Raw genomic sequence first — 57,671 nt, 5'->3', positions numbered from 1 at the left:
TTTACCTTAGCCATACGATCCACTTGTTCCTTGACCACTTGCAAGGTAGTGGTATCGCCGGCAAAGACTGAGTTGAGGCCTTGTGCCTCTTGTGCAGGATCGTTGGTGTAGGGATCGCCCACCACCCATTGTTCGTGTAGCGGTTTGGCAAATCCTCCCCATCCCCAGAAGTTGCATCCTGCAAATTTTCCGCCGCTCTCGGCATTATCTGCCACAAGCGAGAACACATATTTATAATAGCCATCGCGTCCCTTAGTTGGGGTGCCGAGGTCATATTTCATACCATCGCGGGGATAGCCAAACTCTTCCATAACGAGCGGTTTGCCCAACTTATCGCAGATGGCGAGATGCTTGTCTATATACTCTTTGGTATTCTGACATGCTCGGTCGAGGTTTTCGATGAGTGAGTCGGGCTTTGCCCATCCCCAATTGTAAGGCCAAAGGTGCACATTGCAATAGTCTATATTCTTATCAGCACAAATGCGCTCATAGCAGTCATAGTCGTTTTCGCATCCCCATGAGCCTTCGCTACCTATACTGATCAGGTGGTTTTTATCTATAGAACGGATCAGTGCAGAAGCCTCAGCAAGCCACTTCTCAAAGGCAGGCAGTTGTTCTTTAGCAAAGGCGCGAGGCTCATTGCCTATCTGCCACGACATGATAGCAGGATCTTCTGTATATTTTTTACCCGTATAACGGTTGGTGCGTCCGAGGATAAAGCGCACGTAATCGTAGAAGAGTTCGTGGGCTTTGGTATTGCTGGCATACTGTGCCACAAAATTCATATAAGCTGGATATCCTTCTTCGTTAGGACGTGGAGCTTTTCCTGCACCGGCATGTTGCAGATAGAAGCTATATCCCCCACTCCATTCCCATGAATTGTTCAGATAGAGCACAGCTACCATATTGCGCTTGCCCATCTCCATCAACAGATAGTCGAGGCCTGCAAGAATTGTATCGTTATAAACGCCAGGTGCTTCCTGCAGTGTTGGTTCCACCTTGGTCGTCACACCACGCTCACCATCGCTACCTACGAGGATGCGAAGATTGTCGATACCCATGCGTTTCATCTCATCGAGTTCCTTGACGAGACGGTCGCGGTCACCTCCTTGTCCTTCGCTACCGAGGATAGCACCATACCAGAAGTTGGTTCCTACGTAATAGTATGGTTTACCATTACGCATGAAGTGTCCGTTTTCAACGCTAATATACTGTGATTCTTGCACTTGCTGTTTGCAGGCACATAATGCAATAGCCATTACAAAAAGGGATAATAGTTTTCTCATTACGAAGTTATTGGTTTCAGCGAATGCAAAGATAGGAATTATTTTTGAAACCCACAAATATATTTTGTGATATTTATCATATTTTTAACATCTCACACAACAAATCACCATTATTTCTTTGCGTGCTATAACATTTTGTTATCTAGCGTTATAAATGCACCTTAAAATCGTCTATGATATAGATTGGTATTCAACAAAGGTGGGGCATAGAGCCCGTCATGGCCCCAGCCCCACCTCTTTTATTTCAGAGAAACGCTATGCGTATGATTATTTGGCTGCATTGACTATAGCGTCAGCCACTTCTTCCATGCTCCATTTGAAGCTTGATTCCTTACGATCGTTTCCATCCACAATGCCCATCCAGTAGAAGGCTGCTGCATTATACTGTTTGCAAAGGGTAGTCATGTCCGAAGCTTGCTTGCCGGCTTCGAGTTTTTCCTCATGGGTAGAGTTCTTGTTGATGGTGTCTTCATTTTTACCGTTTGAACCATATTCACCTATTACTACAGGATAACCTTGGTCCATGATATACTTTTTGAGCATCGCAAACATATTGGTGATTTCTCTCTTACACTCGGCAGTCCAGTGTTTATTATAGGTATTCACCCAATCATAAGGAGCATAGGTATGTACCTCAACGGCGAGGTGGCTCTGATTACCGCAGGGATCGGTGGGTATTACGAGTTTCTGCAGATTCTTCTCTACAGGTGATGCGGCATAAGTAGTCACGATAAGGTTGCGATATTTATTTTTGCCACCAGTAAAGCGTACTGCATCTACAAAGTCTTGCGCATACTTATTGATATAGTCGAGGTTGGCTTCATTGTTTGGTGTGTTCCATTGGGCTGTAGCGTCACTTCCTGTCAACATCTCGTTGTATCCTTCAAAAACGAGTTTTTCACTATAGTTTTTGAAATGGTCGGCAATCTGTTTCCAGAGATACTTAAACTTAGCATTAGACGCTGCATAGGTAGTGCCATCGGCTTTCAACCATGCGGTTTTGTCTGCTCCAGTATCGTGGTGCACGTTGAGAATACAATACATATCGTTATCCAACACATAGTTGACCACTTCTGCCACACGGTTCATCCATGCCTCATCCACATTGCCTGCACTATCCATGTGGTCTTTCCAAGTCACAGGAACGCGGATTGCGGTAAAGCCTTTTTCCTTCATCTTCTTCATCAGGAAAGCCTCGGTCTTGGGTTGTCCCCAACAGGTTTCTTGATTCAAACCTGTTGAACCTTCAGCCCATGCATCGAGTGTATTACCCAGATTCCATCCGGCTATCATATTCTTCACAGCAACCGAAGCCGACTCATATTCGTCGTTGCCAAGGTCTGGCTTTTTAAACATGGTAAAGCTGAAAGATACTGGTTCAGATGGTTTCGCACCATTATTAGATACTACATAACCTTGAGGAATGTTCACACCAATGGTCGCGCCTTCTTCCTGACAATCCAAATCGAATTCGAGTGTTGCCACTGAGAATTTCAAATTTGCTGGAGTTGACGTAGTTCCGGTGATTTTGATGTCATCGGCTCCTATTACGCGCTTTGACGGTGTGCTATAAACCACCTTCACGTGAACATTGCCAAGAGCAACATCTTTCGTTCCATTTGCGGGAGTTACTGAGATTGCTTTAGGAGCTGTTCCCGCAGGTGCAGGGTCTTTGGAATCGTCACCACCACAAGCTGCGACAGAGAGTATGATTCCAAAAAATGCCAAGAGGCACAATACTTTTTTCATAATAATATGTTTTTTGTTTGTGAATAATCGGGTGTAAGTCTTTCGCTATTTCATTTAGCGCCTGCAAATATACTCATTTTTGCGTCAACTGCCAAGCTTTTCCTATTTAAAATATATTAAGGCGAAATAACTCTGATGCTAATAATAGTATCGGCACAGCAGAGCATCTACCTATACGCATATAGTTTTCAATGTAATGTATTTTTTCACAGAGTAACAATTGTTTCTTCTCGCGCACACGTGCACGCGACATTTTATTTTTGCTACCATCGACCACAACATGTTTCTTAAGCACTGTGACTCATCTACTTATATAATTCTTGATAAAAATTTATGACCACCAATCGACCACCAATCTGCCCATTTTTGGAAGATTCGACCATTATGTGCCTTCAAGATGGTAGAAAAACGAAATGTTGAGCATTTCTCTTTTCGGTAGTAATCTGTAAACTGATTTCACACAAAATGAATACGCTTATAGCTGACTGACTATTTTGCCAGATTGTTTTCCTACATTGCAATACCTTTGTCAAACGTTAGATCATACCTTTGCCAAACGTTGAAAAACACTTGTGTCAAACGTTGAATAACACCTGTGTCAACGTTGGAAAATACTTTTATCAAACGTTGGATAACACTTTTACCAAACGTTGGATAATACCTTTATCAAACGTTGGATAACACATTTACCAAACGTTGGATAACACTTTTATCAAACGTTGGATAATACTTTTATCAGACATTAGAAAAGAGCTGAAAATACTATGCAGGCTGGGGCTATCGCCCATCTACACATAAACCAATGCACATAAGCGGATGATTATATCTTTAAACAACGATGTTCGATGGGTGTTCGACAATTCGGCATTTCAGCCTTCAAACACAGACATAACCAACTGTTTGATTGGATGTTACGAAAACAAGATGTTCGATGTTCGATAAAAACCTGAAAACTGAAAATTATGTATGCGACAACGGCAGACATCAGAAGTTTTCTGCCTGATGATAAGCTATCAATCCCTCCAACGGACTTTTCAAAACTGTGCCAACACAGTAACCTTCAGCCTCAGCAGCCACTTTCAACTCGCTACAATAGTAGAAAGCCATACTTCCAACAAATCCGACAGGCAAATCTTGTCGTTGATACGCTGTCAGATTACGACGAAAGAACTGTCTGAAATTATCAATCACCATGCTGCGTACACCATCTCTATCAAGGTTTCGATGAATAAATGGTGACAATGATGCCAACCATCGATTAGCTAAAGGTTGGCGATAGACACGATCGATAACATCAGCCATCGTCAAATGAAACTCAGAAAGAAACGCTTCGCGCAAGGCGGATTGAGCAGACTCCTTAAATATAAGGTTGAGAAACTGCCGACCGAGCACTGCCCCACTACCCTCATCGCCAAGAATATAGCCCAACGGCGGAGTGTTCATCACAATATTTTGTCCATCGTACAGACCAGAATTGGCTCCTGTACCAAGGATACAGGCAATACCTTCTGCACGACCACATACCGCACGTGCTGCCCCCAGCAAATCGCCTTCTGCCTGCACATCGGCATGTAAAAATGCCGACATAAGCAGTTGACGCATCATCGGTTGCAATTCGGGACGCAAACCGCTACCATAGAAAGCCACTTGCCCAACCGTAGTCTCTGCCGGAAGCGACGGAAGAAGCTCCTCACGCAACACGCGATCTATGACTTCAGCAGACTGATGAAAAGGGTTGATACCTTGCGTCTGACATTGGCAGACAAGGGTTTCGCCAGCCAGCAGTGCCCAGTCGGTTTTGGTACTGCCACTGTCGGCAATGAGTTGGCAATGTGAATATGAGGTGGTCATCGGCATAGTTCTTATATTTCCTTGCAAAGGTACAAAACTTTTGTGATAATCATACGAAACAAAGAAATAATGAAGTTAAAAAGGAAAAATAAACCACTATCCAGAAGGATCTCATTGGATGTTTACGAATTTTTGTAGGCAGAATAGCGTTAAACTTCTTCATTCGCTTTATCGTCTCAACTTTTCTTTGTAACTTTGCGCCAATAATTACCCAATACAGAACCATCCGATTGAATATGAAAAGAATACTGACGGTGCTCATCACACTGACCATCACGCTCGCCAGCCATGCTGTGCTGAAAGAGAAAGACCTTCCACAGACCCTACATATCCTGCGATCAGAGCTCACTGACTTTCATCGTGAGCTGACAGAACGGTTGGAGTTGAGCAAAACGCAAAACAAGAAAGTGCGCGACCAACTATTTGCAACCATGGAGCGGTCAAACCAAAATGCACTGATGCTCTACTCGCAAAAACAGGATTATGTATTTGACTTGACCTATGCTTGCCATGAAGCCACCGAACAGTATCATGAGTTTAGGCAGCAACAGTTGCCTTTTAACACGTGGATAAACAAGCTTAATAGCAACATAGCACGCTACGATTCACTCATCGTGTCACTTCGATCTATGCCTGTAATGATGCTCGACGACCATGCAAAAACCGACCGAAGCGTATGTCTCACCCTCGCCACCAACATTCGCAACAATTTGGAAGAAAGTCGTGGAACAATGAAAGAATACATCACCTTCTACGACATGACGGAGAAGCGGCTCGCCTATCTCAACGACTATGCACAGAAACGATACAACGACATACAAACCAGCATCTTCCGCAATGGTGGCGACAGCTATATTTCCATTCTTACCAATTGGCCGCAACAGTGGACTACCACCATGCAGACGGTCACAAAGAAATACCAACCCAATGCCAAATCGCAATGGGATAGCCGATGGATTGTGGGACTGCTTGTTTCTATCCTCATCTATGCCATCATCGCTACACTACTCAACTATGTGGTTATCCACTATGTAGTGCCAAAGCGATTCCGCACCAAGGAGTTTCTAAAAAAACAAGCCTGTATCACCATGGCCACCACCACGGTGACTTTCGGCCTCATTCTCGCCATCATGCTAACTGTATCACAGCAGCATTTCTTCATCATGGCATGCGGACTGTTGGTCAATTTTGCATGGTTGATGGGTGCCATCCTTATCTCACTCTTGCTACGTGTCAATGGCAGTCAGATTAAGAGCGCCTTCCGCATCTATACACCACTTTTAGCTGTAAGTTTCCTGGTCATCGTATTCCGTATCATTCTGATACCTAACGAACTCGTCAATCTGATATTCCCACCCATCCTCGTGCTCTGCGCCCTGTGGCAATGGAGCGTGATCAGACGCCACAACAAGAACATTCCGAAATCGGACATGTTCTACACCTATATCACACAAGCGGTATTTATCACATCTGTGGTATGCTCATGGATAGGCTACACCCTATTTGCCGTGCAATTGCTCATCTGGTGGACAATGCAGCTCACATGTATCCTCACCATCACCTGTGCGTTGCAATACCTTAAAATTTATGGTATCAAGCACCACTACGAAGAGATGCCCATCTCCAAAACATGGGCTTACGACCTACTCTATCAGGTATTACTGCCTGTGCTGGGGGTAATATCGGTCATGATCAGTTTCTATTGGGCTGCAGATGTATTCAACCTGACAGACCTATGCTGGAAGATATTCTATGCCAAGTTTGTTGACCTCAGCAATCTGAAACTCAGCATCGTATCGCTGGCATTTGTCATCAGTCTGTGGTTCCTATTCTCGTACATTTGTACTACTGTACTGCAGTTTCTACGCATGCATTACCGCAGTTCTGACCCATCGACAGCAGCAAGCCGAGAAGTAATGGGAAAGAATGTAACACAGGTTTTGGTATGGGGCGCATGGTTCCTCATCACGATGAGCGTACTCGGTGTGTCGCTCGAATGGCTGATGGTAGTGACAGGCGGACTGTCAACGGGTATCGGATTTGCATCGAAAGACATCATCGAAAATATCTACTACGGTATTTCTCTCATGACAGGACGCATCAAAGTAGGCGATTGGATTGAAGTGGATGGAACCATGGGAAAAGTGACTACCATCAACTATACATCGACCATTGTAGAGTCAGTATATGGTGAGGTGATTACCTTCCAAAACTCACAGTTGTTCTCTAAAAACTACAAGAATCTGACTCGCAACCATGGGTATATACTGACAACTATACACTACGGGGTGGCATACGGAAGTAACTTGCAACAAGTGATGGAACTGGTTGACACGGCTGTCAACAATATGCACCACCAATGGACTGACCCTACCAAGACAGCCAAATCGGTTGTGGGCGAACTGGCTGACTCAAGTATCAATCTCAAAATATTCGTATGGTCGGAAGCTACCAAGCGTTCACATGTGACAAGCGATGTGCTCAAAACCATCTACGACACGCTCAATGCCAACGGCATCGAGATTCCATTTCCACAACAAGATATACATCTGCACAACAACTAATACTCATACAGAATACAGTTCGCCCGGCAGTTCCGATGGAATTGCCGGGCGAATGATTATTGTAACGTAATAACTGTCGCTATACTTTAAAAATTGTAGTAGAGACCGAAAGTCAGATTGTTGCCGTCAAGAGCTACACCATAAGTGTTAGTAGCTTTGGCACCATCGTAATCATCCTTTGAATTCTGATAACCCAACCAACCGAAATGGGTAACAAAGCTCAGTTTATCGTTCAGATTAACTGCTACTCCGGGACGTACACCAAGACCGAAAGTATTGTTCTTCACGCTACCATTATCAGAGTGGATGTAGTCGAGACCAGCATCAACAAAAACGTCAACACACTTAAATTTCAGAGCGGTATAGCGCAAATAAGGGCTGATACGAAACTGCTTGTCCTTCTGAGAAACAGTAACTGTAGATCCTGCTACTGTCTTTTCAACAGACACTTCATCCTGAGCATAGCCAAGAACGATACCTACGGCAATGTTATCCTCAAGTTTGAAACCAAGTTCCGGCAGAATTTGGAAGTTGTTCTTGGTTGTTCCATCGTGTGAACTACCAATAAATCCAACACTACCACCCACATAAACCTGGGCACTTGCCACTGTAGCCACTACAAGAGCTACGAGAGTCATGAAACACTTTTTCATTATTTTGTTGTTTTGAAGTTTAACAATTGAAGGATGGAAAAACCAACCTCCGAGAATAAAATCTGTTGCAAATATAGGGATTCTCACTATAAAAATAGCATATTTTGCTTTTTTTCGAGTGTGGCAATCATTTTGTTGACACAAAATAAGATTATCCGCGTTTTTTTGCTTAACTTTGCCACGTAATATAAATATAAAATAATTTGCTTAACTTTGCGTCTTAAAACATACAGGACAACATGAAAGCAACATTCATTGCAGGGCCTTGCGTTATCGAGTCAGCCGAACTACTCGATACTGTGGCTAAAAAACTGGTGGACATCAACAACCGATTGGGCACCGACATTATTTTCAAAGCTTCGTTCGACAAAGCGAACCGCACATCGATCCACTCTTTCCGTGGACCGGGTATTGACCGTGGACTGCAGATGCTGGCAGATGTAAAAACCAAATATGGCCTACGCCTACTTACCGATATACACGAAGCATGGCAAGCCAAACCGACAGGCGAAGTGGTAGATATAATACAGATACCGGCATTCCTCTGTAGGCAAACAGACCTTCTCGTAGCAGCTGCACAGACCGGGCGTATCGTCAATATCAAAAAAGCGCAGTTCCTAAGCGGACAGGACATGCGCTATCCCGTAGAGAAAGCACGCGAGGCCGGGGCTACAGACGTATGGCTCACAGAGCGTGGCAACATGATGGGATACAATAATCTGGTAGTGGATTTCAGAAACATACCCGACATGCTGGAGATCGTTCCCAACGTCATCATGGACTGCACACATAGCGTACAACGCCCAGGCGGTGCAAACGGAAAAACCGGCGGTGACAGACGTTTCGTACCACAGATGGCTATGGCGGCAAAAGCCTTCGGAGCCACAGGATGGTTCTTTGAAGTACATCCAGACCCAGACAACGGACTGAGCGATGCCGCCAATATGCTGGAACTAGACCGTCTGGAAGAACTGATAACAAAACTTCTGAAAAACGACTAACAACAACCAAACGAGCAATGACAACAAGAGAATACGCCATACAATGTATTAAAGACGAGGCACAGGCTGTGCTCGACATGATACCACAACTGGATGACAACTTCGACAAAGCCGTAGAACTCATCTACGACTGCCATGGAAAAGTGATTGTCACCGGTGTTGGCAAAAGCGGACACATCGGTGCAAAGATTGCTGCCACACTGGCATCTACAGGCACACCGTCGTTTTTCATCAATCCACTCGATGTATATCATGGCGACCTTGGCGTCATGTCGAAAGGCGATGTGGTACTCGCCATTTCCAATTCAGGACAGACCGACGAACTGCTACGCTTCATACCAATGGTACTCCACATGGAGATTCCTATCATAGGAATGAGCGGTAACCCAACGTCATTACTTGCAAAATACTCCACCTGTCACCTCAATGTTGCAGTAAAAAAAGAGGCTTGTCCACTCAATCTCGCACCAACCAGCAGCACAACGGCAACACTTGTTATGGGCGATGCACTGGCTGTGGCACTGATGGAAAAACGCCATTTCCGACCACAAGACTTTGCACAATTCCATCCCGGTGGCGAACTCGGCAAACGATTACTGACCACTGCACAAGATGTGATGATTACCGAAAAACTCCCTATCCTATCACCCGATATGCATTTGGGCGATGCCATTATACTGGTAAGCAAAGGTAAACTCGGACTGGGAATAGCTATCGTAGATGGACAAATTGCCGGACTTATCACCGATGGTGACATTCGACGCGCCATGGAAAGATGGCAGGCCGAATTCTTCGACCGCACTGTGGCAGACATCATGACACGTACGCCAAAGAAGGTTTCGCCACAAACCAAAATCTCTGAAGTACAGAAAATAATGAATCAAAACAAAATACATAACGTGCTCGTGGTCAATGAACAAAACCAACTCTTGGGAGTCGTTGACCGATATGCTTGCGTATTGTAATAACAGATACTGACAATGAAAGTACTGAAAAAACTATTAATCATCCTCATGCTGGCCATGCCAATCGCAGCAGCCGGCATCTATTTGTTTAAAACGCTTGACGTGCGCAACGGACTGACCAGTAGTCAGATTAACTGCATACTTAAAGACTCAAGAGGATATGTATGGATGGGAACACCTGCGGGGCTATACCGCTACGATGGCTATACCTTTAAGAGTTTTCAGAGCAACTCACAGGATGGTTCATCACTACCCGACAGCTATATCATCAGTCTGCAGGAAGCATTGGACGGTAACATCTGGGTGCAAACCCTCACTGGATTCTGCGTCTATCACCCACAAACAGAAACATTCGAACGAGATATGAAACAGGTTTATACCGCTATGGGCATTGAAGGACAACCCACCGTGGTATATTTCGATAGACACAAAAACCTGTGGGCAGCCATTCCAAACAAAGGTGTGGTAGCCTATAACATGCAACAACAATTGCTCTATGAATTTGGTTATACCAACGACGCACACGGCGTGCCACAGGGAACTATATGTTCAATCGGTGAATGTCGAGATGGCGCAGTCATCGTGTACAACGATGGACGATTGGTTTGCTGCGACGTAATGCACCAACAGCATACCATATGGCAGACTGACTTTATTGCTCAACAACATCTGCGCCATACCTCTTCACTCAAAGTCTTTGCTGACAAAAACGATGTGATATGGCTCTACGGACAAGGCACACTGATGCGCTACAATAAAACCTCTAACACTTGGGATACTACCATAGGCAATCAACTGGGACTCACTGGTGTATCGGTGGATCACAGCGTCAATGGCATAGTGGGCGACAAAGCTGGAAATATATGGATAGGTACAGACCGTATGGGACTCATCAGAACAAATACTGAGGCACAAATCATGGAACCTGTACGTCCCACCAACGGTATCGATGCACGCACACAACAGGAAACTATCGGCATACAAAGCCTATACGTAGATGATACAGACCTGCTATGGGTGGGAACAGAGAAATCGGGTGTAGCATTCTACGGCGACAACATCTATAAATTCCAAAGCAATTTCAATGGCGATATCACTGCCATCGCACAGGACAACAGCGGTCGCATATGGTTTGGTACAAGTGACCATGGTGTAATAGGCTACGAGGGACCTCTTGCCAGCCAGAAGGTTTCGTGCATGACAACAACCTCTGACGGAAGCCTTTGGGTGGGTTCACGACAGAACGGACTGACTCGCATCAAAGATGGATATGCTAAGATCTTCTCTGTTGCCCGTGATAGTGCAAAGACGCTGATCGATGACCATGTCAATGCACTAACCAGCGATAAGTTCGGCAACGTATGGATTGCAACCAACGGTGGACTGCAGGTGTTCAACCCACAGATGAATACCTTCTCCTCATATACACGTGAAAATGGTATGCTCAACACCAACAATGTGACCTGTCTGTTCTACGGGAAAAACAACACAATGCTGGCAGGAACAGCAGAAGGTCTTATCGTATTGAACCTCTCTACACGTGACAAAACCGTGCTGACAGGAAACAAATCAAATCTAAAAACGTTTACCAACAACTATATCACACAGGTTTACGAAGACTCAAGAGGATTGATATGGGTTGGAACACGCGAAGGTTTGAATATTCTGAACTTGGAAAACGACACGCTCAACTATCTCACAGAGAAGAACGGACTCTGCAACAACTCTATATGCGGTATTACAGAAGATAAAAACCACAACCTATGGGTGACCACAAGCAATGGTATTAGCCGAATCGTAGTGCAGCGTAACCATGAAAATGGTACATTCAACTATGGTCTCTACAACTACAATACCAGCGACGGACTGCAAAGCAATGAGTTTAATATGGGTGCCATACTCACTAAAGCAGACGGAAATGTGCTCTTCGGAGGTCTCTATGGAGTGAACTGGGCAAGACAATCGGGCAAGAACGACCAGGAACGTTTACCAAAAGTGATGCTCACACAGCTCTTTGTAGGAGAAGAGGAAATACAGATAGGTCATGAATACGATGGACATGTGATTCTCGTACAAGCTCTCAACGAGAGCGGGCGCATTGAACTGAAGAATGGTCAAAACAACTTCACCATCAAATTCGCTGCAGGTAACTACAACCAAGGCGAGCGCCTGCAGTTCATGTACTGGATGGAAGGACGCGACAACTACTGGCGCAACGGCGATGCACTGCTTCACGGTGTGAAATTCCGCAATCTCAGCAGTGGAACATACACCCTTCACGTTAAAGCAGTAAGCGCCAATGGTGCTGTCAGCAATAAAGAGCGTACCCTCGAAATTGTTATCGACCGCCCATGGTGGTTGTCATGGTGGATGCTCACCATCTACGTTGTCATCGCCATCATCATACTATGCACTTGGCGATATGGATTCAAGAAGATGAGAACACTGATGCTCCACAAACGCACCGTTATAGACGAACTGAAACGACAGCGTGAAGAAATAAAACTGGCAAGTGATGACCTACGTCAACCTATGGCCAGAATGACAACAATCATCGGAAATCTTTCTGAACAAGAACACTCTCTTGAAGGAAAAGAACAACTCAACTCTCTCCACTTCCAAATGCTACAGGTCATCACCCGTATCTCAGAAATGCAAACTACACTGGAGCATCCGGAAGAAAAAGCCGAGAACAAAACCCATGACAGACTGGAGTTGGGTGCAAGAGGTAGTCTCGATTTGTCGCAAGTAGAAGCTCCTGCACTGACGGCAGATATCAAGCCTATACGCATCGAAACTACCACTCAACAGGATATTCACGTGATGATAATCGATGATAACCACGAGTTTTTGTTGTTCCTCAAAGCCCATCTGCGCGAAATTTACCATCTACATCTCTATGATGATATTAAGAAAGCACGGGCTGAAGTGGAAGCATTGCACCCTGACCTCATCGTCTGCAAAGATGACATGAACTATATGACAGGTAGTATGCTCTGCAACCAGTTGAAGAGTAATCCACGTACCGAGCGCATCAAATTCGTACTATTGACAGATCAAGTGATGTCTCAGGAAGATATGAACAACAATAATATCACGCTCTCGGCTGACGATTATATTGCTAAACCGTTTAACGTACAAGAGGCTGTTTCACGTTTCAACGTACTACTCGGACTGGGTGCCGCTCTGGTAGATCACGATACTATCGAAGGCTATGAAACACGCCGACTGGAGAGTCAGAACTCCAGCATGACAACAGCTACGTTGACCAGCAAACCCAGTAGAAAGCCGATTGATGAAGAAGCTACAACTCCTGAGCCGTCAACAACTGACGAGCAAGAGCAGAAGCAAGAAGACAAATCCGTACAGAGCGGCAAGGAAATTGCACGTCAATACTATGGGGACGGTACTATCGGTGACTACTCTATGAGTAGCATCATGGACCAACAACTCATGAGAAATGTGGAACAATATGTACTGCAAAATATGAGTCGCGGACAAATCAGCGTAGAAGAGATGGCTTCGGCGATGGGTATGGGACGTGTACCTTTCTTCCATAAGATACGCAATATCACAACCAAGACACCTGCCGAACTGGTTCGCGAAATTCGACTGAAACATGCCTGCACACTGCTGGTCAATACCAACCTCAACCTCAATGAGCTGGCTATCAACGTCGGATTCATGACTGCCGAAAACTTTATCAATATCTTCCAATCCAAGTATGGCATGACTCCACTGGAGTACCGCATGAAACACAGCAAGTAATAGTAACAAAACAATCCAGCAAGCAGCAAGAAAACAAACATGTTACGACATAAGGTTCTAACCCTGTTTTTCCTACTATCACTATCAGCGAGTGCTCAAACGAGCGACTCGCTGATTGTTCGTACACTCAAAGCAAACGGAATACGCTTCTCCCACGACAATAGTGTAACACTACTCATGTCGGGACAGGAGAAATTCGACGATATGTTCAAAGCTATCCGACAAGCAAAAAGCAGCATCCACCTGGAGTATTTCAACTTCCGCAACGACAGTATCGCATCGTTACTCTTTGATATTCTCAGAGAGAAACGTCGCGAAGGTGTTGAAGTAAGAGCCATGTTCGATGGATTCGGCAACGACTCCAATAACCAGCCGCTACGCAAACGTCACCTTAAGAAATTGCGTGCCGACAGTATCAATATCGTAGAATACTCCCCTATCCGCTTCCCTTGGATTAACCATATCTTCGGTCGCGACCATCGAAAAATTGTAGTTATCGATGGTAAAGTGGCTTATACAGGTGGAATGAATGTGGCAGACTATTATATAAAAGGTACGAAACAAGTAGGGGAATGGCGCGATATGCACTGTAGAATAGAAGGCGATGCCGTCAACGAACTGCAAGCCATATTTATCAGAATATGGAACCGTACTACTGGCGAAAATGTACATGGCACAAAATACTATCGTGGCGGTACAGACACAAAATTTGCAGGACTCAAGCCCGATACGACAGCAACAGCAGGCCGAAAGACAGTAGCTATTATCAACCGTGAGCCCTATCGTACGCCAGCAATTATGCGTACCTTTTATATTAATGCCATCAATCAGGCACAAGATTCTATCAAGATTATCAATCCCTACTTCACACTCATTCCCAAAGTGACAAAAGCATTGACACGTGCTATCCGCCGAGGTGTAAAGGTAGAAATTATACAGTCAGCGAAAAGTGACATTCCCCTTACACCAGACTGTGCCTACTATCAGGCACATAAACTGATGAAGCGTGGAGCCACTGTATGGATGTATAAACCCGGTTTCCACCATTCTAAAATCATGATGGTTGACGGACGTTACTGCACGGTAGGTAGTACCAATCTCGATGCCAGAAGTTTGAAATGTGACTTTGAAGAGAATGCAGTCATCGTAGATCGTTGTACCACACGCGAACTTGATGAGATGTTTATACGCGATACAAAAAAGAGTTTCTTGTTAACTCCAACAACATGGAAACAATTCCGTACCCCATGGCAGAGATTCGTTGGTAAGTTTGCCCATCTCTTAGCTCCACTACTCTAACTCCATTTCTATGCCACATAATACTGTCATATCCATTTGCAAAGCATTGGCCATCATACTGATGGTCATCGGACATGCCGACTGTCCCGATGCTTTAGGAGCATTCCTTTATGAATTCCACATGCCACTGTTTTTTATAACAGCCGGCTATTTCTTCTCTGTGCGATACATCAACGACGAGGCAACCTTTGTCAAAAAACGCTTCAAAGGACTATATCTTCCTTTTGTCACATGGTCGGTATTCTTCCTTATCCTCCACAACACGATGTTTGACATCGGTATTCTCAATGAGCAATACGGCAACTGGACCGGTGGAGTGACCCATCCCTATAGTCCTCATCGCATACAACAAAACCTTTGGACTATCTTTACTGCTATGGGGGGATATGATGAGTTTCTGTGTGGAGCATTCTGGTTTTTCCGTGGTCTGCTTGTAGCAAGTATCGGTTTCTTGGTTTGCTATAAGATTTCAAATAGAATTATAGGTTGGACAGACAGCACGCTGCAACAGCATACAGCGGGCAATACAACTGACAATACTACATGGAGTTCAAGAATAAGGCTGGTAATCTGTAACCACCGAACAGTCATTACCACGCTCTTGGTATGCTTGATTGCATTACTGCTTGCAGGATGGAAAGCCTATGAAGGCCTTCGCATTATCACTTTGGTACAAGGAGGTTACAGAGAATTGATGGGTATGTTCTTCTTCGGATGCGGATTTCTGTTTCGCCAATGGGAAGGACATTATAAAGCCACATGGTGGTCAACACTTGTGTTTGGTGTTGTAGTATGGTTGTTTTCCCATTATCTCACTGCCAACATGAACTGGCGTTCCACCTACACACAGTTTTTATCACTTCCGATTCCAGCCTTTTGTGGTTTTCTTATGACCTATAATATCGCACGATGGCTTGACCGTCATCCTGGACGTATTCATCGTTTTCTTGTATATTGCGGTGACCACACCCTGCCTATCTTCGTATTCCATATCATCAGCTACAAGGTTGTAAGTCTATTGAAGATTGCCTACTATGATTTGGATTTCGCACAAATCGGTTGTCACATGGTAATCCACTACAATGCCAAGGAAGATTATTTCTGGATACTTTATGCCATCGCAGGAGTTGGCATCCCATTAGGATGGACCTGGTGTTACCATAAGTTGAAACCCGTATTAGACGGTTACATCAACCGATAACGGGTATATCCATAATCCCTATAATATAACACAATCAAAATAATCCCAAATGCTGTCAGGAGAAACGCTGACAACATTTGGGACGAATATACTTAGCTTATGAATATCTGTTGTTAGGAGAATACAAGGTCGAGCATAAACTGTATCTCCGTAGGGTCAATACCTCTTTCGCCTAACATCTGTCGGTCGAAGTAATCAACATCATAGATTTTCTTATCTATCAATGAAAGATGCTTTCTAAAACTATCGACAGCATCCTTTACCTTTCGTTGCAACCAAAGACAATAACCATGGTTCAGATAATCGTCTGCTTGCATCATCTCCATCTTTATCAGCCGTTGGTAGAAAGTATCAGCCTGTTGCTCCCGATGGTCACAAACCAGAGTCCATGCCAATATGCGCATCACGGCAGCATCATCGGGGTGTTCATAGTTGAGGCGATAGAGTAGTTGAAGACTTTCTTCATATCGTTTCTGATATAACAGACACACAGACTTATTGAGCATATAGCCCATTTTCTCTGGGCATTGTGCTATCAGTCGATCGTAGAGTTGTTCTGCCTTCTCATAGTCGGCATTGCCAAACAACTGTCGGGCATAGCCTGCTTCAGCGCGTTCATTATCGGAATCACACTCATAAGCCTTCTCGTAGTCACCTATCCACAGATAATACTGCAATCCGCGATGACTTTCTGCATAACTGTCGAGCAATATTCTGCTACTTTCCACCATCTTGCGTCGGCGCAACAGTTGCACTACATCATCCTTAAGCGGCTCTATCTTTGTGTCTCTAAATACATCTCGATCCATAAAGAGACATTCACCCATTTCGTGGTCATCGGTTACATGAAATGGGTTGCGATATTCGCTACGATAGGAATAAAGGCGGAAAAAACGATAAAGGTCCATAAGATATGATCGGCGCAATCGTTCAGCAGTGGGCTTAATACCCTGGTTGAGCATATCCAGCGGAACATCTCCCTGGTCCATAGTTTTCAACACTTCGGCAGGCATTGCATGGACAAACTTCTCAAAGCCTAATGCCATCGAGTATTTGTCACTATTGCAAAACTCGCCATTTGCCACTATCTGTCGGAGGAATGGATGCTTATCGCATGCCGCTTTGAAGGATTGCAACTGCGGATGGTCTATAAAAAAAGGTACAAACCAATTGCTCATATCTCGGAAGAAATCGAAACGTTTCATCTGTGAGAAACCACCGAAGAATACATCCGAGCCTTGTTTCTGCATATCCACCATGCGTCCAAACGATTCTTCCATCTTCTGCATTTTATCATCAAACTCTTCCGGATGGATCATCTCTTCGATATCTTCCTCTTCAAGCGCCTCAGGTTTGATGTGTAGCGGTTTATTTTTCAGTATATCTGGAATTATTTCCTGTTGTATTTTTGTTGCGTCGCGCTCCGTACCCATACAATAGACCATCTGCATCTGCAGTTCGGTAAGTTCACGACATATGGTGTCTGACTGCAAGAGTTCTTCTATCATTTGGCGCTGTTCCGGATATACCTTATTCCACTGTTCGTCCATTCCCAGCACCCATCCTACAAGTGCTCTTTGCCGCACAGCCTCGTCGGTGCCATGGCGATAGACACGAATCATGGTTTTGAATTTTACAATATCAAACTGGATGAGCAACGATAGCGTAATTGCCGATACCAATATCTGCTGATCGTTTGTATCAACTGCAGGTGAGAGCAACAGTTCCTCTATATCTTGCCCCACCGAAGCTGGCCATGAATTGGTAGTCAACAAGAAGTTGAAAAGATTATTTATACGATTTTGGTGCTCCGCATAGAGTTGTCGGCTCTTCTGTTCTCTGACATGCGGCTGTTCGAGCGACAGCATGGCGGTATCTGCCACAAAGGATTCCAATTCTTGTCGCATTTGCCCAATAGAGAGTTTTGCTTTTTGGCTTCTCACCTCTGCGTGTATGGCTGCGAGATTTTGTGTATTGCTAATTTTATCATACAATGCGAGATTGGCATAAAGCACAAAGACACGTTGCAACAATTTCTGATAGATTTCCTTATAGACGGGCACATCCATATTGTCCTGCCAATCAGTGCACAGTTGACTATATTCGTCCTTAATGGCATCAAGTTTTTGGGCAGTATGCACCTGTGGCCACGCTGCCAGCAAATTCTCCATTTCTGCAATGGCCATACCTACACTTCCGTATCTAAGTGGTATGGCTACCCTTGCCAAATGGCTGCCCAGCAAAGAAGTTTTGTCGGTCATCGGCATTTTTATCGTTAATGTTTTTTCTTCCACCAATTCTCCGCACGTGCCACATCCTTGTCTCTGACACCAGCAGCATGGCGATATTTCATTTCTGGTAGAGAGTCAACTACCTGCTCGGTTGTCCTGCAGTATTTTACTATCAGCGGTTTATAGTGCTTCACACCATATTTATTGATAGAGTCACATGCTGCATTATAGGCTTTCATAAAGAGTTCAAGCTGACGATGGCGCTCTGGACGACGCATCTCCACTTCTCTGAAAGCAAGTACACCCATCCATGCATCTATCTTCCGCGTGTCAAGCAATACATTGTTTTTGCCAATCCTTGCTGCCGTAGCCTGCGGTTCGGTCATGAAAAAAGCATCGAGTTCATTGTTGCGAAGCATTTGCAAACGCACATCCACATCGTTGATTTGCACTCGGAAGAGCTTTTCCGACTTGATTTTAGTTGAATCAACCACATAGTCGCAAAGCCAGTCAGTAACAGAATAGCGCGTCATTGCCACCATTTTATCATCCAGCTGTTTGAGATGTTTGAGACGTGCATGACGATTGGCTACAAGTTGCCAATAGGCATTAGTAGCCGCCATATATCTCAATGCCGTACCTTGACGAGTCATACGGGTTGCTCTTATCAAATCGGTCATTACACCTTCCACTCTTCCACGCTCAATGGCTGTATCACAATCCATCTGCGCCATAAAGTATTTCAATCTGACACCGCCGTTCAGCGTATCATATAATTGGTGGTGTTGGGCTACAAAGAGAGGCAGACAGTCCATGGTGGGCATAACTGCAATCTTCAGCGCTGCCGAATCTTTGCGCATTGCTTCTACACGCTGTTTGCGTGTCAGTTTCTTCGTTTCCTCATACGATTGTCCACATGCTGCTACAAGCAGCACAAGAACCAAAGCGGGTATAATTGTTCTCATGTTAATCATTTGCATGCAAAAGTACGAATAAATTTTGTAACACCGAAAAAAAATCACTAACTTTGTGCCTATTATGGCAAAGGATAAGATAGCATACGTCTGCTCTAACTGCGGACAAGAATCGGCAAAGTGGATTGGCAAATGCCCATCATGTGGACAGTGGAACACATTCAAGGAAATCCGTGTGACTGACACGCGCCAACAGGCAGCGTCGGCTGCTGCGTCTGTAGGACATCAGTTGCGTAAAAGCAAAACACTGACCCTGCGCGACATCAGTGCAAAGGACGATCCTCGCATCGATCTGCACGATAACGAACTGAACCGTGTACTGGGTGGCGGTCTTGTACCAGGTAGCATTGTATTACTGGGTGGCGAACCGGGTATTGGCAAATCTACCTTATCCTTGCAGACCATGCTCCACCTGACCGATCGCCGTGTGCTCTATGTCAGTGGTGAAGAGAGTGCTCACCAGTTGAAAATGCGTGCTGAACGTATTCCACATGAAGAGAGCGACAATTTCCTGATACTATGCGAGAACTCCTTGGAGGCTATCTTTGAACATATTCGTGATGTACAACCCGAAGTGGTCATCATAGACTCCATACAGACTATTTCCACCGAAGATGTGGAGAGTTCTGCTGGTAGCATATCGCAAGTTCGTGAATGTGCCTCATCGCTACTTCGTTTTGCAAAGACCAGCGGTGTGCCTGTCATTCTTATTGGCCATATCACTAAAGAGGGCACACTTGCTGGACCGAAGATTCTCGAACACATTGTAGATACAGTGGTGCAGTTTGAGGGTGACCAACATTATATGTATCGCATTCTTCGCAGCATAAAAAATCGCTTTGGCAGCACCAGCGAACTGGGTATCTACGAGATGCAACAATCTGGTTTGCGCCAGGTGGCAAACCCTTCCGAACTGTTGCTCACCGAAGACCACGACGGTCTTTCGGGTGTTGCCATTTCATCCGCCATCGAGGGTGTTCGCCCATTTTTGGTTGAAACACAGGCTCTGGTTTCATCGGCTGCATACGGCACGCCACAGCGCTCTGCCACTGGTTTCGACCAGCGTCGTCTGAACATGCTATTGGCTGTTTTAGAGAAACGCGTAGGCTTTAAACTAATGCAAAAAGACGTTTTCCTGAATATCGCCGGTGGTCTTCGCGTCACCGACATGGCTATGGACCTATCAGTCATTGCCGCTGTACTGAGTAGCAATGTCGATACACCAATAGAAGAAGGTTGGTGTATGGCAGGCGAGGTAGGTCTTAGTGGCGAAGTGCGCCCAGTGGCTCGCATCGAACAACGCATTTCCGAGGCTGAAAAGTTGGGATTCCAACATATCATCATCCCCCGCTACAACCTCAGTGGACTGAATCAAAAGAAATTCCACATAGACCTTGTCCCGGTGCGCAAAGTAGAAGAGGCATTAAGAGCCTTGTTTGGATAATACAGAAATTTGAGTTTTAGAAAAATTTCGACCACACGGCCATACAAAAAGCATATTCACCTATATAGCAAACACTTACATTTTTGATCGAGTGGTCGAATATTTTAAAAAATCGAATTATTTGTATCTTCGCCTAATAGAATCACAATAGATTCAACAGTTGAATATCTCTATATCTCTATCGCATGGACATTTCCACATCATATCAGTCATCATAAACGGTAGTATCCTCAATACCAGCCTCTGCTAATGCTTCGCGACGCTCCACACAAGTACCACATTTTCCACAATGGTGCTCAGTACCCTTATAGCAACTCCACGTTTCTGAATAATCTATGCCGAGTTCTTTTCCACGTCGGGCAATATCCGCTTTGGTCATGTTGGTATAAGGCGAACGCAGCCTTACGCCAACAAATGTTCCTGCCTTAGCAGCTGCATCGAAAGCCTCAACAAATTCTGGACGACAATCGGGATAGATAGTATGGTCACCGCCATGATTAGCCATCATGACATAAGCCAACGAGTGACTTTCTGCCACACCAACGGCAATGGAAAGCATGATACCGTTGCGAAACGGCACTACTGTCGATTTCATATTGTCATCATCATAATGACCTTCAGGAATAGCATCGGCACCTTCCAACAAAGAACTCTTGAAATACTTCCCCATAAAGTCGAGGGGAATGATTACATGGGGTATGCCCAAGCGTTTACAATGCAGTTGGGCAAACGGAATCTCCTTGCCGTTGTGGTTACTACCATAGTCAAACGAGATGGCAAGCGCTATGCGTTCGTGCTCATCATATAATAAGGTGACGCTATCCATACCGCCACTCAAAATCAATACTGAATCTTTCATTCCTTTATCTGTTTTACACAATTTGGGTGCAAAAATACAAAAAAAATAGTACCTTTGCGCCGTTTTATTTTTTTTTCACACAATGTACAAACCAAATTACAATCAGTGCAAGGCCATCCGCTTCCGTCATTTTTCACGGAAGGGATACGCTCTCTTTGCCTGTGTTGGACGTGTGGTTACCATCGGAATGCTGAGCGTAGCGACCTTGCAATCTGCAAGTGCTGCTGAAGTTTCAGCAAAAGAATCCGATACTGCAACCACCGACTCTATCCCAACCACCAAAGAGGCTCAGCTCGACGATGTTGAGGTGACTGGCTCACGCGCTCCACTTGCCAACGGGCAAGCTGCGAGAATGGTTACTGTACTGAGTCGCGACGAAATTCAAGCGGCGCCAGTACAAAGTATTAACGACTTATTGAAGTATGCCGTCGGTGTCGATGTGCGTCAACGCGGACCTATTGGTGCGCAGACCGACATTGGTATTCGTGGCGGAACGCAGGAGCAAATTGCTATCCTGCTCAATGGTATTAACATCTGTGACCCACAGACTGGCCACAACGCATTCGATTTTCCTGTAGATATCAGCGAGATTGAGCGCATTGAAGTGCTTGAGGGTCCTGCCGGCCGTGTCTATGGCACGTCATCTCTGGCAGGTGCCATCAACATCGTGACAAAGCGCGAGAAACAATCGTGTGCCGATGTACATGCCGAAGGTGGTTCGTTTGGTTATCTCACCGCCGGTGGTCGTTTGGTGTTACGCCCCGATAATTCGCCACTCACTTCGAGTCTGTCGGCCAGCATGACACGTTCAGATGGCTATAGTCGCTCTAAAGCTGGAAGTCTGAATAGCGACTATCAAGGAGGAAAAGTGTTCTATCAAGGACGGTACGACAGCAATCTATTGAACCTCAACTGGCACGCAGGGTTGAGTTCCAAAGGTTTTGGCAGCAACACATTCTACAGCGCCAAGTTCGATAACCAGTATGAGCGTACCACCAAATTCTTCACTGCACTGCAAGGAGAAACACGTTGTGGCGCTCTCAATTTCCGTCCTTCGGTATATTGGAACCGTAGCCAAGACCGCTTCGAACTGATTCGCGGTTCGGAAGAAGCTGTGCCCTACAACTATCACAGAACCGATGTGTTCGGACTAAGTCTCAACAGCTGGTTTGATTCACCACTTGGTCGTACTGCTTTCGGTGCAGAATTCCGTAATGAAGACATCATCAGTGGTAATCTTGGCGAACCACTCAATACACCCATACACATCCACGGTACAGAGCGTGACTACAAATATGGACTCAATCGTTCAAACCTCAGTTTCCACTTAGAGCATAATATCTTGCTGCGACAATTCACGTTGTCAGCAGGATTCATTGCATTCAAAAACACTTGGAACGAAATGCCGTTCACACTGTATCCCGGTGTCGATGCCAGCGTGCGCTTGGGTGATCACTGGAAAATCTATGCCAGCTACAACTCATCGCTACGTATGCCTTCGTTCACCGAACTCTATTATAGTGTAGGCGGTCACAAGGCAGACAAGTATCTCAAACCCGAAGAACTGCGTGCCTTAGAAGGCGGCGTCAAGTTCTATTCTGCAGCACTTTTGGTTCAAGCCAGCATATATCACCACCACAGCCGTAACCTCATCGACTGGGTGCTTGACCCCACAGCCGAAGAACCAATATGGCAGAGTGTCAACTTCACCAAGGTCAACACCATCGGAACGGAAATTTCTGCTCGACTCGATTTGGAACATCTATTCCGTCTGCCACAGTCCTATCTGTCGGTAGCCTATAGCTACAACGACCAAGACAAGGCCGACGAACATCAGTTGGAGAGCCAGTCAAAACTGGAATATCTGCGCCACAAACTGGTAGGAACACTTCAACTGACTCCTATCGACCATTGGAGTTTCCTTGTCAACTACAGAATGCAGAAACGTACAGGCACATATCTCACGGTAGATGGCGTCACCAAGCCCTACCATACCTACGACCTCGTTGATGCAAGACTGACTTGGAGTCAACCCACTTACAGCATCTATGCCCAAGCCAACAACATCTTTTCGCGTAACTATGTCGATTACGGCAATGTAGAGCAGCCCAGTGCATGGATTGTGGTAGGAGCACGTCTGCACATCAATCTATAAGAAACAACAAACTTCCATATAACATATAGCAAAAAGGCGGAGTTGACTACATTTTGTCAACTCCGCCTTACATTATATCAGTAAATCGTCTAAAAAACTTAAAATTATCTATCGAAACAACCGCAATGTTTAATCTTTTTCGTAACTTTGCGTGCGATTAAATGGAAACATTAAATTCAACTAACAATATTATAAAGCATTATGAAAATCAAAGATTACAACTTTGCCGGTAAAAAGGCTATTGTCCGTGTAGATTTCAATGTACCCCTCAAAGAGGGTAAGATCACAGACGACACTCGTATTCGCGGTGCTGTTCCTACACTGAAGCTCATCCTCGACGAAGGTGGTGCACTCATCATCATGTCACACATGGGCAAACCCAAAGGAAAAGTAAAGCCCGAACTTTCACTGGGTCAGATTAAAGACGCCGTTGCTGCAGCACTCGGTGTACCCGAAGTAAAGTTTGCTCCCGACTGTGCAAAGGCTCAGGAGGCTGCTGCCGCACTGAAGCCCGGCGAAGTGCTCCTGCTCGAAAACCTGCGCTACTATCCTGAAGAGGAAGGCAAACCCGTAGGCATCGACAAGGAGGATCCCGCATACGAAGAGGCTAAGAAAGCTATGAAGGCCAGCCAGAAAGAATTTGCCAAGACTTTGGCATCATACGCTGACTGCTATGTTATGGACGCTTTCGGTACTGCACACCGCAAGCATGCCTCTACCGCTGTTATCGCTGACTATTTCGATGCCGACAACAAGATGCTCGGTCTGCTCATGGAGAAGGAAGTAGCTGCTGTAGATGCCGTTCTCGGCAACATCAAGCGCCCATTCGTAGCCATCATGGGTGGTTCAAAAGTATCTTCAAAAATCGGTATCATCGAGAATCTGCTCGGCAAAGCCGATAAGCTCATCCTCTGTGGTGGTATGACCTATACCTTCGCTAAGGCACATGGTGGCGAGATCGGTCAGTCTATCGTTGAGATGGATAAGCTCGATGTAGCGCTCAACGTAGAGAAACTTGCTGCTGAGAAGGGTGTAGAGTTGGTAATGGCTCCAGATGCTGTTTGCTGCGACAACCTCGACTTTGCTACCATGACCATTAAGCCCAATTCTAAAATTGAGGTATATCCTTCAAATGCTATCCCTGCTGGTATGGAAGGTCTCGATGCAGGTCCAGAGGCACAGAAGAAATTTGCAGAGGCTATAAAGGGTGCTAAGACCATCCTGTGGAATGGTCCTGCTGGTGTATTCGAGTGCGATGAGTTCACCGCTGGTTCAAAAGCTATTGGTGATGCCATTGCTGCCGCTACAGCAGAAGGTGCATTCTCTCTCATTGGTGGAGGTGACTCTGTTGCATGCTGCACCAAGTTCGGTCTCACCGACAAGGTATCTTACATTTCTACTGGTGGTGGTGCATTGCTCGAAGCCATCGAGGGTAAGGTTCTTCCTGGTGTTGCAGCTATTCAGGGCGAGTAATCCGTCGAACAACATCATATCAAAATGGCTGGACTTTGGTTCAGCCATTTTCTTTTGTGTATTCATCAGATTCAATCTATACAATAAGTATTTTTACCATTATCGGATAATAACGAAGTAAATACTTGTTTACGTTATCTAACAAAGAAAAACAGCGGACTTACTCCCATTCAAGAGCAGTATCCGCTGATTAATTGTTCTTATAAAAAACTTATTATGTCCGTTAGAATATTATTCTTCTTCCTTAGTTTCAGCCTCATGCTGTTGGATAAGCTGCTGCTGAATTTCGTTCGGAACAAGCTCATATGACGCAAACTTAGTGGTGAACGAAGCACGACCGCCAGTGATAGAACTGAGAGCTATAGAGTAGTTACTCAGCTCCTTCAAAGGAATCTTAGCAGAAAGCTTCTGATAACCAGCTTCGCTGTCCATACCCATAATAAGTGCACGACGGCCTTGCAGGTCACTCATGACATCACCCATATAGTCAGCTGGTACATATACCTCGAGGTCATAGATAGGCTCAAGAACTTTTGGTCCTGCCTCACGGAACGCAGCCGAGAAAGCATTGCGAGCTGCGAGCATAAATGAGAGTTCGTTAGAATCTACTGGGTGCATCTTTCCGTCATAGACAATAACACGTACATCACGAGCATAAGATCCTGTCAGCGGTCCACGCTCCATACGCTCCATTACTCCTTTGAGAATTGCAGGCATGAAACGAGCATCGATAGCACCACCTACTACAGAGTTGATGAATACGAGCTTACCGCCCCACTCCAAGTCAACAACTTCCTGGTTTTTGACGTTGATACGATATTCCTGACCGCCAAATTTGAATACTGTAGGAGCAGGCATACCGTCGGCATAAGGCTCTACGATCATGTGAACCTCACCAAACTGTCCGGCACCACCCGACTGTTTCTTATGACGATAGTCGGCACGTGCAGCCTTAGTAATAGTTTCACGATACGGAATCTTCGGTTCAATATACTCAATCTTGATCTTCTCGTTGTTTTCCATACGCCATTTCAGTGTACGTAGGTGGAATTCACCCTGTCCACGAACGATAATCTGACGCAATTCCTTTGACTGCTCAACCACCCATGTAGGATCTTCTTGACGCATCTTAGTCAGGGCAGCCATCATCTTTTCGGTTTCTGCCTCGTTAATGGCTTTAACTGCACGTGAATATTTAGGATTTGGATATTTGATAAAATCAAAACGATTGTCGGTATCCTTGTCGTTGAGTGTGTTACCAGTCTTCACGTCCTTCAGTTTGACGGTACAACCAATATCACCAGCGTGCATTTCATCAACAGCAATACGGTTTGCTCCTGCACAAGCATATATCTGAGCAATGCGCTCCTTCGAGCCACGATCAGCATTCTGCAAATCTGCACCAGCCTTAAGTGTTCCGCTCATTACCTTGAAATAAGACACCTCACCAATATGCGGTTCCATACCAGTCTTGAAGAAATAGATAGAAGTAGGACCTGCGGTATCTGGAGAAATTTCCTCACCACGTGTATTGTGCAGTTTAGGCATTTCGCTAACAAAAGGTACTACATTGCCCAAGAATTCCATCAAGCGGCGTACACCCATATCCTTGCCTGCACAAACGCAGAACACAGGGAAGATGCTGCGAGTAACAAGTCCCTTGCGGATACCTTCACGCATTTCATCTTCTGTCAGTGATTCACTCTCGAAGAATTTCTCCATCAGTGTATCATCGTTGGCAGCGGCAGCCTCTACCAAGGCAGCATGCATTTCCTTTGCTTTATCCATCTCCTCTGCAGGGATGTCTTCAATGGTTGGTGCACCACCTTCGGGATTCCATGAGTATTTCTTCATCAGCAGCACGTCAATTACTGCATTGAAGCCAGGACCAGTGGCAATAGGATATTGCACAGGCACACACTTGTCGCCATAAATCTCCTTCATATTGGCCAACAGCGAATCGAAGTCACAATGTTCGCGGTCCAACTGGTTAATGAGGAAGATAACAGGCTTGTTTAATTTGTCTGTATAACGGAAGGCATTCTGTGTGCCAACCTCTGGACCATACTGTCCGTTGATGAGAATCACAGCCTGATCGGTAACGTTGAGGGCGGTAATAGCACCTCCGACGAAGTCGTCAGAACCTGGACAATCGATAATGTTCAGCTTTTTGTTATTCCACTCCACATGAAAGACGGTTGAAAACACCGAGTAACCATACTCCTGTTCAACAGGGAAATAGTCGCTAACGGTATTCTTTTGTTCTACCGTTCCGCGGCGTTTGATAATACCGGCTTCGAAAAGCATACTCTCGGCAAGGGTGGTCTTGCCGCTACCCGCACTGCCGAGCAGTGCAATGTTCTTAATTTCGTTAGTCTGATAAACTTTCATAGGACTATAGTTTTATTAGGTTTTTACGTTTTAAGTTATCGGAGGCTAAAGTTATGAAATTATCTGCGAAAAACAAGCGTTTGCTTTTAAATATTAAACTTTATTAGTACTTTTGCACCCATTATGGCTGGTTTATATCTGCATATTCCGTTTTGTGCGAGCCGTTGTATCTATTGCGGTTTCTATTCTACTGTTGGTCTTGACCTGCAGCAGCGCTATGTTGATGCGCTATGCAAAGAGATGTCACTTCGTCCTACCGAAGAAACCATCACTACCATCTATTTGGGTGGAGGCACACCGAGCCAACTCAGCATCCAACAACTACGTCAGTTGTTCTCATATATAAAAAAGGTGTATCGCCTCCAGTTAGAGGAAGTGACCATCGAATGTAATCCTGATGATGTGACAGTACAATTGGCAGAAGCACTGAAGTCACTTCCTGTCAATCGGGTGAGTATGGGTGTACAGACCTTCGACGACCATAGATTGCAGTTTCTTCACCGTCGCCATAAAGCCAGTCAAGTAAGTACAGCGGTCAAACTACTACGGCAAGGGGGTATTGACAATATCAGTATCGACTTGATATACGGTTTCCCCAAGCAGACTTTACCAGAATGGGACGATGACATCAACCAAGCCATTGCACTCAATGTGGAACACTTATCGGCCTATGCCCTGACCTATGAGGAAGGTACCCCACTCTATCGCATGATGCAACGCGGTGAAGTGGAAGAAATTGATGAGGAACTGTCGAGACAGATGTACGAGCGTCTTATAGACCGTCTGACCGCAACAGGTTTTGAGCACTACGAGATTAGCAATTTCGCAAAACCCACACGTCGGTCGCGCCACAACAGCAGTTACTGGCAAGAAAAGCCATACATTGGATTAGGAGCAGCCGCCCACTCCTTCAATCTTTATGAACGTCTATGGAATGTGGCAGATATCCGACAATACATCGATAGTATAGAGAATGGGTATTTGCCTGTTGAGAGTGAGTCCATCGACGGAGATACACGTTACAACGACCGCATCACCGTGGCCCTTCGCACCTGCGAAGGACTCGATCTTAACATCCTCACACCGCAACATCGTCAATATTGTCTCCAAGAAGCACAACCGTTTTTAAGCGATGGCCTGCTGGAGCTTACCGACCATCACCTGCATCTTACCCGTCGCGGACTGTTCGTAAGCGACTTAGTGATGAGTTCTTTGATGTTTGTCTGACGACAAAACAAGCCTTTGTCCGTCTTAAATATAAAATAGATATTAAGACTGACAAAAAACAAGTATATGAAGAAAACGCTTTGTGCATTCCTCTTGACAGGATGCACCATGGCCATACAGGCACAAGGACTGACCGACACACGCAACAGCCTGCAAACCCATGCCCATAATTTGCCTATTGGTGCTACCCGATGGACAGGAGGTTTTTGGGGAGACCGTTTCAATGTTTTTGCATCAACCGGTATTTGGAACATGTGGAACACTTGGAACAACCCCGATCTTTCTCACGGCTTTCGAAATTTTGAAGTGGCAGCAGGAACCGTCAAAGGAGTACACCATGGACCGCCATTCCACGATGGCGACATGTATAAATGGCTGGAAGCTTGCGCTGCTGTCTATGCTGTGACCAAGGATAAAAAGCTCGACGAACTGATGGATCAGTTTATCCAACAGGTAGCTTTGGCACAGCGCAACGATGGCTACATCCACACACCAGTAGTTATCTCAGAACGTAATGCCGGCATCGACTCACATGCTGGCGACCATACCAATATCGGCATTGAAATAGGCAACGACCATAAAAAGGCCTTTGCCTCAAGGCTGAATTTCGAAACCTACAACCTGGGACATCTGATGACAGCAGGTATCATACACTGGAGAGCAACGGGAAAGAAGACACTTTTCAACTGCGCACAGAAAGCAGCCGACTTCCTTTACGACTTTCTTACCAACGATGCCGCCGAACTATCGCGCAACGCCATCTGTCCGTCACACTATATGGGTGCCGCCGAAATGTATCGTGCCACTGGCAATCCAAAGTATCTGCATCTCGCCAAAGGGCTTATTGCCATACGCGATTCGGTAAAAAACGGAGAAGACCACAACCAAGATCGCATACCTTTCCGTCAACAATATGAAGCCATGGGACATGCCGTACGTGCCAATTATCTCTATGCAGGTGTGGCAGACCTCTATGCCGAGACCGGAGAGGCACAGTTGATGAAGAACCTGACAGCGATCTGGGATGACATTATCCAGCATAAAATCTATATCATGGGAGGATGCGGAGCGCTCTACGATGGAGTATCGCCCGATGGCACAACCTACGATCAGCCCAGCATCCAACAGATACACCAGGCTTATGGTCGTCAGTTTCAGCTGCCCAATGAGGCTGCCCACAACGAAATATGTGCCCAGATTGGACAACTGCTTTTCTCTTGGCGTATGTTTGAAAACACTGCCGACGCCAAATATATAGATAATGTGGAGAACGAACTCTACAATGGTATTCTCAGTGGCATATCGCTCGACGGCAAGCGTTTCTTCTATACCGAGGCACTGCGTCGCACCGCCTCATTCCCCTACACCATGCGCTGGCCCAAAGAGCGACAGGAATACATATCGTGTTTCTGTTGTCCGCCCAACACCCTGCGCACACTATGCGAAGCTCAGGAATATGCTTATGCTGTAAAAGGCGATACACTTTATGTCAATCTCTTTGGCGAAAATCGTCTGAAAACCGACCGTATCGACATCGAACAGCATACAGCTTATCCCTACGACGGACAGATAGACCTCCATATCCATCAGGCTAAAGGCATCCACACATTGATGGTACGCATGCCGTCATGGGCAAAGTCTGCCACGATAAACGGTCAACAGGCTACAGCCAACAGCTACACGGCAGTAGCTATAGACCAAAAGAAATCACAGACTGTCAGCATCAATATTCCATTGCGCCCACGCTTGATGGAAAGCAATCCGTTGGTTGAAGAAAATAAAAACCAAGTAGCCATCATGTATGGTCCGTTGGTATATTGTTTGGAAAGCAACGATATTGAGGGTGGACATCACATCAACGACATCATCATTCCCGCTGACATCCTACTGACTCCCGTCAAGATGACCATCGACGGTCATGAAGTGACAGCCTTGGAAGGAGAGGCTTTGTTGCGCCAAGGCGAAGCATGGAACAACAAAACCCTTTACCGAGAAATCACACAACCAGCCACAAAGACTGCCAAGATCCGTCTGATTCCATATTATGCATGGGACAACAGAGGCAAAACCGATATGAGTATCTGGTTGCCGCTGGACCGTACAGCACCTGTCAACCGCCAACAAACAGCCCATATCGCAGTAGGCCAAAACGAGTCGTTGACAGATGCCATCAGACAAGCCAGAGAGATGCATCGGTTGGGACAAGCCTCCAATGTCACATTGCAGTTGGCTGATAGTGCCACCTATTATATTGACCAACCCATCACCCTGCGACCAGAAGACAGCCATCTGACCATCACTGGAAAAGGAGCTACCATCAGTGGAGGTCTCAACCTGTCCGTATGGAAACGGGAAGGGAAACTACTTGTGGCAGATGTTCCCGAAGTGAACGGTCGCCCCATCGATTTCCGACAGTTGTGGACCAACGGCAAGAAAGCTGTTCGTGCATGCGATGTGGCAGACTTTGAGCAGATGAACCGCATCATGACCTACGACAAGAAACGTCAAGAGTTGTGGATTCCGCGACAGGCAGCACAACGCATAGCCAAGGCGTCACATGCAGAAATGGTGCTTCATGAAATGTGGTGCACCTCAAATCTCCGCATCAAATCCATACGCTATGAGGGCGATTCAGCAGCAATCACCTTTCACCAACCCGAAGCACGCTTGCAGTTTGAGCACCCCTGGCCTTCGCCCATGACACCCGACACCAAACATCCATCACCTTTCTATCTGACCAATGCCAAAGAACTCATTGACCAGCCCGGTGAATGGTATCACGACATACAGACCCACAAACTCTACTACATGCCCCGACAGGGCGAGACAGCCTCGTCATTGAAAGCCACCATTCCCCTTTTAGAAACATTGTTTCGCGTGGTTGGCACTGCCGAACATCCAGTGGAAAACATCACAATCCAGGGTATCAACTTCTCACATACCACATGGTTGCGTCCGTCAACACAAGGTCATGTGCCCTTGCAGGCAGGAATGTATCTGACTGAAGCCTACAAACTGCGACCGCAGATTGACCGTCCCAACAACCACAAGCTCGACAACCAAGGATGGTTGGGACGTGCAGCCGCTGCTGTAGAAATCTATCACGGCGATGATATTAGTTTTAGCGACTGCCGCTTTGAGCATCTGGGAGGTTCTGGTCTCGACTATCAAATCGGCTGTCAGGGCGGTCGTGTCAGTCAATGTGTATTTACCGATATTGCCATGAACGGTTTGGTCTGCGGTTCGTTCTCACCTGAAGGACTGGAGACCCACCGGCCCTACAAGCCAATGGACCAACGAGAAGTATGTAGCATGCAAACGGTAGCGCAGTCCGAATTCTATGATGTGACCAATGAAGACTGGGGCTGTGTGGCTATTGCCGCCGGATATGTCAACGGAATGAATATCGAACACAACACCATCCACGACATCTCATACACCGGTATCTCGCTGGGATGGGGATGGAATCGCAACCGCACCTGCATGGGCAACAACCGAGTGAAAGGCAATCTCATCTATAATTATGCCCAACACATGTACGACTGTGCTGGCATCTATACCCTGGGCAACCAACCAGGCACTATCATTGAAGAGAATGTAGTGCGCGACATTGCACGCCCTTCCTACGTACACGACCCTGCCCACTGGTTCTATCTCTATACCGATGAAGGATCAAGCCATATCACCCTGCGCAACAACTGGACACCAGAAGAGAAATATCTGAAGAATGCCTGTGGACCGGGCAACACATGGGAGAACAATGGTCCATCAGTAAGCGAATCCATCAAACAGTCTGCAGGACGTGCCAAAAACTAATAGTAAATCCAATAACAAACACTTATAACACTTCGAAACAATGAACAAGAAAAACAGTTTAAAGAGTACTATCGCTGTATCACTGACCAACTATCTCGATGCGGGAGCCATTGTGGCTGGAGCCGCAGGACTGACACTCTGGAAAGACTATTTGCAACTGACCGAAGGTCATCTCGGATGGCTCAATGCCATCAGTGCCAACTGTCTGGGAGCAGCCATTGGTGCCATTATCGGCGGTGTACTTGCCGATAAATATGGCAGAAAAGTGATATACACCTACAATATGCTGGTATATATGACCGGTGTGTTGCTCATTCTCCTGTCCACCAATTTTCCCATGCTGCTGACAGGATTTCTCATCACGGGTGTCAGCGTAGGTGTGGGAGTGCCAGCCTCATGGACCTATATCTCAGAGAGTAGCGAGATAGGCAACAGAGGTCGCAACATCGGCATTTCACAGATGGCATGGGGTGTCGGTCCTACTTTTATCCTGCTGTTTGGAACCCTTTTGGCGCCACCCACAGCAGGTGCAGGAACAGAAGGAATCTGCTTTTATATGGTAGAAGAACTGGCTGCCATGTTTGGTGTAACGGGTAGCGGAGCCGAGCTCAACGTGTATAGCTCACGTATCGTATTCGCCTCCTTGTTTCTCGTTGCACTGGTAGCATGGCTTTTACAGCGCCAACTCGACGAGTCGGCAGAATGGAAAGCCGCACAGGAACGCGAACAAGAGAAACCAGCAGTGGGTTCGGCATTCTCATTTGCCAGTTTGTTGACCAACCGTGTCAACATAGTGACCATCGCATTCCTTGCTGGCATGTATCTCACTTGGAATCTTGTGGCATCGGTGATGGGATTCTTCCAACCCCATATTTTCGAGACAGCCGGTGGCTTGTCTAATGCCGATGCCAACCTATTGACCGTTGGCCAATGGACGTTGATTATCATCACCACTTTCATCTTCTCCATGCTTGTAGATCGTGTCAATCAGCGCTGGCTGTTCTTCATGGGCGGCATATTTGCTATTGCTGCATGGGGAATGGTTATTACCGTAGGGGTGACAAGCATCTGGGGATTGATTATCTATACCGTATTGTGGGGCATACAGGCTGGTTTCTCTGCACAGGCTTTCTATGCGTTGTGGGCATCAGAATTGTTCCCTGCCAAATACCGTGCCGCAGCACAAGGAGTGATGTTCTTCATCGTTCGTAGCCTGTCGGCAGTATGGGGCCTGTGCTTCGTATATATATATGGTGAACATGGCGAAGGCTTTACCGTAGCTGCCTACTGCATGGTTGCCCTACTTGTTATCTCACTGCTCATAGGTACTATCGGTGCACCTGAGACAAGAGGAAAATCACTTGAACAAATCACACACGAACGCTATGGCGATGACATCTAACCCTATGCCGCACGCTACATGGATATGGTATCCTGGTGATTTTGAAGTGTGGCTCGGCAATCAATTCAATAACCGGCGAACAGAACGGGGTGCTATGTTTCCTCCGTTCTGGAAGCAGGATTCCCATTGGCCCACGGTAGAGTTTTCCACTACTGTAGAGTTGGCAGAGGCAGAAACCATCCACATCAAGGCCGAAGGGCTGTTCAACTTCATGCTCGATGGCAAATTGCAGTTTGGCATGCCTGATGAATTTCTGATTCCGGTAGGAGCCCACCGACTGAATTTCAAGGTGTGGAATCAATCTACCCCACCCGCACTCTTCATCAAAGGTATGACCATACACAGCAATTCATCATGGTTGGCTACCTATGAAGATAAGATATGGATTGATGAAAACGGAGTAGCTCACGGTTCTGGAATCTATGTTCCGGCTGCGCAATGGAACTTTGACCGCATGGACACTCCACCGTCTGCCTACCGTCTGCCTACACTACGACAAGAACCTGTAGCACAAGAAAGTATTGGCGAAGGCATGCTCTACGACTTCGGACGGGAAACTTTCGGCTACGTCCGTCTGTCTGGACTGGTCGGTGTGGCACATCTATACTATGGTGAGAGTCGTGAGGAAGCACTCGACAAAGACCACTGCGAAACGCTCGACATTGTATCGCCCCATCAAGAACTGGGTAGCAAGGCTTTCCGCTATGTCTATGTGAAAACAGCAGACAATAGTCATTACGACAGTTTATCGATGGACTATGAATATGCGCCGTATGACGAAAGCCACAGCGGTACATTCGCTTGTTCCGACAAACTGCTCAACAAGATATGGGAAGTGGGCGCTTACACGATGGATCTCACCACACGAGAATTTTTCTTGGATGGTATCAAACGCGACCGATGGACATGGTCGGGCGATGCCATACAGTCTTATCTGATGAACTATTATCTGCGTTTCGACACTGAATGTGTGAAGCGCACCATCCGTCAGTTACGGGGCAAAGACCCTGTCACTGCACACATCAATACCATTATGGACTACACCTTCTATTGGTTTAAGTCCATTCTCGACTATTACCAATATACGGGCGACCTCACTTTCATCAGCGAGATGTATCCGAAGATGTGCACACTCATGGACTATGTTTTAGAGCGTACCAATAGCGATGGACTGGTGGAAGGCAAGGCTGACGACTGGATTTTTGTAGATTGGGTGGATTTCCCCATGCACAAACGAGGGGTATTGGCTTTCGAACAGATATTGTTCTACAAGGCTCTGATGACCATGCACACCTGTGCTACCCTACTCCATCAGACAGACCCCTATCAGCAACTGGCTGAAAATGTAATCGACAAGACCCGAAAACTCTTATGGAACGATGATTGCCAGGCTTGGGAACATGCCATTGAAGAAGGCGAGATAAACCATCAGATTACGAAGTTTCCCAATATGTTTGCCATTCTCTACGATATTGTAGATGATGCTACGAAGCGCAATATCGTGGACAGCGTGATGGAAAACAATAAAATAGATCCTATCACCACACCCTATATGCGCTTTTACGAACTGGAGGCACTGTGCATGATGGGCAGGCAAACACAGGTTTTACAAGAGATACGCAACTACTGGGGTGGTATGCTTCGAGAAGGTGCCACTTCGTTTTGGGAAAAATACATTCCTTCTGAACAAGGCACAGAACATCTGGCGATGTATGGTCGCCCTTACGGTAAGAGTCTGTGTCATGCTTGGGGAGCGTCGCCGGTCTATCTGTTAGGGCGTTATTTTCTCGGCATACAACCCACCCAACCGGGTTATGCAACATGGGAAGCACGCCCCTACTTGGCTGATTTGGAATGGATGGAGGGTCGCGTGCCCACGCCAAATGGCATTATTCATATCCGGATGGAACGCCATTATGTCTGCATCAGAAGTGATGAAGGACGCGGGCGACTATACCTTGGCAACCGATGCTTCGACATCGAACCCAATACGGATTACCACATTCCCATCACATCTGTTTGATAACAGCAAAGCAATCCCACCCATCGGCCATCATACCGAAAGGTGGGATTGACTTATACTTATAGACTACCAAAAAAATAAGTTTTCACATAATCTTCGTGTGTTTAAATGATATGAGTTAATTATGACTGCAAAATTAGCAAAAAACGATAGCGAAAGCAAATCTATACATACCCCATAACTACCCTATCAATATTGTTTGGGGCAGCAAATCAATTTATTTTGCTGAGCAAATCAATTTGTTTTCCTCAGCAAATCAATTTGTTTTCCTCAGCAAATCAATTTGATTTGCTCACCCACACACCATCTAAAGCGCACCAACAGCCTTTGTCTCTGCTTGTTACACATGTTCTGCAACCTATTGGCAAATATCACTTATACTTGTGTCAGACGTTGGATCATACTTTTGTCAAATGTTGGGCAATACCCGTGGCTAACATTGGGCAATACCCTTGTCAAACGTTATCAAAAGAAAATTGCTCAGTTTATTTCTGAGCAATATTCTTAATTCTTGATGGCTATATATGAGCATCGCGCATACGCTTACCATTTGGTAGTCGAGTGATCGAATATCTTTTTAAAAATCGAATTTTATGGGTCTCCGCCTGCGCGTTACTGATTTGATTTCAAACAGTCGCTTCAAGACTATTGGTCGGGATTTTCCACATAGCCCTGATATTCGGGAGTCAATGACGACATCACCGAATCATAGGCCTGGTGCATCGTGGCTTGAATATTCTGACAACCCTGTCCAATAGGATAAATGGGCTGATGGATAGTGAGTTTGAGCGGATGCCATGTAGCAAAATGACAATCTTTCATGCGAGGCATGACATTGAAAGAACCATTGATAGTCAGCGGAACTACTGGCAACTGGAGTTCATCAGCCAATGCAAATGCACCTTTCTTAAACTTACCCATGTGTCCGGTGAAGCTACGCGCACCTTCAGGGAATACCACAACACTACAATTGCCATGCTGCAAGGTTTCGCGTGCTTTGTCGTAGGTGGCTTTCACATGACTCGGACCGCGCTTATCTACAAAGATTTGGTGAGACTTTCTGCAGGCATAGCCCACAAAAGGAATGCGGCCCAACTGATATTTCATCATCCATTTGAAATTACGACCAAGGAAGCCATAGATGAGGAAAATGTCGAAAGCACCCTGATGGTTGGCAACAAAAACATACGACTGGTTGGGTTCCAAGTGCTCACGTCCCTCTATAGTGACGGGCAACAGGAATATGCGGGCAATGACCTTTGCCCACCAACGACCGGGGTAATAGCCCCAATAGTGACCATTGCCTAATGTGCAACCTACACCAACAAGAAATGCTGTCCATATAGTCATCAGCACAGTAACGGGAAGTGCAACCAGGATTTGGTATATACGATAAAGGTATTTCATCATTTATAGTGTTTTCTTTAATGTGATTACTACTATTTCTCCTGATATGCCAAGGCGGAAAGGAATGAGTCCGCCAAGTCCTGTGGATACAAACAAGTGGCGACGGCCTTCATGGTAAAGACCTCCCCACTCATCGTATGTGAAGGATACAGGTGACCACCCGAACAATCGAAGTTGACCGCCATGGGTGTGTCCGCTAAGGGTCAGTTGTGCCCATGATTCGGGCAGTATGCGCGCGCGCCAAGCCGACGGGTCGTGCTCGAGCATAACAACAAATGCACTGCGCTGCAGTCCGGCGAGTGTCTTGCCTACATCGCCACGATGGGGCATGCGCTTGGCTACACCCCAATTTTCCATTCCTGCAACGATAAGCGAATCGCTGCCACGACGTATCGTGCGGTGTTCGTTCAGCAACAGTTGCCATCCGGCACGGCGCTCGTATTCGCAGGTCAACCGGCAGTTGGCGGCTTTTGTTGCCGAATCTGCCTTTTGATAAACAGCATAGTCGTGATTGCCCAAAACCGAATAGACACCATCGGGAGCCTTCAGTCGCGAGAGCTGGGCAAGATGTTCGGGGAGTTCGTGTGGTTCGATATTTTGCAAATCACCCGTAAACACGATCATGTCGGCTCGTTGATTCATGATACTGTCCACCGCTCGTTGAAGCATGGCTTTGCGCCAACCCGTCATCGTTCCGACATGGGCATCGGAAAACTGCACGATGCGATAGCCGTCAAAGGCCTGGGGAAGGTCGGAACAGACTATCGTCACAGGACGTACTGTCAATTGTTGCGAACCAAATGTCCAGCCATAAGCAGTCAAGAGGATGATCACTGCCGCACCAGCGACGCCTATCTTGCATCGCCAGCGTCGTGGCAACAGCCAGCGACAGACGCCATAACACAGCAAAGGTGCAATGACGAAACCTATCAGCAGGAATATCCCATTAACGTATTGAACCATCATAGATTAGAACTCAAGAATTTTCTTACTACCTCGACAGGAAGTCCACGTCTTTTGGCATAGTCAGCCAACTGGTCATGACCTATACGGCCTATAGAGAAATAATGTGCTTGGGGCAGGGAAATCATCAGTCCGCTTACACTGGCATGGGGTTTCATCGCCCCACTCTCGGTCAGTCGGATGCCTATCTGCTTGAGGTCTATCATTTCGTCCAACACGAAATTGACACTCGTGTCGGGCAATGACGGATAGCCGATAGCCGGACGAATACCTACAAAACGCTCGGCATGAAGTTCGTCTATCGACAATTGTTCGTCGGGAGCATAGCCCCAATAGGTGCGTCTTACCGACTCGTGCATCTTCTCGGCAGCAGCCTCAGCCAATCGGTCAGCCAACAACTGCACCATCATTTTCATATAAGGATCGGTATCGAAATCACGCTCTAAACCATGGTCAACACTGGTGGCAAAGACACCAATACGGTCTTTCACCCCAGACGAAGACGGACGGATAAAATCGGAAAGACACAGGCAATCGCCCGACTGCTGTCGCAATAATGGGATACGATGACCTCCTGCCATGATGTCATCGCCATCGGCATTGGCTTCCAACAGTTCAAAGAGCGCATAGACCTGATACTTTCCGTTGAGTTCTGCCAACACGGCTTCGGCATCCTTGCGTTGCCGCTGTTGAGCCTCAGCATCGCGCAACTGCCATGCATAATAGAAATAAATCCAATTGATGTATGGCACCAACTCACTTATCTCGTAGGTCAGCTTCATCGGAATGCAATCTCTTCTCCTATATAATCTGTATCAACCTTACCGTTGGCATACACCGTATGACCATTGCACAGGGTGCGTTCCACCTGCCAGAGATAGGTATGTCCTTCCATGGGACTCCATCCACACTTGCTCTGTATGCAGTCGCGAGTCACCGTCCAGGCATGATCGGGACGTACCAATACCATATCGGCATGATAGCCCGGACGCAGGAATCCACGTTGACGAACGCTGAAAAGGCGCGCAGGCTGATGACACATCAACTCCACCAGCCGGTCGATGGTGAGTATGCCTTGATTGACAAGTTCGAGCATGGTGACCAATGAGAACTGTATCATCGGCATTCCACTGGCAGCCTGTTTGCATCCGCCTTCTTTCTGACTCAACAGATGGGGCGCATGGTCTGTACCTATAACACTGATGCGGCCATTGGTCAATGCCTGTTGTAAGGCATGGCGATCGCCAACGGTTTTGATGGCTGGGTTGCACTTAATACGGGTACCAAGGGCATTGTAGTCGCGGTCACAGAAGTAAAGATGTGCCACAGTAGCCTCTGCGGTGATATGTGGATAAGCCACAGGATCGATAAGAGTCAGTTCCTTGGCTGTAGAAAGGTGTGCCACATGGAAATGAGTATCATACTTGCGAGCCAGTTCTACAGCGAGACGGGTACTCTCGTAGCACGCTTCTTCACTGCGTATCTCTGGATGATGCGTCACTTTGGGGTCAGGCCCATAAAGGCGCTGAGCCTCTGCCATGTTACGGCCAATGATTTGCGTATCTTCACAATGTGCCATCAAGGGCAACGGTGACTCTGCAAAAATGCGCTCCAAGGCCGCTCGCTTATCTACCAACATATTACCGGTAGAAGAACCCATGAAGAGTTTGATACCCGGTATGCGGTGGATATCGAGCGAACTGAAAGTATCTACATTGTCGTTGGTAGCACCATAGAAGAAGCTGTAATTGACATGGCTTTCTTTACTGGCGCGTGCAAACTTATCGGCAAGAGCCTCTGGTGTGGTGGTCTGCGGAACAGTGTTAGGCATGTCGAAAAACGAAGTAACACCTCCGGCTGCAGCGGCACGGCTCTCGCTGTCGATATCTGCCTTGTCGGTCAGTCCGGGTTCACGAAAATGCACATGGTCGTCAATGACACCTGGTAATACGTAGCATCCCGAAGCATCGATACACTCGTCATACGATGCTTCGGGATGATGGTCTGTCACTTCAAGGATGCGCCCGTCGCTGATGATGATATCAGCATCAAATACGCGTCCTTCATTAACAATGGTTCCTCCTGATATGATTGTTTTCATACTGTTACTTTTGTGGCACAGTAGTCAGCCGTGCTGACGGTTGCTGCGATGCAGGAGGGGCTGGAGGAGTTGGCGCTTCTTCCAGTCCATTCATGCGCTGCTCGTTTTCCTGTGCGGTCTTATAGTAGTTCTTGACATAAGGATCTTCCTTGAAAACCTTTGTGGCTTTCGACATCAAGTCTTCAATCTGCGGGGTAAGGATAGGATAACGATACTGGCTGGTAATCATCATAAACACACCAGGACCCAGCACATTATCAAAGTTAGCCTCTATGAATTTGGTGACAAGACGGTCTTCGTCGCTGGCTATCTTGGCGGCTTCTACCGATAGTTGCTCATTGATCGCTGCCTCGTCTATACCGTCAAGCAACATCTGACTCTGCTTGTGCGAGAGCTCGTTCATCTGGTTTGACAAGCGGTTGTGTTCTTCTATAAACACATAAAGTGAATCGTTGAGCGGAGTGCCACTTACGATCTGGCGACCAGCCTCAATCTTCACTACGATGTCGCCCTTCTCCAGTACGATGGGCATCACACTCTCATCGTCCATATACAGACTGGCCATGCGAACACTGTCAAGTGTACCCGAGAAGTGAAATTCACCATGTACCACCTCACACGAGTCGAGATTTTTCAGTTGATTGTTCTTGATAGCTTTCAGATAAAGTTTACTGCCATCAAGGGCGGTAATCGACGATGAACCTTCCACATTATACGATCCGACACACGAAGTAAGTGCGGCCGCAAGAGCAAGAGTATATAGAATTTTCTTCATAGACAATTTCGTTTGTTGCTACAAAAGTACTACGATGGTATGAAAACACGGAATATTTTTGCGCAATTTAATATATTTGTGCAAATATTTAGAGTTTTTTTGCCTCTTTTTCCAGTTCGTGAGCTATTCTATGGGTTGTATAGAGTTGTAGTATGGCACCCAAAAGCACCAAAACAATCCAGTTGTTGTGCACATATTGCAAATAGACCAGGAAGTCGAGACCGAGGAAATTGGAATTATTCGCCAACATCATCAAGCCTGCCAACAAAAACAGCACATCGCTGATGAGCATGATGCGGCGAAGGCGGCGCACAGTGATATTGGTTCCGTCATAACGCTGCTGCATCTGCATCGCAGCATACAAAAGTGCACCGGGGGCAAAGGCATAAGCCGCCCACGGCTGCAAAAAAAGGCTGGCGCCAGCGCCAACCACCATCAGCATACCGCCTGCCAAAAGGAGGTAGCTCTCTATCTTATTCAGTTGTCTCATTATTACTATTAAATGGTGATTGCGTCCGCGGATCGTCACTCAACACAAAGATATCCTCATCGTCAGCCTTCATAAAATAGCGTTCACGGGCTATCTTTCTCATTGCATTAGGGTCACTGTCCAACAGGCGTATCTGCATCTGGTCATTATTATATCGGTCAGTATATTCTTTGATTTCGTCTTTCAGTTCAACGATACGGCGTTTATTGCGGTGAACATTCCACAAACTATTCTCGCCGACGACACCCAGCAATAGTATTGCGACTATCGTTACGATGCCGTATTTCAACCACTTACGGTGGTACAAACTGATCATTATCTCTTTCAGATGCTTCATCGGGAGGCAAAGTTACGAAAAAAAGTTGTAACTGATTACAGATTTTAGAAGATTAACGTATTTCCTCCTAAAATATACCACAAAACTATTCCGCTGCGCTGCTCGATATAAGTGTTGGCGTCCCCCTGTGGAGATTATGGAAAAGGAGTAGAGGGAAATGGAAAGGCATAGGCATGGCTTACACCATTTGTCACATGTCACATGTCAGATGTCAGATATGCTAAGTTATATTTGGCAGATTCATATATTTTCGCTATCTTTACCCCAAATGATAGAATATATGAAGAAACTACTATGTATTATTGCGGTGGCATTGGATGTCCTGATCCGCTTGGCTGGTATAGAGACAAACCTGAAGACAAACGCTTTTATGCGACTTGTTGTATTGAGTCCGAACCTCTTTACGTCAAAGTCTTTGGATAATGGTCTTGTAGAAGTTACGTCAATGACCTCTTGACATGTTGGGGGTGATGCCATGGACCAGTCCCCGTGACACATGTTAAAGAAAGGTGATGTAAAAGACCTTGACTATTTTTCAAATACATGACGTTATGGTCATTTTGCATCATAGTAAGTTTTGATTGATTAGAGACTCACGTCGTGAGACGGAAATCTCTTCATCAATCAATTTTTTTTAGTGTCTAGTCTTTGCAGGCTTCCCCTCACACATCACCGACTTATTGTATCCGGACGTATTTTACAGGGCGAACCATGATGCCGGTGGGGCGACCAACGTAATTTACGACCTTTGCTGTTGTTCCACTAATATATATGGCATAGATGAGGCGTTTCCTGTTTGTCGTACCACTCACAATGCTACTACTTGTTCCTATGGTGCTACTCTGTAGGTATGTATCTGCAGTCCATTGCTCTATATTTGGATTGTCATCAATATATCCAGTTCCAGGAATTAGAATGCTTTTTCCATTACTTTTGCTTGTCAAACGGAACCATGTATGCCCATCTATTGATTCATTCGTGACGGTGATATTTTGGCAAAGTAACTCAAAATCCTTAGCAGTAGGAATACACCAACCGGCAGGCCAGTTAACCCGAACGATATCATCTTCCGCCTTTAAGTCTCTTGTATCTTTGTCAGTAGAAGATGTGTTATCGTAGTCGTATTTCTTAGTCAATGAACCATCAGCATAACCCTTGGTGCTGAACCTATCTGGTTCCTCAAGATATCCCCATGGAAGGCGCATACCGAGATTCTTTGTACACAATGAAATATAATAATCCTCGTTAATAGGCACACCATTGTATGTCTTCAAGTCAACCTTCGACTCCACTCCATAGTTGAAAGGGCTCCACAGAAGTTTATAGGTCACTTCCTTGCCATTCTCCGTAACTGTCTTTGTTATGCCAAGGTCAACGGCAAGGGCGTCGATATGGCTTAAAATGATATCCTTCTTAGCGGCATAGGGATAAATGTAGAGTTCCTTCAGCACCGGACGGATGCAGCAGCCATACGGGCGGTAGATGCTGTTAGTTGCCGTAGGCGAATAGAGTGAGGTGTAATTTCCTGCATAAGACGTCCTGCTGGCCGACATATAATACAAATACGCGGGGTTTACGATACTTGAGCCATTCATGAATCCATTGGTCAAGAATGTTATCTCCTTGCCGTTTATCTTGCTGCGGAGTGTTATTTTGTTGATATCTCTGTCTATCTCATCGCTGTGTATAGTCTCTCGACTCACCTCCTTGGTATTGGCAATCAGCTCGTTGATGTCTGCCGCGCTGGGCATCGACCAATGACCTCCCCACAACTGCTTGGCTGCGTCATATACCGTCTCGGTAATGTCCGAAGGCATGATTTTCCATGAGCCATCTATATACGTGCTTAAGGTGTAGGAGTCCTTCTCGAAGAGCTCTCCCCATGCCAATCGCTTGCCGAGCTTGTTGATAGCTGCGGCAATCTCGGATTTGTCCATATAGGTGTCTGCCATACAGTCACTGCTCTCCACACCAAGGTTGATAGGACTCCATTTCACTCCCGACGGAAGACCGAGATCTATGGCACAACGCTCATCCATACGATAGGTATAGACGATGGCATGACAACCGTTTTTCACCTTAATATCTGGGCAGTTGTAGGAAAACTCCTTGATGCCGGTATATTTGTCGCCAATGGTGTATTTGCCGTTTATTGACAATGTCTGAAGAGATGGAGAGTTGAGGATATAGCGATAGTGCTCCACCTTGTTGTCATCCACGGTCTTTGTATAATTATATGCCGATGTCCATTCGCCTTGATGACCCTGTGTAAACGAGTGATAGATGTCTATCTTGGCATATTTGTGCTTGAATACCAAGGTTGTCACGGCATTTGTCTGCGGGTCGGTGGGCTCGGTGTACATCCAGTCGGTGGCTGCCTGCGCGCTTTGGTCATCGGCGGGAGCAGTCAGGGGGGTTTGTATGTCAGCTGTGCTTGAGCAGTTGTCGAAGTCTGCGGAATAAGGATAATAAGCCACGTATTTATATCCCAATTTATGCACCACCTCCTTGATGTCCGACTCGAGGTTCCATGCCTTGCCGTCGGGAGTGGTGAGCTTGAGGTTCTTAGCATTCTTGCCGTCTATCTGTGTCACAAATGTCCCGCTACCGTCGATGATGAAGAGACCGAAGGAGTCGCCCTTCTTGAAGTCGCGGGTTATCTCATTGTCCGTTACGTCTATCACCTCTCCCCTTGTCTGCGGTTGGTCGATGACAGTCACCTCAAACCTCATGGCATGACCTTCTGCCGATGACTCCGACGATGTGTATATGTCGTCACTGCAAGCCGTGAGGATAATACCTATTATAATATATATCAGTTTCTTCATCGTTACTCTACTGTTATGCGTATGGAGCCACGCGTCTCCGTATTGGTGTTCCAGTTCTTTCCTCCATATACAGGTCGGATCAGCATGCCCGTATATCGGTGACCGTTTTGGGTCAATCCCATCAGGGTGACAGTATTGCCATTTTTGTCTTTATACGTCGAGGACTTGATTCGTGGAGTGGTAGGTACCATATACCCATTCTTATCGGTCTCCCTGTTAGCCTCCATTTCCATATAGCTTGCACAGGATATATCGCTGTGGGAGGCTGAGGAGGCGAAGTAATACATGCCGCCGTAGTCCTCGCTCCAGGATGTCGTGGTGTGGTAGTTGCCAATGGCGTTTCTTGAACGGCATGACAGCTCGTCGATGCTCCAGTCCGACCATGTGCCGCCGGGGATATAAAGTTCCTCACCGTTTATCTTGCTTTTAAACTTATAAATGACCACAAGATAGCGGAAGGGTCTTATAGAGTCAGTGCCATAAAACTCAGAGTTATCCTGATGAAGGTTTTTATATGTTCCATCGTCGTTCTTCTCTGCTATCCATGGCGCATATCTCACGTTGTCCTCGTAATACCAGTCATATACTGATATATCGCTGTTGCGCATCAGTTCGTCAATCTCATTTTCGTTGGGTATTCGCCATTCGCCCTTCCACAGTTTGTTTCTCACCACGTCATATTCCGAACCGGCGATATTGCCGTCGATAGGTGAATAGGAATAGGTCCTGTCGATATATGTTCCCGGGTAATAGCCTTTTTCCGACCCGGATATAAACGAGGTGACTTCCGAAGCGTTTGCGGTCAGAGCATCACCCACGGCAGTCACCTTTCCTTCTTTGCTGATGATTACAGCCGGTTGCTCATATTTTGTCTCCAGTTCGCCCCAGGAGTAATAGTCGCCACGGTCGAAACTCTTATGCAGTTCATTCGACATCAGGTCAGTTCGCTCTTTTCCGTAGGCATCATACCATTTTCCGCCTCGCGTCGTCTGGTTGGCTGCACTCTCCGACCCCAAGTTATATGCCGCCCATATACATCCCGAGGGGAATCCCATATCCACACCTGCGGTCTTATAGGATTCGGTGGGTTGTGAGGAGATGGAGATAAGGATGGCACTGTTTTCCTTCATATCCACCTTTGTCTGCCAGAAGGAATAGGAAGGAGCTTCGCTATCGTCGGTATGCCTGGATAGGGCCATACCGTATATCTGCACTTCATTTTTCGGCAGGGTGACATAGCGATAGGTACTTTTGCCTTTAGGCAGGAACATCTTGCAAAGTTCCACGGGTGCCTCTATCGTCAGGTCCTTATAGTCGCCATTATAGAACACCTGTAGCAGACTCATGGCATGGGTGAAGAAAAATCTCATCCTTGGTGCTGTCCATTCGGGCTTGTCGCATATCAGCAGGTCGGCAGCGCAATACGTCTCCGGTGTTGACTGGTCGGCATATTTGGTGTTGAACACTGACGTGTATTTCTGCTTTATCTCTTCCACCGACTTGCATCCCGTGTATTGCGCATCGTAGGGTGCATAGGCAAAATAGGTGCATCCAGGGTCGTAATATATTTTAGAAGCGACAATATTGCCAGAATCATCTACAGGATAGGCATTGCCCGTCTTTGCCACCACATATCTGAGGTTGTTTGCCACAATGTTTCCGTCTTTATCCACCACGAACACACCGAGGTCATCACCCTCGGCAAATGTGGTGTAGATGCCGTTGTTGACCGACGCTCTTGTAGATACATCCTGCGTCTTTCCGGCAAACGAAGCCACATCAACACTTATCTCCATCGGCATCTTCTCCGTTTCGAGGAGAGTGTCGGTGGAGCATGCTGCAAATGCGATAGCTACCAATAATATATATAGTATGTGCTTCATAATCCTTTCCATAAAAGACGACAGGCAATCCTGACCATTTTTATTCGATACTCTCCCTCATCAATACAGGCCTTATGGCAAACCCGTTATACCGCTCACATGGCTGGATGGCATGGGCCTTGTCAGACATGTGTCCCGTGCTCGGGTTATTGGGGTCAATCTCGTATTTAGTATAGAAGGCGTAGGACTTCTCTCTTGCTCTGTCTGCTGCAGAGGAAGAGGTAGAAGAAGTTGCGGAAGAAGGAGTGGATGTCCAGTAGCAGCACCTCGCCTTTTCCACCTTCTTGTATGTATTTGTGCTCTCGTCAAGGCCGGCATATCCCGTGATGGGCAGATAGATTTGACCTGTCACCTTGCCTAACGCGTCCTTCTTCTGCACCTTCCAAACCGATGCGTCGAAGTCGAGGTTATCCTCTGATCCCGTACCAGTGTCCACCTTCTTAACAGTTGACCATGTCCAGTCACATTCATCTATCATCTTTTCCCACATCGCCTTTGTCGGCATCATCCAAAACCAGTGACCTTCGCCAAGCATGTGTTTCACTGCATCATGCTCGGTATAGGCTATGTCTGTAGCGGCGGTGCCGGTATATCCGTCGGGAGAGTAGAGCGCTTCACCTTTTCTTGCCACCTCTCCCCAAGAGAAGAGTTGTCCTGTCTCGAGTGCTTCCTTTGCTCCGAGGTTGCACGTTGCCCAGAGTACATCGTAGTTCTTACCTTCGTAAGTCATAGTCATGCCTAAGCTGACGAACACCATCTGTGCCGTAATGTCGCCTGTCTGATGCCAGGTAAGCTGGGGAGTGACTACTATCTCGATGGACTCGGTGTTGTCTATATTGTATGTCGTGCAATGCGAAATCTCGATGGTGTTGAGCTTCACCTCCTTCTCTTCTAATGAGAAGTTGAAGGTGTATATCTTTCCTGCCTCAAACTTATTGTTAGTGATGGCAGTTGAGTTGAGATTGAGTTGATAGGTCAGATAGTTAGTGTCGATGGTGAACTTCAGCGGCACACCGTTGAAATTGCCGTCGAGTGGGAAGCAGAGGTTATAGAACCTGCCTCTGTCGTTCCTCGGTATCGTCACTTGGTCGATACTGGTGGTGAGCTTGTTGTAATATCCCGACTTGTCGTCTTGCTCTGAGATAGTGCCGTCTTCAAATCTTAGCTTATTGGGGAATATCTTCGAACCGTCATCAGACTCCATCTTTATGCCTGTGATGATGATGTCGGATGTTGTGCTGTTGGTAATGTTGAAGCGGATGATGGCACAGGCGGAGTTGAAATGCGAGGCATTGGCAACAACGGCATTGTCATCCACCGACTGCAATGTGGTGGAGGTATATACGTAGGAATAGTCTTTCCAGGCGCTGAGGTCGTTTGCAAGTTGGTTGTAACTGAACGTCGATGGCAATGTCATATCGACAGAAACGACATCGGCATTGCTGCTTTCTGTTGTGTTGCTGTTTATAGGATGAAGACAATACATGTTGTCGCCTGCAGAAATGGGGTAGAGGTATTGGTTGTTTTCCGAGTTGAAATCATACTTCACCCCGCTGACGGTCTGCAGTTTTATTTTCGACTTAGCATCATCTACTGTCTCAAACTTTGTTTTCGAATAATAAGCGGCAGCAGAAGACATCGACTCATAGAACGGCACATACTCGCTGCCATGCTTTATGGCAGTAAGCATATTGTCGCTGTTTTCCCAGATATAGCTTACCTTGCCCCCTTCGGCATCTGTGTTGTCATTCCATGAGCTTCTTGTCTGCTCGTCGGCGAAGGTGATGTTCAGTCGCCTAACGGAATCGGACACCATCTGCTCTTCATTGCAAGAAGAGAACAATGACAGTGCTGACAGGATAATGCCAAAAGCTGGTTTAAACATACGTCCTATATCTCCTTTTATCTTCATTTATCTCCTTTTATCTTCTTATTTCTATTCGGTCATGTTGTCGCCTGAGAACTCGCCTCCTGACTCAATATCATTGCAGTCGAAGAAGTTGTCTTGCGAAATGACCTTGATGAGCTTTGGCCCTTTCTCTGAGATGGAGAACACGTAGATGTAGTTCTTGCCACTCTGCCATGTTTCACTGTTCACGAACGATGCCTGCTTTGTTTCTCCGTTGCATTTGAGCGACACCTGCCACTGATTTGTGTTGGTGGCATCGGGCACACAGTAATAATATGTCTCAGAGAGCACGGCATCAGTGGTGTTGTCGGCAGGGATTGTCACTTCGGCAAAAGCAAAATCTGTTTTGCTGGTTTTCGATACAGACACTTGAGAAGTGACAGTTGGTGTGGCTGTGCTCCAGTTGTAGGAATATGTAAGGGTTGCTTCCGATGCAATTTCTGCATCGGGAGTAAGTTTGATGTCTGAAATCGTCATATCTTCAGTGCCTTCCTTTTTGAAAGCCACACATACCCTGCAATGTGCATAAGAAAAACGGAGGTTGACTCTTTTGCCGAAGTCAGCAGAGCCATTCATTATCTTCAGCGGTTCTGCTGCCATCACGCTGCCCGTCGTGTTGTTCTTCATACTTAATGTCATCGAACTGGCATTGATAGATGTAACTGCATCGATAGGCGCTCCTGCCGTAAACAGATAGCTATCGGCATTCGGATTCCAATATACGAGATGTTGGGTGTCGTTGACATACGACCAGTCGTCAGTCACGAACTTCACCTCATAGCCATCCATCGCCACTGTCTGCGCTCCATCCTTTTCTGAAACCACAAACACCTTGAAGTTGTCATACATCCCTTGGGGTATATATCCCCTCGTGAACGGAAAAACATTGTCAGCAGATACCATAACGGGTGAATATCCGGGGACATCATCCCCGGATATTTCATCCGCCTCCTTACAGCTGTCGAGCAGCAGTAAGGAGAGCGATAATATTGTTATCGTATGGTATAGCTTCACGTGGAGTGAAATGAAGATTTAGAGGGTGATGGTGACGGTGACTTCTTCCCAACCAGTCACGCTGGATACATTGAAGAGAATAGGAGTGAGGATTGGATCACCTTCATTGGTGAAACCAACATTGTCCTTCATGACAATCTTATAAGTATAACGCTTTCCTGCATCGAGTGTGCTAACTGAATTGCTGTTAGAGGCATTACCCGTGAGTGGAATATAAACATCATCATAACCGCTATTACTACCTACATAATAATATTTATTAGAATCAGTACCATTCCATACCTTGCAAGTCAGTTTAAGACAAACTTGTCCTAAGTTCTCAAGAGTTGTACCTGCAGTCAATAAGTTTTTAGTTCCATCCCACATAGTCTTTCCTGTACCTATTACAGAATTTGTTACAGATGAATTGGTAGCAAAGAGATAACCCTTAGCCTTTGTACCATTGTCGATGAGGTTTTTACTTGTATTACCCGCTGTCTTATTGATTGTCACAACTGGATACAATGTCTCACTAAGAGTCACGTTTGTGGAATTGAAACTATAAGAAGCGTTACCCGAATTATTCACCTTGACATTACCTTTTGTATCAGTGTTGATAAATTCAACTTTCTGCACTTCCACCTGGCAATTGCTCTTAAAAAGACTTCCATCTGCAGGCATCTCAATTACTAATCCTTTAATCTTAGAGAAGGCATGATTGAATGTGAGAGGAACACGAGCTATTTTCTCCTGACTGCCTTTATATGCAAAAAGGACATCATGAGAACAATCAACGTTAGGAATAGTCATAACGTCAGAAGAAGAGTTGCTTTCTGCAAAAGTGGCATTATCAGTGTAGGGGAAGTAGGCATAGAAATCCATAGAACCTTCAGGCCAGAACTTAAGATCCCCCATATTGCTATATTCCCAACTTCCTGATTCTCCTGAAGGTTGCCATGTCTGCTCTACGGCACTATTAGCTCCTTTGTACAGATAAATACTATTGTCGGATTTATATCCCACAACACCAAAGTGATCATTCTTCATGTTGTCACTTGTGACATCAACATCCATAGCACGCGTCTTATTAGAATACGCATTAAACGAGATAGTTTTTGCCTTGTCAACAAAACCTTCTTCGTTGATTTCATTTGTGCAGCTGCCAAGTGTGAGCAGTGCTGCACCCATAAAATAACCTATTTTTTTCATGTTGTATAAATTTTAATTTAAAAATTATGTTTTAATAATATCAATGTTAAAGTATGATGTCCTGAACGATATCGTTCCACGGAATGGTTTCGGGAGCAAAACCTCCCGCCTCCTCAGGGTCTTCCACTGTAGGCGGAAGTTCCACCTCAATATCCACATCAATGTCGAGGTCAAGATCAAGGTTAAGATCTATCTTGTGCTCCTCATACCATTGCTCAAACTGCTTTGTCACATCTGCAGTCACAGTGTGAATAGAGTTATCGACAAGCACAAAGTTGATGATCAACTCAAACTTATCGCCAGCACCAAACTTTGCCTCGTTGAAGCCGAAACAATTCAACGACTGCGTGAGCACAGCCTCCGTGTAGTCGCTGCTTCTGAACTCACGATTAACGAGGTTAAACCCATACACCGCATCATCTTCGCTGGGTTTTCGCGTCACAAGATTCACCGACTTGGCAAGGCCCGTGATATACGACCTCTGCATTCCCTTGCAGTAGTTCATGCCCTTGACATACACCTTCACGTTTATTCGCTTTGTCACTGCCTTCTGCACAGTGCTTATCTTCTGCGCGATATAATCCCGGTAGTATCCCTCGGGCATGTCGTGATAATACTCTGTTTTCTCGGGATGAAAACTGATGTTTCTCACTGCCGACACGGCGAGATACTCGGGTTGGTCGGCATACACCGTGTCGGCATGGGTGTATGCTGAGAACTCCTCAAAAGGCGACTCCATGTCGAATCGGATGGAAGGCAATTCCTCGCGACTGTCGTTGATTAGTATCATATCGTAGGTGCCTGGGGCGAGTCTCACCACCGGCGATTGCCAGTTGGCGTCAGGCGGCAGTTCCTTCACGAGTTTATGGGTGGCGGAGTCGAAGGCGAAGATGGTGACACCGTTCAGTTGGTTGTCCTCGTCAAATCCCTTGCTCTCCGGCGCAAAGTTGGTTTTGCTCCAGTCGATGTCAAACTGCACCTTGTCCCTGCTCACCGTCTGGTAGTAGAGATGGTCTAACTCACACGACATAATAGTCATCATGGCGAGACTACATATTATAATGTATCTATTCTTCATGATGACCTATCTGTTTTGATTTTGTGAATGTATATACAATCGACACGTTGAGCGACGTGGGCAGTACGGTGTTGAGCACCTTCGACACCCAGGGATAGTCCTTCACCTTAATCTCTCCGTAGGGAGTGTCGGATGTCTGGGTGTATTTCTGATATTTCGTATGCACAAAACCTACCGACGCTGAATATTCCATCTTCCATCTCTTGGAGATCTGATGGGAATAACCTATCACCGGCGATACATGCCACATCGAACCTTGCACTCCGCGGCGCGTCCACTGAAGGTCGTATTTTCCCCCACCTACGGTAAGTCCGGCGAAGAGCGAGGTATAGCTTCTGTCGGCATTATTGAAATAATATCGCGGAGTAACCGCCACATAGCGCATCTGGATTGTCTTGTGGCTCGATGCATCTCTCCACCATGGATATACCACCGTCGCCTCGGCTGTCAGGTGCTCTGAAAAAGGCACTTCCACGGATACGTTGACGAATGTCAGCAGGTCGTATAGCATATTTGTCTTCAAGAAAAGGCATGGACGGCACGGGGACGCTTTCCCATCTGGTGTATCAGGCAATGATTCTGGCTTGGTCGCTGACTCGGCGGGAATAATCTGGATGGAGGAAGTGTCAGCGACATCTTCCGTATCGGCGGGGGTCTCAGAGATTTCCACCTGAGTGGATGGAGTACCGGAGTCGCCGCTTGAGATGGAGTCGATATCTGGCTGGGAGCTTGTGATAAGCGAGTCTTTATCTTCTCCTGCGAGGTGAAGGGTTACTCTGGCATATCGCATGGCAGGATAGCTTTCTTTTGGTGACGTGCCCAGCAGATGGTCGGTGGTCAATTCTTCAGTATGGCATGAGACCAAGGATGATATGGACCGGAATGTCTCGGAGTGGGTGTTGAGGTAGTCGAGCACCGACCGTCCTCTACTGCGCGAGAGCTTGCGGTTGATCATTATTCCTCCTTCTGGCGATGCGGAAGAAACGATGGAGAGAGTGACTGGCTTGATAATGTATCTCTGACCTACGGAGTCCACTTGATGGATGAATCGATCCAAAGCATGTATATTAGACTTGTAATATATAATGCTGTTACCGCATGGATAATATACTGTGACGCTGAGAGAGTCTGAATATGATTGCGCCATGGCTGCAATACCAGATATCATAAAAAGCACCAACCAACAAATCTTTGTACCTAACAATAATCCATGTGCCTTACACAATGTATCCCATCTTTGTTTCATGGTGCAAAGTTAGTACATTTATATGAAAGAATGGAATATTTATTACTTACAAATTTTAAGAATTAACAAATTTTAATAGATAACGTAACTACTCAGGTAGGTTTGTCGTACTCCCCCATGCACAACTTCCCTCGTTGCAACCAACGAGAGTAAATCGTTCTTTTACAAAATATGAAGCTGTTTATAATGTCAGCATGCTCGGTTTGAGCTGTGCTATTAATTGCAACTCACGGAACGGAGAAAGATCTTGCTTTTTGGCAGTATCAATGACGGAGTGTATTACTGCATACGCTTCGGCTCCAAGGAACGTACGGAAAAGTCCTGCGACTTTCTGCTTCGTCTTTGCCGGTCTAACTGCCCGTTCACTTGCATTATTGTCATATGAGACATCAGGGTTGTCAAGGAAAGTGAAGATATAGTCATTTTTACCAGACAATCCCTTCTGCATACCAGTAAACTCCTTGTCATCAGTTCCAAGAGGTCCGTCAAGTAGTTCGTCCAGTCGTTTTTTCAACCCTTCACGGTCTATTTCGTCCCATGCTTTTTCTCTGCGTTGCTTCATTGCGTCTGTTATGAGATTGAGCATGTCCTTGGGCCATTGGTTTTCAGGTTGCAACTCTGTCAGATAAACGAGATTACGCTGGAGATGTACGAGGCAAATCTGGTGGGTCTTGACATTCTTTCTTTGGTTTCTCCAATTTGTCGAGACGAGCCTTAAGTGTGCAGATTTCCGCATTCAGTTTCTTGATTTTTGCAAGATCTTGTCTGTGTTGCGACTCAAGGTATCCATTACGCTTTTTCAACTCCTTATTCTCAGTCTTTATCGGAGCCACTTCATCTTCGAGTTTTGTTAGTCTTCCAAGAATATATCGCAATGCTTCATCAGCGTCAAGAATAACGTCAGGGTGTACGTTGTTTGTACAAGAATCCTTGCGACTCTTGGCATGTAACGCCCTGCTGGGAACTTTGCTATTTGCTGATTTCTTTGCCTTCATTTCACCTACAAAGGTACAAAAAAAATTCCAAATATGCAAGTAAAATAATGTTTATTTTCTTGATATTCAATAGCTTTTATGAGCGTCAAATGCGAAGTGATAATTGAACGTTAAGCTGCTATCGTTTCGTCATAATATGAGTACGGCAAACCTACCTGAGTAGTTACCATTTTGGTTTACAAAATTAAAAACGTTAAAACTTCGTCTTTTTCTTCCTCATTAAATCCATGCAATCACTTTTCTACCGTTTTAATCAAAACAAATTGGTACACAATAAGTTGCAAATACACAAACTGTACTATAGAATTAGCATAAAAAATGGAATCCAATATAAACAGCGTTATCGAAGCCAAACAAAGAAATCTTTTGAGATTTGTTCATGCACAGGATAGTGGAGGACTATATGATGGTACAGGTACTTATGCAGAAGCCTTGCAGGAAATAAAGAACGGTCATAAGTCTGGGCATTGGGTATGGTATGTATTCCCTCAGATGAAAGGTCTGGGTAAATCAGAGATCGCCCAGTTCTATGGTATAAATGGACGTGAAGAAGCCAAAGCATACATTGAGCACCCTATTTTGAGGGAAAGACTGATAGAAATATCAGAAGCTGTGCTTAATAACGAGAAGTCTGTTTATGACATATTCGGACAGGATGCTATAAAAGTAAGGGCTTGTATCTTACTATTCGCCTCAGTCTGTGATATTCCCGTGTTTAAACAGATAAAAAGTAAGTATCGCTGGTAACATGAATAAAGAATCAAAAATAGTTCCTATAGAAAGTACGACTGATGCGTTTAGAAATCAAACAGCGTTATTTCTACAACGTATGCTTGATGTCAATGAATGGATATTATCTTTTCCGCCTATTAAAGGAAATAAAGGGATTGATGATATGTGGATGATTGATGCAAGCCTTCCTGAATATATGCGAACTTGTAATCCAGAATGGTTTAGCTGTTATGAATACAACTGTAAAGTAATGCTCAATACGATGCATAAAGATTTGTTCAATGAGAAATCACTTGGTTGGTTCAGAGAACATCTTGAAGCATTTGCACCATATAGTGAAGGAGCACGTAAGTTATTAAAAGTTATAGAAGAGTGGTAGATTTTATATCAAGGGAAATGATTTACAGGTGACATTTTCTTAAAAAAAATGACATTATATAGGCAATGAAACAGTTACTTTGCATATTATTCATTGGCATACTATTTTTTTCATGTGGTAATGGCACAACAAAAGGGGATTATATCGAGGCTGACACCTTATGTTCAACTCCGCAATGTGTTATCGTATTACAACCTTATGAGGATTTTAGTAAGAAAGAAGTAGAAAAACTGCTTCCCAAACTACAAAAAGCATTTGGTGAATGGTTATATGGATATTGGGAATTTAAGATTGCTAACCCAATCCGTTTACCCCAGAATAGCTATGTCAAAGAAAGGAATAGATATAGGGTCACTCCAATACTAAATTATGAATCAAAGCAGCTAACTGGATATGAGGTAATAATTGGCTTGACACATAAGGATATTTGCACAGATATTCATGGCCAGAAAGATTATGGAATAGTAGGTATAAGCAGACCACTAAAACAAGTTAGTCTCGTTTCTGATAAGCGACTTAAAGAAAAATCCTTGATGTGGAAACCTATATTGCATGAGTTTATCCATACCTTTTATGGGGCAAAGCATTGTCCCAATGACGATCCAACATGTTTCATGAAGGATGCTAAGGGGCATGGAAATTTTGAAATACAAGATAAGCTATGTGATGCATGTAAACAATAATCCATTTGGAAGATGAAAACAAGCATAATCTTTGCGGATATTGCAAGAAGAATCTATGAGGGTGACATTTTCTTGAAAAAAATGATATTATATATCCGAATTGTTAATTTGTCCCCTCTCTCATAATAGATTATTTCATAGAATCGCTATATCTTGTGGTATAATTAAGAAATGAGAAGTTCCATTTTGAGGCCTGATTCGGAATACATATACTTGTTTAGAGATTGATTCAAAGTGACTTCGCGGGTGTGCACCACTTTTCTATTTGAATCAATCGTTTTTAGATAAGTTACGTTGAATCAATTAAAAATTCGGACTATGGAAAAGGACATCAAAAAGGGTAATGCCCCGTATTTCGCTGATCTTATCGGCTTTAAGAATGAAAAGTAAAAAGGCTATGCCAACATGAGTTTTACAAAGCAGCTATCACATTAATGTGGTGGCTGTTTTCCTTTTTAATGGATTCCGTACAAAATCAATCCATTTTGTCAATTCCAGACATTTAAGATTTTTAACTTGAACTCTCATTCACTAATGGATATATTAGTGTGTTGAGGTTAAGAATCAGAGTCATTCTTTAATCTTGTCTCTAAATTCTTTAAAAGCCCATGGAGGGGCTTCTACATGGTTGAACCATAGGGTTTCCACGGGATGGACGAAATGGTTTTATTCGCCGCGGAAATGCTCAGTGTGGACAGGAAGTGCAGGGTTCTGCCTCGGCAGATTGGGAGCAAAAGGCATTTTGCTGGTTTGTGGTTGCAGAAGGGTATTCTGCCAGCCATGAAGGTGGCTACTCGTCGAGTTGCCGATAGTTTCTCGTCGGCATCTCGATCGATATTCGTCGCTCTTTCGTTCGTTTTTCGCTTGTTCCTCGTTCGGTCCTCGATAGGTCTTCGATAGACTAACGACTAAGCAACGAGAGACGAACGAGAGACGAACGAGGACCTAACGAGAAGTTAACGGGAACCGAACGAGAAGCGATCGAGAAACCGTGAACTATCTGTCGTGACCAAATGGCATGAAAATCCGTTAAATTTGTAAACATAAGCAGCATTTTAGTTGTTGAGTTATTTGTTTGATTTTTGGTTTAAAGGTTTCTTTCTTGTTTTTAGGAATTATCCTCGGCTTGAATTACAAAGATACAACATGACACCCCCGGAATGCAAGAGTTTTGGCAGTTTTTATTTAATATTTAATATTATTTAACTTTATTATAGATATTTTTTTAATAGACCTTAATTCCGCAACACTATAATTTAACTTTATTTATAAGTTCCTGAGCAACAAAAAGTTGCCCAGGATTTTGCCATGTCAGAATTTTCACTTATCTT

The 57,671-nt window shown here is 45.5% G+C and carries 40 protein-coding genes (1 of these 40 running past the window's edge); 16 read left to right on the top strand and 24 right to left on the bottom strand.

Annotated elements, in window-relative coordinates; all coding sequences use genetic code 11:
• From CIK90_RS11665 to CIK90_RS11655, 3 genes are all read right to left on the bottom strand, one after another.
• A protein-coding gene (locus tag CIK90_RS11665) for a cellulase family glycosylhydrolase (protein WP_254046350.1) crosses the window boundary here: on the bottom strand, positions 1 to 1,259 show its 5' portion. 13 nt of this gene lie to the left of the window's left edge; the window shows 1,259 of its 1,272 coding nt (coding positions 1-1,259); the start codon lies at positions 1,257 to 1,259; its stop codon lies off the left edge, out of view.
• A gap of 294 nt (positions 1,260 to 1,553) precedes the next feature.
• Entirely contained in the window at positions 1,554 to 3,035 is a 1,482-nt protein-coding gene (locus tag CIK90_RS11660) for a cellulase family glycosylhydrolase (protein WP_094465548.1), read from the bottom strand.
• Between the two features lie 984 nt (positions 3,036 to 4,019).
• Positions 4,020 to 4,892: an ATPase gene (locus CIK90_RS11655; protein WP_254046347.1), complete on the bottom strand. Its 873-nt coding sequence runs from the start codon at positions 4,890 to 4,892 to the stop codon at positions 4,020 to 4,022.
• Positions 4,893 to 5,122: 230 nt separating this feature from the next.
• On the opposite strand from CIK90_RS11655, the gene CIK90_RS11650 reads away from it, so the two are divergent.
• Positions 5,123 to 7,450 carry a mechanosensitive ion channel family protein gene (locus CIK90_RS11650; protein ID WP_173849348.1) on the top strand — a complete coding sequence of 776 codons (2,328 nt, stop codon included), beginning with the start codon at positions 5,123 to 5,125 and terminating at the stop codon, positions 7,448 to 7,450.
• A gap of 86 nt (positions 7,451 to 7,536) precedes the next feature.
• Here CIK90_RS11650 and CIK90_RS11645 read toward each other — a convergent pair whose 3' ends face one another.
• The gene (locus CIK90_RS11645) at positions 7,537 to 8,103 is read right to left on the bottom strand and encodes an outer membrane beta-barrel protein (RefSeq protein ID WP_094389621.1); all 567 of its coding nucleotides are present in this window, start codon (positions 8,101 to 8,103) and stop codon (positions 7,537 to 7,539) included.
• Between the two features lie 239 nt (positions 8,104 to 8,342).
• On the opposite strand from CIK90_RS11645, the gene kdsA reads away from it, so the two are divergent.
• From kdsA to CIK90_RS11620, 5 genes are read left to right on the top strand one after another with little or no spacing between them, the layout of a single operon-like run.
• Positions 8,343 to 9,104 carry a 3-deoxy-8-phosphooctulonate synthase gene (gene kdsA, locus CIK90_RS11640; RefSeq protein WP_094389622.1) on the top strand — a complete coding sequence of 254 codons (762 nt, stop codon included), beginning with the start codon at positions 8,343 to 8,345 and terminating at the stop codon, positions 9,102 to 9,104.
• A gap of 17 nt (positions 9,105 to 9,121) precedes the next feature.
• On the top strand, positions 9,122 to 10,069 hold the full coding sequence (locus CIK90_RS11635; protein WP_094389623.1) for an SIS domain-containing protein: 948 nt from the start codon (positions 9,122 to 9,124) through the stop codon (positions 10,067 to 10,069).
• Positions 10,070 to 10,084: 15 nt separating this feature from the next.
• Entirely contained in the window at positions 10,085 to 13,837 is a 3,753-nt protein-coding gene (locus CIK90_RS11630; protein WP_094465542.1) for a two-component regulator propeller domain-containing protein, read from the top strand.
• A gap of 39 nt (positions 13,838 to 13,876) precedes the next feature.
• The gene (locus tag CIK90_RS11625) at positions 13,877 to 15,136 is read left to right on the top strand and encodes a phosphatidylserine/phosphatidylglycerophosphate/cardiolipin synthase family protein (RefSeq protein WP_094465540.1); all 1,260 of its coding nucleotides are present in this window, start codon (positions 13,877 to 13,879) and stop codon (positions 15,134 to 15,136) included.
• Positions 15,137 to 15,146: 10 nt separating this feature from the next.
• Positions 15,147 to 16,337, top strand: coding sequence for an acyltransferase family protein (locus CIK90_RS11620; protein ID WP_094389626.1), 1,191 nt, complete (start codon positions 15,147 to 15,149; stop codon positions 16,335 to 16,337).
• A gap of 113 nt (positions 16,338 to 16,450) precedes the next feature.
• Here CIK90_RS11620 and CIK90_RS11615 read toward each other — a convergent pair whose 3' ends face one another.
• Positions 16,451 to 18,598: a M48 family metallopeptidase gene (locus CIK90_RS11615; protein ID WP_094465539.1), complete on the bottom strand. Its 2,148-nt coding sequence runs from the start codon at positions 18,596 to 18,598 to the stop codon at positions 16,451 to 16,453.
• A gap of 14 nt (positions 18,599 to 18,612) precedes the next feature.
• The gene (locus CIK90_RS11610) at positions 18,613 to 19,533 is read right to left on the bottom strand and encodes an ABC transporter substrate-binding protein (RefSeq protein ID WP_254046346.1); all 921 of its coding nucleotides are present in this window, start codon (positions 19,531 to 19,533) and stop codon (positions 18,613 to 18,615) included.
• 73 nt (positions 19,534 to 19,606) lie between these two features.
• Here CIK90_RS11610 and radA point away from each other — a divergent pair, with 73 nt between their 5' ends.
• Positions 19,607 to 20,986 carry a DNA repair protein RadA gene (radA, locus tag CIK90_RS11605; protein ID WP_094389629.1) on the top strand — a complete coding sequence of 460 codons (1,380 nt, stop codon included), beginning with the start codon at positions 19,607 to 19,609 and terminating at the stop codon, positions 20,984 to 20,986.
• Positions 20,987 to 21,191: 205 nt separating this feature from the next.
• On the opposite strand, the gene queC is transcribed toward radA, so the two are convergent.
• Positions 21,192 to 21,845, bottom strand: a complete 654-nt coding sequence (gene queC / locus CIK90_RS11600; protein WP_094389630.1) for a 7-cyano-7-deazaguanine synthase QueC — start codon at positions 21,843 to 21,845, stop codon at positions 21,192 to 21,194.
• 82 nt (positions 21,846 to 21,927) lie between these two features.
• Here queC and CIK90_RS11595 point away from each other — a divergent pair, with 82 nt between their 5' ends.
• Both CIK90_RS11595 and pgk read left to right on the top strand, forming a co-directional pair.
• Positions 21,928 to 24,000 (top strand): TonB-dependent siderophore receptor, encoded by a 2,073-nt coding sequence (locus CIK90_RS11595; RefSeq protein WP_094436367.1) that lies wholly within the window; start codon positions 21,928 to 21,930, stop codon positions 23,998 to 24,000.
• Between the two features lie 201 nt (positions 24,001 to 24,201).
• Entirely contained in the window at positions 24,202 to 25,473 is a 1,272-nt protein-coding gene (pgk, locus tag CIK90_RS11590) for a phosphoglycerate kinase (RefSeq protein WP_094389632.1), read from the top strand.
• Positions 25,474 to 25,704: 231 nt separating this feature from the next.
• Here pgk and CIK90_RS11585 read toward each other — a convergent pair whose 3' ends face one another.
• On the bottom strand, positions 25,705 to 27,864 hold the full coding sequence (locus CIK90_RS11585; protein ID WP_094436371.1) for a translation factor GTPase family protein: 2,160 nt from the start codon (positions 27,862 to 27,864) through the stop codon (positions 25,705 to 25,707).
• Positions 27,865 to 27,987: 123 nt separating this feature from the next.
• Here CIK90_RS11585 and hemW point away from each other — a divergent pair, with 123 nt between their 5' ends.
• From hemW to CIK90_RS11565, 4 genes are all read left to right on the top strand, one after another.
• The gene (gene hemW, locus CIK90_RS11580; protein ID WP_094465537.1) at positions 27,988 to 29,091 is read left to right on the top strand and encodes a radical SAM family heme chaperone HemW; all 1,104 of its coding nucleotides are present in this window, start codon (positions 27,988 to 27,990) and stop codon (positions 29,089 to 29,091) included.
• Positions 29,092 to 29,157: 66 nt separating this feature from the next.
• Positions 29,158 to 32,907 carry a beta-L-arabinofuranosidase domain-containing protein gene (locus tag CIK90_RS14675; RefSeq protein WP_371596067.1) on the top strand — a complete coding sequence of 1,250 codons (3,750 nt, stop codon included), beginning with the start codon at positions 29,158 to 29,160 and terminating at the stop codon, positions 32,905 to 32,907.
• 40 nt (positions 32,908 to 32,947) lie between these two features.
• Complete coding sequence (locus tag CIK90_RS11570) at positions 32,948 to 34,309, top strand: MFS transporter (RefSeq protein WP_094465535.1); 1,362 nt, start codon at positions 32,948 to 32,950, stop codon at positions 34,307 to 34,309.
• Positions 34,293 to 36,332: an amylo-alpha-1,6-glucosidase gene (locus CIK90_RS11565; protein WP_094465533.1), complete on the top strand. Its 2,040-nt coding sequence runs from the start codon at positions 34,293 to 34,295 to the stop codon at positions 36,330 to 36,332. Before CIK90_RS11570 ends, CIK90_RS11565 begins: the two co-directional genes overlap by 17 nt.
• A gap of 645 nt (positions 36,333 to 36,977) precedes the next feature.
• On the opposite strand, the gene CIK90_RS11560 is transcribed toward CIK90_RS11565, so the two are convergent.
• From CIK90_RS11560 to CIK90_RS14265, 16 genes are all read right to left on the bottom strand, one after another.
• The gene (locus CIK90_RS11560; RefSeq protein WP_094389652.1) at positions 36,978 to 37,739 is read right to left on the bottom strand and encodes a 1-acyl-sn-glycerol-3-phosphate acyltransferase; all 762 of its coding nucleotides are present in this window, start codon (positions 37,737 to 37,739) and stop codon (positions 36,978 to 36,980) included.
• A 3-nt stretch (positions 37,740 to 37,742) separates the two neighbouring features.
• Positions 37,743 to 38,705: a metallophosphoesterase gene (locus CIK90_RS11555; protein ID WP_094465531.1), complete on the bottom strand. Its 963-nt coding sequence runs from the start codon at positions 38,703 to 38,705 to the stop codon at positions 37,743 to 37,745.
• Positions 38,702 to 39,484, bottom strand: coding sequence for a vitamin B12 dependent-methionine synthase activation domain-containing protein (locus CIK90_RS11550; protein WP_094389638.1), 783 nt, complete (start codon positions 39,482 to 39,484; stop codon positions 38,702 to 38,704). The genes CIK90_RS11555 and CIK90_RS11550 overlap by 4 nt, the downstream gene beginning before the upstream one ends.
• On the bottom strand, positions 39,481 to 40,803 hold the full coding sequence (locus tag CIK90_RS11545) for a dihydroorotase (RefSeq protein ID WP_094465529.1): 1,323 nt from the start codon (positions 40,801 to 40,803) through the stop codon (positions 39,481 to 39,483). Before CIK90_RS11545 ends, CIK90_RS11550 begins: the two co-directional genes overlap by 4 nt.
• Positions 40,804 to 40,807: 4 nt before the next feature.
• The gene (locus tag CIK90_RS11540; protein ID WP_094465527.1) at positions 40,808 to 41,578 is read right to left on the bottom strand and encodes a DUF4369 domain-containing protein; all 771 of its coding nucleotides are present in this window, start codon (positions 41,576 to 41,578) and stop codon (positions 40,808 to 40,810) included.
• 88 nt (positions 41,579 to 41,666) lie between these two features.
• Positions 41,667 to 42,068, bottom strand: coding sequence for a hypothetical protein (locus CIK90_RS11535; protein ID WP_094436385.1), 402 nt, complete (start codon positions 42,066 to 42,068; stop codon positions 41,667 to 41,669).
• On the bottom strand, positions 42,052 to 42,405 hold the full coding sequence (locus tag CIK90_RS11530) for a septum formation initiator family protein (protein ID WP_254046345.1): 354 nt from the start codon (positions 42,403 to 42,405) through the stop codon (positions 42,052 to 42,054). Before CIK90_RS11530 ends, CIK90_RS11535 begins: the two co-directional genes overlap by 17 nt.
• A gap of 677 nt (positions 42,406 to 43,082) precedes the next feature.
• Positions 43,083 to 45,233: a fimbrillin family protein gene (locus tag CIK90_RS11525; RefSeq protein ID WP_094465525.1), complete on the bottom strand. Its 2,151-nt coding sequence runs from the start codon at positions 45,231 to 45,233 to the stop codon at positions 43,083 to 43,085.
• 2 nt (positions 45,234 to 45,235) lie between these two features.
• Positions 45,236 to 47,116, bottom strand: a complete 1,881-nt coding sequence (locus tag CIK90_RS11520; RefSeq protein ID WP_094465523.1) for a fimbrillin family protein — start codon at positions 47,114 to 47,116, stop codon at positions 45,236 to 45,238.
• Between the two features lie 40 nt (positions 47,117 to 47,156).
• Positions 47,157 to 49,028, bottom strand: a complete 1,872-nt coding sequence (locus CIK90_RS11515) for a hypothetical protein (RefSeq protein WP_094465521.1) — start codon at positions 49,026 to 49,028, stop codon at positions 47,157 to 47,159.
• A 24-nt stretch (positions 49,029 to 49,052) separates the two neighbouring features.
• Complete coding sequence (locus CIK90_RS11510; protein ID WP_144007276.1) at positions 49,053 to 50,039, bottom strand: fimbrillin family protein; 987 nt, start codon at positions 50,037 to 50,039, stop codon at positions 49,053 to 49,055.
• A gap of 18 nt (positions 50,040 to 50,057) precedes the next feature.
• Entirely contained in the window at positions 50,058 to 51,227 is a 1,170-nt protein-coding gene (locus CIK90_RS11505; protein ID WP_094465517.1) for a fimbrillin family protein, read from the bottom strand.
• 46 nt (positions 51,228 to 51,273) lie between these two features.
• On the bottom strand, positions 51,274 to 52,305 hold the full coding sequence (locus CIK90_RS11500; RefSeq protein WP_094465515.1) for a DUF5119 domain-containing protein: 1,032 nt from the start codon (positions 52,303 to 52,305) through the stop codon (positions 51,274 to 51,276).
• Positions 52,295 to 53,551, bottom strand: a complete 1,257-nt coding sequence (locus CIK90_RS11495; RefSeq protein WP_094465513.1) for a DUF3575 domain-containing protein — start codon at positions 53,549 to 53,551, stop codon at positions 52,295 to 52,297. The genes CIK90_RS11500 and CIK90_RS11495 overlap by 11 nt, the downstream gene beginning before the upstream one ends.
• Positions 53,552 to 53,732: 181 nt before the next feature.
• Complete coding sequence (locus tag CIK90_RS11490; protein WP_094465511.1) at positions 53,733 to 54,287, bottom strand: transposase; 555 nt, start codon at positions 54,285 to 54,287, stop codon at positions 53,733 to 53,735.
• On the bottom strand, positions 54,187 to 54,546 hold the full coding sequence (locus CIK90_RS14265; protein ID WP_158216064.1) for a hypothetical protein: 360 nt from the start codon (positions 54,544 to 54,546) through the stop codon (positions 54,187 to 54,189). The genes CIK90_RS11490 and CIK90_RS14265 overlap by 101 nt, the downstream gene beginning before the upstream one ends.
• Positions 54,547 to 54,864: 318 nt before the next feature.
• Between CIK90_RS14265 and CIK90_RS11485 the strand changes: the two genes are divergently transcribed.
• The 3 genes from CIK90_RS11485 to CIK90_RS11475 all read left to right on the top strand — a co-directional run bounded on the left by CIK90_RS11485 (position 54,865) and on the right by CIK90_RS11475 (position 56,340).
• Positions 54,865 to 55,293 (top strand): DUF1810 family protein, encoded by a 429-nt coding sequence (locus CIK90_RS11485; protein ID WP_094446409.1) that lies wholly within the window; start codon positions 54,865 to 54,867, stop codon positions 55,291 to 55,293.
• Between the two features lies 1 nt (position 55,294).
• On the top strand, positions 55,295 to 55,657 hold the full coding sequence (locus CIK90_RS11480) for a hypothetical protein (RefSeq protein ID WP_094446408.1): 363 nt from the start codon (positions 55,295 to 55,297) through the stop codon (positions 55,655 to 55,657).
• A 65-nt stretch (positions 55,658 to 55,722) separates the two neighbouring features.
• Positions 55,723 to 56,340, top strand: coding sequence for a hypothetical protein (locus CIK90_RS11475; protein WP_094436415.1), 618 nt, complete (start codon positions 55,723 to 55,725; stop codon positions 56,338 to 56,340).
• Positions 56,341 to 57,671 lie beyond the last annotated feature (1,331 nt).

It is taken from the genome of Prevotella sp. P5-126 (assembly GCF_002251185.1).
Lineage (GTDB): Bacteria > Bacteroidota > Bacteroidia > Bacteroidales > Bacteroidaceae > Prevotella.
Note: the sequence above shows the minus strand (reverse complement) of the source record. Positions and strands in the feature narration are given on the sequence as shown.

Excerpts from the sequence above, each read along its gene's own strand:
- CIK90_RS11660 (WP_094465548.1), bottom strand. The coding sequence starts at position 3,035 with ATGAAAAAAGTATTGTGCCTCTTGGCATTTTTTGGAATCATACTCTCT.
- CIK90_RS11655 (WP_254046347.1), bottom strand. The coding sequence starts at position 4,892 with ATGCCGATGACCACCTCATATTCACATTGCCAACTCATTGCCGACAGT.
- CIK90_RS11650 (WP_173849348.1), top strand. The coding sequence starts at position 5,123 with ATGAAAAGAATACTGACGGTGCTCATCACACTGACCATCACGCTCGCC.
- CIK90_RS11645 (WP_094389621.1), bottom strand. The coding sequence starts at position 8,103 with ATGAAAAAGTGTTTCATGACTCTCGTAGCTCTTGTAGTGGCTACAGTG.
- kdsA (WP_094389622.1), top strand. The coding sequence starts at position 8,343 with ATGAAAGCAACATTCATTGCAGGGCCTTGCGTTATCGAGTCAGCCGAA.
- CIK90_RS11635 (WP_094389623.1), top strand. The coding sequence starts at position 9,122 with ATGACAACAAGAGAATACGCCATACAATGTATTAAAGACGAGGCACAG.
- CIK90_RS11630 (WP_094465542.1), top strand. The coding sequence starts at position 10,085 with ATGAAAGTACTGAAAAAACTATTAATCATCCTCATGCTGGCCATGCCA.
- CIK90_RS11625 (WP_094465540.1), top strand. The coding sequence starts at position 13,877 with ATGTTACGACATAAGGTTCTAACCCTGTTTTTCCTACTATCACTATCA.
- CIK90_RS11620 (WP_094389626.1), top strand. The coding sequence starts at position 15,147 with ATGCCACATAATACTGTCATATCCATTTGCAAAGCATTGGCCATCATA.
- CIK90_RS11615 (WP_094465539.1), bottom strand. The coding sequence starts at position 18,598 with ATGACCGACAAAACTTCTTTGCTGGGCAGCCATTTGGCAAGGGTAGCC.
- CIK90_RS11610 (WP_254046346.1), bottom strand. The coding sequence starts at position 19,533 with ATGAGAACAATTATACCCGCTTTGGTTCTTGTGCTGCTTGTAGCAGCA.
- radA (WP_094389629.1), top strand. The coding sequence starts at position 19,607 with ATGGCAAAGGATAAGATAGCATACGTCTGCTCTAACTGCGGACAAGAA.
- queC (WP_094389630.1), bottom strand. The coding sequence starts at position 21,845 with ATGAAAGATTCAGTATTGATTTTGAGTGGCGGTATGGATAGCGTCACC.
- CIK90_RS11595 (WP_094436367.1), top strand. The coding sequence starts at position 21,928 with ATGTACAAACCAAATTACAATCAGTGCAAGGCCATCCGCTTCCGTCAT.
- pgk (WP_094389632.1), top strand. The coding sequence starts at position 24,202 with ATGAAAATCAAAGATTACAACTTTGCCGGTAAAAAGGCTATTGTCCGT.
- CIK90_RS11585 (WP_094436371.1), bottom strand. The coding sequence starts at position 27,864 with ATGAAAGTTTATCAGACTAACGAAATTAAGAACATTGCACTGCTCGGC.
- hemW (WP_094465537.1), top strand. The coding sequence starts at position 27,988 with ATGGCTGGTTTATATCTGCATATTCCGTTTTGTGCGAGCCGTTGTATC.
- CIK90_RS14675 (WP_371596067.1), top strand. The coding sequence starts at position 29,158 with ATGAAGAAAACGCTTTGTGCATTCCTCTTGACAGGATGCACCATGGCC.
- CIK90_RS11570 (WP_094465535.1), top strand. The coding sequence starts at position 32,948 with ATGAACAAGAAAAACAGTTTAAAGAGTACTATCGCTGTATCACTGACC.
- CIK90_RS11565 (WP_094465533.1), top strand. The coding sequence starts at position 34,293 with ATGGCGATGACATCTAACCCTATGCCGCACGCTACATGGATATGGTAT.
- CIK90_RS11560 (WP_094389652.1), bottom strand. The coding sequence starts at position 37,739 with ATGAAATACCTTTATCGTATATACCAAATCCTGGTTGCACTTCCCGTT.
- CIK90_RS11555 (WP_094465531.1), bottom strand. The coding sequence starts at position 38,705 with ATGATGGTTCAATACGTTAATGGGATATTCCTGCTGATAGGTTTCGTC.
- CIK90_RS11550 (WP_094389638.1), bottom strand. The coding sequence starts at position 39,484 with ATGAAGCTGACCTACGAGATAAGTGAGTTGGTGCCATACATCAATTGG.
- CIK90_RS11545 (WP_094465529.1), bottom strand. The coding sequence starts at position 40,803 with ATGAAAACAATCATATCAGGAGGAACCATTGTTAATGAAGGACGCGTA.
- CIK90_RS11540 (WP_094465527.1), bottom strand. The coding sequence starts at position 41,578 with ATGAAGAAAATTCTATATACTCTTGCTCTTGCGGCCGCACTTACTTCG.
- CIK90_RS11535 (WP_094436385.1), bottom strand. The coding sequence starts at position 42,068 with ATGAGACAACTGAATAAGATAGAGAGCTACCTCCTTTTGGCAGGCGGT.
- CIK90_RS11530 (WP_254046345.1), bottom strand. The coding sequence starts at position 42,405 with ATGAAGCATCTGAAAGAGATAATGATCAGTTTGTACCACCGTAAGTGG.
- CIK90_RS11525 (WP_094465525.1), bottom strand. The coding sequence starts at position 45,233 with ATGAAGAAACTGATATATATTATAATAGGTATTATCCTCACGGCTTGC.
- CIK90_RS11520 (WP_094465523.1), bottom strand. The coding sequence starts at position 47,116 with ATGAAGCACATACTATATATATTATTGGTAGCTATCGCATTTGCAGCA.
- CIK90_RS11515 (WP_094465521.1), bottom strand. The coding sequence starts at position 49,028 with ATGAAGATAAAAGGAGATATAGGACGTATGTTTAAACCAGCTTTTGGC.
- CIK90_RS11505 (WP_094465517.1), bottom strand. The coding sequence starts at position 51,227 with ATGAAAAAAATAGGTTATTTTATGGGTGCAGCACTGCTCACACTTGGC.
- CIK90_RS11500 (WP_094465515.1), bottom strand. The coding sequence starts at position 52,305 with ATGAAGAATAGATACATTATAATATGTAGTCTCGCCATGATGACTATT.
- CIK90_RS11495 (WP_094465513.1), bottom strand. The coding sequence starts at position 53,551 with ATGAAACAAAGATGGGATACATTGTGTAAGGCACATGGATTATTGTTA.
- CIK90_RS11490 (WP_094465511.1), bottom strand. The coding sequence starts at position 54,287 with ATGCGGAAATCTGCACACTTAAGGCTCGTCTCGACAAATTGGAGAAAC.
- CIK90_RS14265 (WP_158216064.1), bottom strand. The coding sequence starts at position 54,546 with ATGAAGGCAAAGAAATCAGCAAATAGCAAAGTTCCCAGCAGGGCGTTA.
- CIK90_RS11485 (WP_094446409.1), top strand. The coding sequence starts at position 54,865 with ATGGAATCCAATATAAACAGCGTTATCGAAGCCAAACAAAGAAATCTT.
- CIK90_RS11480 (WP_094446408.1), top strand. The coding sequence starts at position 55,295 with ATGAATAAAGAATCAAAAATAGTTCCTATAGAAAGTACGACTGATGCG.
- CIK90_RS11475 (WP_094436415.1), top strand. The coding sequence starts at position 55,723 with ATGAAACAGTTACTTTGCATATTATTCATTGGCATACTATTTTTTTCA.